The organism is Geodermatophilus sp. SYSU D01036 (genome assembly GCF_054050435.1).
In genome coordinates, this window is sequence record NZ_JBJGZJ010000029.1 from 1 (window position 1) to 50532 (window position 50532).

Sequence of the window (50532 nt, forward strand, 5' to 3'; positions counted from 1 at the left end):
GCGGGGGGGGGGCCGGCGGCCGCCCCCGCGCCCCCCGGCCCCCCGGGCCCGGGGCCGGCCCCCCCCCCCCCCCCCCCCCGCTGCCGTGCGTCCACCCACGGGACGGGTGGGACCCCGCACGTCTCCCTCGTCACACCAGTCACAGAACGCTGGAGTCCCGCGCGCAGCTGCCGATACCACTCTCTCGGGGTGAGTGGGGCGACACGCCGCCCGCGTCAGTTGACCGCCCTGGGGGCCCGGCTTACGGTCGCGGACAACACCGGTGTGACCCGTGGGGAAGCGGGAGCACTCCGGGACGCTCCGCCGCGCCCGTGGCGGGACTCGAAGGAGGACGCTGACGTGAGCGACCAGAGCGAGGGCTCCCAGGGTCAGCTCTTCAGCGACGCCGCCGTGGGGGCGACGGACTACGACGAGGTCGACACCGACCTCGTCGGGTACCGCGGCCCTACGGCGTGTGCCGCCGCCGGGATCACCTACCGCCAGCTGGACTACTGGGCCCGTACCGGTCTGGTCGCCCCCTCGGTGCGCAGCGCCACGGGGTCGGGGACACAGCGGCTGTACTCGTTCCGCGACATCCTGGTGCTGAAGGTGGTCAAGCGGCTGCTCGACACGGGGGTGTCGCTGCAGAACATCCGCAAGGCCGTCGACCACCTGCGCAACCGCGGGATCAAGGACCTCGCCAACGTCACGCTGTTCTCCGACGGGGCGACGGTCTACGAGTGCACCTCGGCCGAGGAGGTCGTCGACCTGCTCGCCGGCGGGCAGGGCGTCTTCGGCATCGCGGTGTCCGGCGCGCTGCGCGAGCTGTCCGGTGAGCTGGCCGAGCTGCCCGCCGAGCGGCTGGACGGCGCGCCGCTGCACGCGGCCGACGACGAGCTGTCCCTGCGCCGCCGTCGCCGCGCCCAGACCGCGTAGCCGACCCGCACGTCCGCGAGGGGCGTCCCGCCGGGTGCGGGACGCCCCTCGCGTGCGTCCGGGCGACCCGCGGCGCCCGGCGGCCGTGCAGGTCCGCCGTTCGCGCGCGGGAGGCGCTGGTAGCGTCGTGGCAGTGGCGGACGCTGCTCACTCCCTCCCGTCGTTGCGCTCCCTGAGCCCCGCGGGTTCCTTCGCCGGCCGGCACATCGGCCCCCGGGCGGACCAGACCGCCGCGATGCTCGAGGCCGTCGGCCACGACTCGCTGCAGTCCCTGGTCGACGCCACCGTCCCCGAGGCGGTGCGCGACCGCGACGAGCTCTCGCTGCCCCCGGCCGCCGACGAGGCCACCGTGCTCGCCGAGCTGCGCGAGCGGGCCGCGGCCAACCAGGTCACCGTCCCGATGATCGGGATGGGCTACTCCGGCACGGTCACCCCGGCGGTCATCCAGCGCAACGTGCTGGAGAACCCGGCCTGGTACACCGCCTACACGCCCTACCAGCCCGAGATCAGCCAGGGCCGGCTCGAGGCGCTGCTGAACTTCCAGACGATGGTCGCCGACCTCACCGGCCTGCCGGTCGCCGGCGCCTCGATGCTCGACGAGGCCACCGCCGCGGCCGAGGCGATGACGCTGGTCCGCCGCGCCGGCCGGGCGAAGCCCGACGCCGTGTTCGTCGTCGACGCCGACACGCTGCCGCAGACCCTCGCGGTGCTCGAGACCCGCGCCGAGCCGCTGGGCATCCGGCTGCACGTGGCCGACCTGTCCGCCGGCTGGCTGGCCGACCTGCCCGAGGCCGGCGCGTTCGGCGTGCTGGTGTCCTACCCGGGCGCCAGCGGCGCGGTCCGCGACCACCGGGCGCTCGCCGACGCCGCGCACGCCGCCGGCGCGGCGGTCGTCGTCGCCGCCGACGTCCTGGCGCTCACCCTGCTCGAGGCGCCGGGCGAGTGGGGCGCCGACGTCGCCTGCGGCAGCACCCAGCGCTTCGGCGTCCCGCTGGGCTACGGCGGCCCGCACGCCGGCTACCTGTCGGTGCGCGAGGGCCTGGCCCGGCAGCTGCCCGGCCGGCTGGTCGGGGTGTCGGTCGACGCCGACGGCGACGTCGCCTACCGGCTGGCGCTGCAGACCCGCGAGCAGCACATCCGCCGGGAGAAGGCGACCAGCAACATCTGCACCGCGCAGGTGCTGCTCGCCGTCATGGCCGGCGCCTACGCCGTCTGGCACGGGCCCGAGGGGCTGACCGCGATCGCCGCCAGGGTGCACCGCAGCGCGCTGGCGCTGGCCGGGTGGCTGCGCGCCGGCGGCGTCGACGTCGTCCACGAGTCGTTCTTCGACACCGTGCAGGCCCGCGTGCCCGGCCGGGCCGACGAGGTGGTCGCCGCCGCCGCGGCCCGGCGGATCGACCTGCGCCGGGTGGACGCCGACACCGTGGCCGTCGCCTGCGACGAGACGACGACGCCCGCGGTGCTGCGGCAGGTGGCCGAGGCGTTCGGCGTCGCCGCGGACGAGTCCGCCCTGGACGACGACGGGCCGGACGCGCTGCCCGCCGCCCTGCGCCGGCGCACCCCGTTCCTCACCCACCCGGTCTTCTCCGCGCACCGCTCGGAGACGGCGATGATGCGCTACCTGCGCTCGCTGTCGGACAAGGACCTGGCGCTGGACCGCACGATGATCCCCCTGGGCTCGTGCACGATGAAGCTCAACTCCGCCGTCGAGATGGCCGCGGTCACCTGGCCGGAGTTCGCCGGGCTGCACCCCTTCGCCCCGGCCGAGCGGGCGCGCGGCTACCGGCAGCTGATCGACGAGCTGTGCACGTGGCTGGCCGAGATCACCGGGTACGCCGCGGTGAGCGTGCAGCCCAACGCCGGCTCGCAGGGCGAGTTCGCCGGGCTGCTGGCCATCCGCGGGTACCACGCCTCCCGCGGCGAGTCGCACCGCGACGTCTGCCTCATCCCCAGCTCCGCGCACGGCACCAACGCCGCCAGCGCGGTCATGGCCGGGATGCGGGTGGTCGTGGTGGCCTGCGACGAGGCCGGCAACGTCGACGTCGCCGACCTGCGCGCCAAGATCGACCAGCACGCCGGGCGGCTGGCCGCGATCATGATCACCTACCCGTCGACGCACGGGGTGTTCGAGACCGAGATCCGCGAGATCTGCGCCGCGGTGCACGACGCCGGCGGGCAGGTGTACGTCGACGGCGCCAACCTCAACGCGATGGTCGGGCTGGCGCGCCCGGGCCGGTTCGGCTCCGACGTCAGCCACCTCAACCTCCACAAGACCTTCTGCATCCCGCACGGCGGCGGCGGGCCCGGCGTCGGCCCGATCGGCGTCCGGGAGCACCTGGTGCCGTTCCTGCCGGGGCACCCGCTGGCCGACACCGGCGGCTCCGGCCCGGCCGTGTCGGCCGCGCCGTGGGGGTCGGCCGGGATCCTGCCGATCTCGTGGGCCTACCTGCGGCTGATGGGCCCCGACGGGCTGCGGCGGGCCACCGAGCACGCGGTGCTGGGCGCCAACTACCTCGCCGCCCGGCTGCGCGAGCACTTCCCGGTGCTCTACACCGGCGCCGGCGGGCTGGTCGCCCACGAGTGCATCCTCGACATCCGGCCGCTGACCCGGGCCACCGGCATCACCAACGACGACATCGCCAAGCGGCTGGTCGACTTCGGCTTCCACGCGCCGACGATGAGCTTCCCGGTCGCGGGCACGCTGATGGTCGAGCCCACCGAGAGCGAGGACAAGGCCGAGCTCGACCGGTTCGTCGAGGCGATGGTGACCATCCGCGGCGAGATCGAGAAGGTCGCGTCCGGGGAGTACGACGAGGCGGACAACCCGCTGCGCAACGCCCCGCACACGCTGAAGATGCTCGCCGGCGACTGGGACCGGCCCTACCCGCGCAGCGCCGCGGTGTTCCCGGTGCCCTCGCTGGTCACCCGCGGCTACCTGTCGCCGGTGCGCCGGATCGACCAGGCCTTCGGCGACCGCAACCTGGTCTGCTCCTGCCCGCCGCCGGAGGCGTTCGCCGAGCCGGAGCCCGCGCCCGCGCCGCGGACGCACGTGCCCGACCGCGGCGAGGGCGCCCCGGACGACCTCGGCACCACCGCCGACGTGGTGGGCGCCCAGGCCTGATCCCGCGCGAGCTCGGCGGTGTGGGGCCATCGGTGGTGTGGGGCCATCAGCCGCTGACGGCCACGACACCGCCGATCTCGCGACGTCAGGGCAGCCGCGTCAGGGCAGCGGCGTCCGCCCGGCGGCGGAGGCGATGCCCAGCCAGGTGTGCCGGTTGCCCGCCCAGCACCAGCCGACCTTCGCCGTCCCCCGGCGCCCCGGGCCGTCGCGGCCGGTGCCGTTGCTGATCCACAGCGCCGGGGTGCGGGCGTCCAGCGACCCGTTCGCCCGGCGCAGCCGGGAGCCGACGGTCATGGTGCAGGCGTTGCGCTCGAGCAGGTCCGGGCACTGCAGCAGCCAGGTCAGGCCCTCGGTCACCGTCAGCGGCGTCCGGCCGGCGGCGCGGATGCGCGGCAGCGACTCGTCGGGCGTGCAGTTGCGGTACGCGTCCCCGCGCTCGGGGGCGGACAGGGCGTAGACGTCGGCGGGCGGGGCGGCGTCGTCGAGCGGGGTGAACGCGTCGAGGTCGGTCATGTCCACGACCACGAACACCGGCCGGTCCCGCCAGGAGACCAGTTCCGCCAGGGCGGTGGCCGGCAGCAGGGACGGCGCGAGGGCGAGCAGCCCGTCGCCCGGGACGCCCGCCGCCCGCGCGCGCAGCTCCGCCGCCGACAGGCCCGCGCGCTCGTGGGCGCCGGCGGCGACCAGCCGCTCGGCCTGCTCGGCGGGGGCGGGGAGGGACAGCAGGGTTGTCGGCACGGGGCACCTCCGGCGACGGGGACGGACGGCGGACCAACGCCCCTGGGCGTGGTCCGGTTCCGACCTCTGGCCCGTCGACGCCGTTCCCCGCCCGGGTGGACGATCACCCCATGGCGGTGAGGGCGGGACGGGTGCGGCGGACGGCGGGCACGGCGGTGCTGGCCGCGGGGGCGGCGCTGCTCGCCGCGTGCGGGGGCGGCGCGGAGGAGGCGGCCGGCCCGGGGGACGTGAGCCCGGCGGCGGCCACCGAGGAGGCCCCGGCCCCCACCCCGAGCCCCGCACCGGCTCCGGCCGAGGACCCCGGCACCCCCGCGGAGACGCCCGCCGCCGGTGACCTGGGCGACCGGCTGCTGCCCGCCGAGGCGTTCGGCCCCGACGCGTCCGTCGTCCGGCTGGACGACCCCGACCACGACGGCGACCACGACGGGTGGCACGACGGCTGGGGCTGGGGCTGGGGCGGCTGGGGCTGGGGCGGCTGGCACGACCACGACGACGACGGCGAGCACGACGGCCTGCCCGACGGGGTGAGCGTGGAGCCGGCCGCCTGCGCCGACGTGCTGGAGGCGCTGCCGGAGCCCGCCGAGGACGCCGCCGACCCGGTCGTCGCCGCGCAGGCCGCCCGCAGCGACGACGTGCACACCTACCAGGTGGTGGCCGAGTCGCCGGAGCTCGCGGGGCTGACCCTGCCGGTCGACCAACTGTTGGGCGCCTGCTCGTCGGTGACGGTCACCGCGCCGTTCGGTTGGGACGCCACCGCGCAGCTGGCGCCGCTGGACCTGCCGGCGGTCGGCGGCGCGAGCGCCGGCCTGCAGGTCACGGTGGAGGGCTGGGGCGACACGGTCACGATGCTGGTCGGCGTCGCCGTCGAGGGGTCGCGCGGGCTGTTCCTCACCCAGACCGCGGGGCCCGGGGACCCCGCCCCCGACGCCGCGGCCTTCGCCGGGCTGTTCAGCGACGCCGGGGCGGCCGCCTTCGACTGAGTCCCCGGTGAGTGGGCCCCGGGACGACCGGGCGCCCGTCCCCTCCGGTGAGGGGGCGGGCGCCCGGTCGTGTGCGGGCCGCTCCTAGGCGGGGACGAGCCCGGCGGTCCGCCACTGGTGGTGGTCGGCGACGGCGCTGCCGTCGGGGAGCAGCTCGCCGTCGTCGTCGAAGAGGACGACGCCGTTGCACAGCAGGCTCCAGCCCTGCTCCGGGTGGCTGCTCACGACGACCGCGAGGTCACGCGCGTCGGCGCTGGCGTCGGGGCAGGGGGTGGGGTGTACGCACATCGGGAGGACTCCGGATCGGGCCGGTGGCGGGACCACCGGCATCACTGACGGTGAGTGTCCGGTGACAGGACGCCTCCGAGTGTGCGCCGGCCCGGGGGCGGTGTCAGGTGACGAACCTCACCAGCTGACCCGATCGGGTCGTCAGTCCTCGCCATGGCGGCCGCCGCGGCAACAGGCGGACCGCGCCGCCCGCCCACTCGCCGACCATCCGTTATCCCCAACTCCAGCGCCGCCCGGAGCGACGCGCGACGGACGGCGGCGAGGGGGAGGGGTCAGAGCTTGCGCAGCAGCACCCGGCGCACCGAGTGGTCGGCCGCCTTCTGCAGCACCAGCCGGGCGCGGGAGCGGGTGGGCGCGATGTTCTGCCGCAGGTTGGGGCCGTTGACCGCGGCCCAGATCGACAGCGCGGTGGCGCGGGCGTCGTCGTCGCTGAGGTCGGCGTAGCGGTGGAAGTAGGCGGAGGTGTCGGCGAAGGCGGTGCGCCGCAGGGCGAGGAACCGCTCGACGTACCACTGCTGGATGTCGGCCTCGGCGGCGTCGACGTAGACGGAGAAGTCGAAGAAGTCCGAGAGGAACACCTCGGGCACCCGGCCGTCGTCGCGCCGGCCGGCCTGCAGCACGTTGAGCCCCTCCAGCACCAGGACGTCGGGGCGGTCGACCACCTGCCGCCGGCCGGGCAGCACGTCGTAGGACTGGTGGGAGTAGACCGGCGCGCTGACCTCGCCGCGGCCGGACTTCACGTCGGACAGGAAGCGGATGAGCGCGCGCCGGTCGTAGCTCTCGGGGAAGCCCTTGCGGGCCATGAGGCCGCGGGCCTCGAGGACGGCGTTGGGCCACAGGAAGCCGTCGGTGGTGACCAGGTCGACCCGCGGGGAGCCGGGGGCCGCGGCGAGCAGGGTCTGCAGCAGCCGGGCGGTGGTGCTCTTGCCGACGGCGACGCTGCCGGCGACCGCGATGACGTAGGGGACCTTGGCGGTGGTGTCGCCGAGGAACCGGTTGCGCGCCGCCCACAGCCGCTGGCTGGCGGTGACGTGCAGGTTGAGCAGCTCGGCCAGCGGCAGGTAGACGGTGGCGACCTCGTCGAGGTCGATGCGGTCGCCCAGGCTGCGCAGCGCCCGCAGGTCGGCCTCGTCCAGGGGCAGCGTGCGGGTGGCGGCGAGCGCCCGCCACGCGTCGCGGTCGAACGCCGCGTAGGGCGAGATCGAGGGGCGGGTCCCTGCCGTCACGGCTCCATCGTGCCGCCCGGGTCCGCGGGCCCTCGCCGCCGGGTCACCCGCGGGGGTGGCGAACCGGCCCGCGCCGGGCTAGGCCGGCGCCGTCGCGGGCGCCCGCGTCTAGGGTGCCGGTGTGCCGACGCGTCCCGGGCTGCTCGACCGCGTCGAGCAGTACGCCGCCGTCGCGTCCCTGCCCGACGCCCCGCCGGTCCCCGCCGGCCCGCTCGACGTCCCGATCGGCCCGCCCGCCTGGCCGTTCCCGGCCCGCCCGCGGCCGGGCACCCGCCGGGTGACCGCCGACGACGTGCGCGCCGCGGTGGCGTTGCAGGAGGAGGCGGGGCTGCCGGCCGCCGTCGAGTGGGTGGTCGAGCGGACGCCGACACTGGGCGCCGCCGCCCGCGAGGCCGGGCTGCTGGTCACCGAGTTCCCGCTGCTGGTCGCCGACGAGCCGGTCGAGCTGCTGCTCCCGCACGGCGTGCGGCTGTACCTGGTCGGCGGCGAGGACCCGCGGCTGCCGCACTACCAGCACCTGCTGGAGAGCGGCTTCGCCCCGCACGCGGAGGGCGGCGCGGGGGTGCTCGACGACCCCGGCCCGCCGGACGAGGCGCGCACCGCCGTCCTGCGCGAGCGGGTGGCCACCGGGCGCACCGTGGTGATGGTCGCCGTCGAGGACGGCGAGCCGGTCGCCGTCGGCTCGCACCAGCCGGTCGACGTCGACGGCACCGAGATCAGCGAGGTGGTCGGGGTGGCCAGCTCGCCGCGCCGCCGCGGCCGCGGGGTCGGCGCGGCGCTGGCCTCGGCGCTGGTCGCGCAGGCCCGGGAGACCGCGGAGCTGGTGTTCCTCACCGCCGGGGACGACGACGTCGCCCGGGTGTACGAGCGGGTCGGCTTCGCCTGGCTCGGCTCGACCGGCGTCGCCGCCCGCCCGCCGGCCTGAGCCGCCGCGGGGCGCCCGGGGCCGTCCGGGTCCCCGGGCTCCGGACGCCCCCGCGGCGGGCCGGTCAGTCCTGGACGTACACGGGCACGAGCACCGCGCGGGCCAGCGTGTGGCCGAAGAGGTTGAAGCCGTGGAAGGCGGGGCTGGCGTCGGCGGGCACGCCCATGTCCTCGACGTCGAGGGCGTGCACCACGGTGAAGTAGCGGTGCCGGCCGTGGCCGGCCGGGGGCGCGGCGCCGACGTAGCCGGGGAAGCCGGCGTCGTTGCGCAGCTGCCGGGCGCCCGCGGGCAGGCCCGCGCCGTCCCGGCCGCCGGCGCCGGCGGGCAGCTCGGTGACGTCGCCGGGGATGCCGGTGACCACCCAGTGCCAGAAGCCGGAGGCGGTGGGCGCGTCGGGGTCGTAGACGGTGACCGCGAACCCCTTGGTCTCCTCGGGGAAGCCCGACCAGGACAGCTGGGGGGAGCGGTCCTCCCCGCCGGCGCCCATGACGCCGCTGACGCAGTGCACCGGCAGCACCTCGCCGTCGGTGACGTCGGTGCTGGTGACCGTGAACGACGGGACGGGCGGCAGGAAGTCGTAGGGGCTGGGCGGCTGGGGCCGGTCGGCCATCGGTGTCCTTCCGTCGAGCGGGCGGGGCGGCCGGTGCCGTCCCGGCGCCGACCCTAGGCAGCCGGTCCCCGCCGCGCGCCCCGGACGGCGCGGCCGCGGATCTGGCGCGTGATCTCGACGGGTCGCCGGGGACCGGCGTGGGTAGCGTCCGCAGCGTGCTCGGACTCCCCGACGGCATCCGCGTGTGCCTCTTCGACATGGACGGCGTGCTCACCCGCACCGCCACCGTGCACATGGCCGCCTGGAAGCGGACCTTCGACGAGTTCCTCCGCGCCCGGGAGCCGCAGGCGCCGGAGTTCACCCAGCTCGACTACAACCGCTACGTCGACGGCAAGCCGCGCGCCGACGGCATCCGCGACTTCCTCGCCAGCCGCGGCATCACGCTGCCCGAGGGCTCGCCGCAGGACCCGCCGGAGGCGGAGACCGTGCACGGCCTCGGCCGGCGCAAGAACGAGCTGCTGCTCGCCGAGCTCGAGGAGCACGGCGTCGAGGTCTACCCCGGGTCGCTGGCCTACCTGCGCGCGGTCAAGGACGCGGGCCTGGGCACCGCGGTGGTCACCGCCTCGGCCAACGGCGAGCAGGTCATCGCCGCCGGCGGCTTCGCCGACCTCATCGACGCCCGCGTCGACGGCGTGGTGACCGCGCGGGAGGGGCTGCGCGGCAAGCCCGCCCCCGACACGTTCCTGGCCGGCGCCCGCGCCCTGGGCGTCGAGCCGTCGGCCGCCGCGGTGTTCGAGGACGCGCTGGCCGGTGTCGCGGCCGGGCGGGCGGGGCACTTCGGGTTCGTCGTCGGCGTGGACCGGGTCGGGCAGGCCGACGCGCTGAAGGAGAACGGCGCCGACGTCGTCGTGACCGACCTCGACCAGCTGCTGGAGGACCGCACGTGACGGAGGGGAGAGCGACCTTCCCGGTCGAGCCCTGGTCGCTGACCGAGATCGGCCTGGACCACTCGTCGCTGGGCGTGCACGAGTCGGTGTTCGCGCTCGCGAACGGGCACGTCGGCCTGCGCGGCTCGTTCGAGGAGGGGGAGCCGGTCGTCGTCCCCGGCACCTACCTCAACGGCTTCTTCGAGGAGCGGCCGCTGCCCTACGCCGAGGCCGGCTACGGCTTCCCCGAGCAGGGGCAGACCGTCGTCAACGTGACCGACGGCAAGCTGGTCCGGCTGCTGGTCGGCGACACCCCGCTGGACCTGGACTACGGCGAGATCGTCGAGCACCGCCGGACCCTGGACCTGCGCCGCGGCGTGCTGCGCCGGGTCACCGAGTGGCGCTCGCCCAACGGCCGCACGGTGCGGGTGACCAGCACCCGGCTGGTGTCGCTGCGCCGCCGCTCGATCGCCGCGATCGAGTACCAGGTCGAGTGCACCGACGACCGGGGCGACCTCTACATCGCCCTGCAGTCGGACCTGCTGGCCAACGAGCCGGTCGACAGCGGCAGCGAGGGCGACGACCCGCGCGCGGCGGCGGCGCTGCGCCGGCCGCTGGTCAACGAGCTCAGCGTCGCCCGGGGGCAGCGCGCGGTCATGGTGCACGCCACCCGGCGCAGCAGGCTGCGGATGGCCGCGGGGATGGACCACGTCGTCGACGTGCCCGACACCGCCACCGAGGACATGGAGGCCGGCGAGGACCTCGCCCGCTACACGCTGGCCGCGCGGCTGCCCGGCCACGGGTCCGGGGTGAAGCTGGTCAAGTACCTCGCCTACGGCTGGTCCTCGCGGCGGTCCGCGGCGGCGCTGCGCGACCAGGTGGAGGGCGCGCTGGCCACCGCCAAGCTGGCCGGGTTCGCGCGGCTGGCCGACGAGCAGCGGCAGGTCCTCGACGAGTTCTGGGCCGGGGCCGACGTCGAGATCGACGGCGACGACGAGCTGCAGCAGGCCGTGCGGGTCGGCGTCTTCCACGTGCTGCAGGCCGGCCTGCGCGCCGAGCGGCAGCCCATCCCGGCCAAGGGGCTGACCGGCCCCGGCTACGACGGGCACACCTTCTGGGACACCGAGACCTACGTGCTGCCGGCGCTCACCTACATCGCCCCGCACGCCGCCCGCGACGCGCTGCACTGGCGGTACTCGACGCTGGACAAGGCCCGGGCGCGGGCCCGCGTGCTGGGCCTGAACGGCGCGGCCTTCCCGTGGCGGACCATCCGCGGGGAGGAGACCTCCGGGTACTGGCCGGCGGGGACGGCGGCCTTCCACATCAACGCCGACATCGCCGACGCCGTCGTCCGGTACCTGCACGCCACCGAGGACGAGGAGTTCGACCGCGACTTCGGCGCGGAGCTGCTGATCGAGACCGCCCGGCTGTGGGCGTCGCTCGGCCACTTCGACGAGGAGCACGGCTTCCGCATCGACGGCGTCACCGGCCCGGACGAGTACACGGCCGTGGTGGACAACAACGTCTACACGAACCTCATGGCGCAGCGGAACCTGCGCGAGGCGGCCGCGGCGGTCGACCGGCAGCCCGACGTCGCCGGCCGGCTGGAGGTCACCGAGGACGAGGTGGAGACCTGGCGGCGGGCGGCGCGGCTGATGGCCGTGCCCTACGACACCCGGCTCGGCGTGCACATGCAGTCCGACGCGTTCACCCACCACGAGGAGTGGGACTTCGCGAACACCCCGCGGGAGTGCTACCCGCTGCTGCTGCACTACCCGTACTTCGACATCTACCGCAAGCAGGTGGTCAAGCAGGCCGACCTGGTGATGGCCCTGCACCTGCGCGGGGACGCGTTCACCTTCGAGGAGAAGGTCGCCGACTTCGCCTACTACGAGGCCCGCACGGTGCGGGACTCCTCGCTGTCGGCGGCGCAGCAGGCCGTGGTGGCCGCCGAGACCGGGCACCTGGAGCTGGCCTACGACTACTGGGCCGAGGCCGCGCTCACCGACCTGCAGAACCTGCACGGCAACTCCGGGCACGGGCTGCACATCGCCTCGATGGCCGGCGGCTGGACGGTCGCCGTCGCCGGGTTCGGCGGGATGCGCGACCACGACGGGCACCTGCTGTTCGCGCCGCGGCTGCCCGAGCGGATCACCCGGCTGCGCTTCCGGCTGGCCTACCAGGGCCGCGTCCTGCAGGTCACCGTGACCAAGGAGCAGGCCACCTACCGGCTGCTCGAGGGCGACCCGCTCGACGTGCACCACCACGGCCGCCGGGTGACCGTCGACCACGTCGACCTGGTGGTCGACGTCCCGCCGGCGCCCGACACCGGGAAGGTCACCCAGCCGCACGGCGCCGAGCCGCGGCGGCGCAGCCCGTACTCCTCCCACGGGCGCTAGAGGAGCAGCCACCGGACGGCGAGGCCGAGCGCGGCGAGGTCGACCAGCAGGAACACGCCCACCCACAGCAGTGCGGGCAGCCGGGTGAGCCGGGCGAGCTGGTCGGCGTCGGAGTCCGGCGCGGCCCGCCGCCGGCGCGCGCCCTGCAGCTCGAGCACGGTGCGCGGCGCGGCCAGCAGCAGGAACCAGGTGACCGCGGCGGCGACGGCGGCCTGCCCGGCCGGCGGCAGCCACGCGGTGACGGCGGCCAGGCCCGCGCCGGTGACCAGCACCGCCCACAGGCCGTAGAGGTTGCGGATCTGCAGCAGCAGGAGCGCGAGCAGGACCAGCAGCGCCCACAGCACCCCGACGGCGTGCCCGGCCGCCAGCAGCGCCGCGGCGCCCAGCCCGAACAGCCCCGGCCCGACGTAGCCGGCCGCGCAGGTGAGCACCATCCCGGCACCGATGGGCCGGCCCCGGGAGACGGTGAGCCCCGAGGTGTCCGAGTGCAGCCGGATGCCGGCCAGCCGGCGGCCGGTGGCCAGCGCGGCCAGGCCGTGCGCGCCCTCGTGGGCGATGGTCACCACGGTCCGCGCCGGGCGCCACAGCGCGGGGGCGGCCACGACGAGCAGCGCGACGGCGGCGGCGCCGGCCAGGACGGTGGGCGGGAGGGGCGCCTCGGCCGTCACGCGGGTCCACAGGCGGTCGACGGCGTCCATCCCGGCGAGTCAACCGCACGTGGCCGGGAGGACCGCGGAGGCCGCGGGACCGCCGTGTCGTCCGTTATCCCCAACCCACCGGCACACAGGGCGGTGGTCCGGCCAGGGGAGGGGAGCGGCGAGAGCGGGGCAGATCACGCCGCCGCGGCCTGCGCGGCACCCCCGGGGCCGCCGATCCTGGCGGTATGACGACGTCGCTCCCCATCGCCGGCGCACGCCTCCCGGTCACCGTCTCCTTCACCCGCCGGGCCGATCCGGCGCACACCCGGGAGATGACGGCGTGGATCCGGGCCGGGATGACGATGGCCGAGACCTTCCCGGGCTTCCTCGGCGCCGGGTGGGTGCGCCCGCGCGGCGGCTCGGACGAGTGGCACATGCTCTGCCGCTTCGCCGACCAGGAGGCGCTCGCCGCCTGGGAGGCCTCGGCGGAGCGCGCCTGGTGGCTGCGCTCGGCGGAGGGGCTGGCCGAGGTGACCCGCACCGAGCGCCGCACCGGCATCGAGGGCTGGTTCGACCAGCCGGTCAGCGCCGAGGTCGCCGCCCCGGCCGGGCCGCCGGCGCCGCCGCGGTGGAAGCAGGCGACGACGATCTGGCTGGTCTTCTACCCGCTCAACCTGCTGGCCACGGTCACCCTCGGGGCGCTGCTGGCCGACGTGCCCGTGGCGCTGCGGGTGCTGGTCGTGACGCTGGCGCTCACCCCCGTGATGACCTACCTGCTGCTGCCGTGGATCACCCGCCGGCTCGAGTGGTGGCTGCACGGCCGGTCCTGGCGCGACCGCCGGCGCTGACCGCCCGGGGCCCGCGCCGCCCCGTTCTCGTCCGTTATCCCCAACTTGCCACGCCACTGACGGTGGGGCGCGACGAGACGGGGAAAAACCGGCGACGCCGGGAGGGGCCCCTGCCACGCTGGTCGGGTGGACGTCCCGGCGCTGCTGCTCGCGCTGCCCGCCTTCCTGGGGGCGGTGCTGCTGATCGCCGCGACCCCGGGGCCGGCCGTCGCGCTCATCGTGCGCCGGGCGGCCCTGCGGGGGACCGCCGCCGCGGTGCCGACGGTGCTGGGGCTCGAGGCCGGGCTGTTCGTCTGGGCGCTGCTGGCCGGCGCGGGCGTCGCGGCCGCGGTCGCCGCGTCGGAGGCCGGCTTCCTCGTCCTGCGGGCCGTCGGGGCGGCCGTGCTGCTGTGGCTGGGCGGCCGGGCGCTGTGGCGGGCGCTGCGCGGCGGCCCCGAGCCCGACCCCTCGGCGGGGCCGGTGCGCCGGCGGTGGCGCGGTGCGTTCGCCGAGGGGCTGCTCGTGCAGCTGGCCAACCCGAAGCTGGCCGTCTTCATGATCGCCTTCTACCCGCAGTTCGTCCCGGCCGGCAGCTCCCCGCTGCCGACCGCGGCGCTGCTGGGGCTGCTGCAGGTGACCGTCGAGACGGCGCTGTACCTGGGGCTGGCGGCCGGCGTCGGCCGGGCCGGCAGCTGGTTCCGCCGCCCCCGGGTGCGCCGCGGCCTCGACGCGACCTCCGGCGCGGTGCTCGTGGGCCTGGGCGTGCGGGTGGCGGCGGCCTCCCGCTGAGAGCCCGGCGAGCCGGGAACGCGGACGGGCCGGGGAGCGTGCGCTCCCCGGCCCGCCGTGCGGTGGTTCTCAGGCGTCCGTGCGCTGCAGGGCCGCCAGCTCCCGGGCCACCATCTCCTCGTGCGCCTGCTCGTCCTGGCGCGCCCGGCGCGGGCTCCACCGGCCGGCCATCACGAAGACGAACGGCAGGAAGAGCACCTGCCCGGCGACGCACACCCACCACCAGCGCTGCCACTGGTGCGGGTTCTCCTCGGCGGCGGCGGCGACCTCGTCGCCGTGGGCCGCGAGGTAGGCGAGGTCGTCGGCCGGGATCGCGGTGTTGGCGTCGGTGAGCACCGTCGCGTAGCGCTGCACGAGCGCGAGGTCGGCCTGCACCGCCGGGTCGCCGAGGCTGACCAGCAGCTGCGTGGCGGTGCCGGCGTCGACGCCGAGGGCCTGCGCGATCTGCCCCACGGCGGCGGCACCGGCCGTGGCGTCGGCCGGGTCCTCCTGCAGCGCGGCCAGCGTGGCCGGGTCGACCGCCTGGGCGGCGGCCAGCTGCGGCGCCCGGTTCCGCACCGCCTCGGAGACCGCGGCGGCCTCGTCGGCGTCGGCGCCCTGCTGGCTGGCCACGGCGCCGAGCGCGGTGGCCAGCGCGTCGACGTCGGTGGGGTCCGCGGCCAGCGCCTCGGACGCCTCCGGCGGGACGGCCGACAGGACGGCGACCTCCTGCGGGTGCGCCTCGACGATCTCGGTGACCCGCGACCCCTGGTCGACCAGCACCGAGGTGGCCGGCACGACGAGGGTGAAGACCGCCAGCGACGCCGTCACCACGATCCGCAGCAGCCAGCCCCAGATGGCCAGGCCGGTCGCCGTCGCGGCCGGGTTGTGCCGCTCGACGGTCTCGGTGAAGGAGGCCATCCAGGCGACGTAGGCCATGCCGCCGCCGGCCGCCGACAGGATGAAGTAGACCGCGAGCGTGTAGTAGCCGGTCTCCGGCTTCGTCGCCGACAGCGCGAACAGCACCGAGCCCACCAGGCCGACGAGTGTCCCGACGACCATGAACGGCTTGCGCACCCGGAACCGGTCGGTGAGCACGCCGGTGACCACCAGCGCGATCGCGTTGGTCACCCAGTACCAGTTGGCCAGCGCGTTGGCGCGCTGCTCGGAGTAGCCGAACACGGTGGCGAAGTAGACGACCGCGAAGCCGACGAGGATGTAGTAGAGCAGCAGGAAGATGCTGATGGCGAAGGCCGACCCGACGACGTCGAAGCGCAGCATCTGCCGCCAGTGGCCCTTGAGCGCCTGCTCGGTGTCCAGGCCGCGGGCCCGCGCCTCGATGAGCGCGCGGTCGCGCATGCTGACCATCAGCTGGTCGCGCAGGGCGGGGGAGAGCTCGCGCAGCCCGACCAGCGCGACGAGGAAGACGACCAGGCCGGCGACGCCGCAGACGTAGAACTGGAAGCGCCAGTCGGGGTGGTCGTCGAGGGTGTTGCTGGACACCGTGGTGACCACCAGGCTGCCCAGCACCGGGCCGAGGGTCCAGAAACCCATGGCGACCCCGCGACCAACCTGCGGCGAGAAGTCGCGGATCAGCGCCGGGGTGGCCACCAGCACGACGCCCTCGACGAAGCTCAGCACCGCGAACAGCACGGTGAAGGCCGTCTTGCCCGGCGCGTGCGGCAGGCCCACGAGCAGGATCAGGCCCGTGATGAGCAGGCCGCCGACGACGAGGTTGGCGCGGCCCCAGCGGTCGGCGAGGCCGGCGAACAGCGAGGCGAAGGCGCCGACCAGGTTGCCGATGACGGAGACGAACACGTAGCCGGTGAACGAGTAGCCGAGCTCGGCGATGATCTGCGTCGCGACGGCGCCGCCGACGTAGAGCTCGTAGTACAGGACCACCGTGGCCAGCACGGTGATCCCCAGGTAGAGCGACCGGGGACCGGTGTCGGGGTAGCGGTCGAGCTTGCGGTCCCACAACCGGCGCAGGCCCCCGCCCCCGGAGGGCGTGGGTGTCTGGCTCGGTCGGAGGTCGGTAGCGGTCACGTGCGGTCCCTTCCCGGCGCAGCGCCGAGCACGGGGAGGAGACGGCCCGGGACGGGCCGCCGGTGTGGCGCGGAGCACACCGGCGCGGAACGTAATGGCAGGCTGTTGCAGGCGTCAACGGAACCGTCGGGTGTCGTCACCGGACCGTGACCCGCAGCAGGTGACCCGTTATCCCGAACGAGTGCTTGAAAACGGAAGACGTCACGAGCGAACAACGACAGGGGGAGGGGGGCCGGGATGCGGGTGCCGGGGAGTGCCCGCGCAATGTCTGGGGCCGCGGGCCGCCGCCACGTGCGAGCCGGACGGGCCTCGAGCGGGCGGCTGACACACCGTCGGAAGATCGCGGCCCCGCCGCCGTGGCCGGGTGAGACTGTCCGCCGCCGGTTTGCCAGGTCGGGCAGGACGCCAGCGCCGCCTGACAGGCGTCCCGGCCGACCATGACGGGCCGGCTCGACGCGGGCTGAGGGGTCCTACTGCTGGAGCATCACCCGTATCCGTTATCCCTAACATTTGGACGATTTCAACCGCTCAAAGACACAAGACACCAGTTGCAGCGCGGGAACCCTCGGCCGTGGAGCACCCGGGTCTCCCGCTTCGGCGGGGGAGGGCGGTGCGGCCCCCGGGGACCGCACCGGTGTCCGGGAGCCGGCCGGGGGAGCGGGTTCAGTGCCCGCGGCCCGTCCGGCCGGCCGCGCGCAGACCCTCGCCGAGGAGGACGCAGGCGGCCACCGCGACGACGAGCACGAGGCTCGGCGCGACGAGGGCGTGCGGCGCCCGGGACGCCGCCTCGCCGCCCTGCTGCAGCAGGATGCCCCAGGACTCGGTGGGCCGCTGCAGCCCGACCCCGGCGAAGGTCAGCACCGCCTCGGCGGAGATCAGCACGCCCGCGTAGGCGCTGGCGAACACCAGCAGCGGGCGGACGGCGTTGGGCAGCACGTGCCGGAGGACCAGCCGCAGCGACCCGGTGCCCAGGGCGCGCGCCGCGGTGACGTACTCGAGCGCCAGGACCTGCCGGGTGCCGGCCCGCATGACGCGCACCATCGGCGGCCAGCTGAACACCGTCAGCACGACGACGACCTGCCACACCCCGCGCCGGTCGGTCGCGCTGAGCAGGACCACGCCGCCGAGCACGAGCGGGATGCCCGACCACACGTCGGTGAGACGCGAGACGACGCGGTCGACCCAGCCCCCGGCCGCGCCGGCCAGCGTCCCCAGCGCGACGGCGAGCAGGCCGCTGAGCACGATGACCGCGACGGCGAGCAGCAGCGACGTCCGCGCGCCGTACATCGACTTGGCGAGCAGGTCGCAGCCGAACAGGTCGAAGCCGAAGGGGTGGTCCCAGGACGGCGCCGCCAGGGAGTCGGCCAGGTCGCAGGAGCGGGGGTCGGCGTCGGTGAAGGCGCCGGGTGCCAGTGCCGTCGCGGTGAGCAGCCCCAGCACGGCGACGGCGACGGCCAGCGGTGCGTTCCAGCGCCCCGCCGCCGGCCGGACCTCCTGGGGCTCGGGAGACGAGGACGGCACCGGCGGAGTCTGACCGAGCGGGTGCCGCGCCGTCGACCGGGATGATCACCGCCCTGCCACGATGTCGCCCGTGGTCGCGTTCGTCGCCCGCCGGGCCGGGCAGATGCTGCTCAGCCTGTGGGCCGCGGTGACCCTGGTGTTCGTCGCCGTGACGCAACTCCCCGGGGACCCGGTGCGGGCGCTGTTCGGGTTCCAGCCGCCGCCTCCGGCGCTCTACGCCCGCATCCGCAGCGAGTACCGCCTCGACGAGCCCCTACCGGTCCAGTACGGCCTCTACCTGCGCGACCTGCTGACCGGCGACTGGGGGCGCGGGCTGCCCTCCCTCCGGGGTGACGCCGTGGTGCCCGGGCCGGCCGTGCTCGACGTCGTCGCCGCCACCGCGCCGGTGAGCGCGGCGCTGCTCGCCGGCGCGGTGGTCGTGCAGCTCGGGGTGGGCGTGGTCGCCGGGGCGCTGGCCACGAGCGGCCGATGGACGGGCACGGGCGTCTACGCGGTGGCCACGGTGCTGGTGGGCACGCCGGTCGTCGTCGCGGCCTACCTGCTGCGGTTCGTCTTCGTCTCCGAGCTCGGCTGGGCGCCGTTCAACGGGCGCACGGGGGAGCCGGCGGCCTACATCCTGCCCGTGCTCGCCCTGGCGGCGCTGTCGACCGGCTACGTCGCGCTGATCACCCGCGCCGAGGTCGGCGACACCCTGCGGGCGCCGTTCGTCCAGGCCGCCCGCGGCCGCGGGCTGTCGCCGTCCCGGGTGGTCGGCGTGCACGCGCTGCGGCCGGCGCTGACGCCGGTGGTGACGTTCGTGGCGGCCAACCTGGGCCAGCTGGTCGTGGGGCTGATCGTGGTCGAGGGCGTGTTCGGCATGCCCGGCGTCGGGGCGGCGATCCTGGGCGCGATCGAGGCGCACGACCGGGCGCTGCTGGTCGGGCTCACCACGGTCGTCATCGGCGCGGTGATCGTGGCGAACGCGGTCGCGGACGTCGTCGCCGCGGCGGTCGACCCCCGGATCCGCCTGAGTCCGGCGACGTGATCAGGTGCCCGGGGAGCGGGTCCGCCCCATGCTAGTTGACATAATGTGCATTATCGGCGGTAGCTTCAGGAGCTCGAGAGGGGCTGTCGGGACGCCCGGGGGCTGCCTGGACCCGGGTGTCCGGTCCGCTCGTCGGTGACCGGTTGCCGACGGGCGCCGACGAGTTGCTCGTGTGGTCGTCGTGCTCGTGTCGTCGCGCTGCGGCTGGTCGCCGGCGCCCGCGACGTCGTACCGGCCGCCCAGGCGTGTCCACCGGTTCCTCCATCCGGATCCCCTGCACGACTCCGCGACACCCGTCACCGCCCGGCCACCTGTCGACCACCCCTCGGCCGACCACCCGTGCGGCCCGGTCCGGCTGTGTCCCCCGATGTCCCGGTGATCGTCCGGGTCCTGGTCGACGGCGGATCCGGCCCCCGCTCCGGCCGGGATCCCCTCTCGCCCCACCCGGCGACACCTCCGTCATTCCGTCACTGTGACGCTATGCGGGTGGTGTCGGCGGCTTCGACGGGCGCCCGGCCCGGTGCCTGCTTAGGGTCGAGGACATGGAACTCCGCCGCCCGATCGCCGCTCTCATGACCGCGCTGGCGCTGTTCGGAGGCGGCGCGACGCTCACCGGCTGCAACGCGGCCGGTGACACCCAGAACGACGGCACCACCGACGACAGTGAGAACACCGGCGGCAACGACCCGGCCGACGAGTCGCAGGACAACCTGCCGGACAACAGCAACCCGGACCAGGAAGCGCCCGAGGACCAGGACGACGACACCCAGGACCCGGACTGACCCGCCGCTGACGGACCGGCCCGCGACGCGGGATCAGCCGGCGGCGCGCTCGGAGACCCAGAGCTTGTCGAGCCGGCCCGTGGAGTGCACCAGGTCGGCCAGCGACCGCTCGAGTTCGGCCTTGGTGTGCCGCTCGCCGAGCAGTGTCTGGACGTCCTCGAGCGCGCAGCGCAGCTGGAACAGCCGGTCCTGCAGCCCGTCGAGCTCGGCGCGGCGTACGAGGACGACGTCGTCGGAGAGGCCGGCCTTGGCGACCGCCGTGCGCTGCTCGTACGCGCGCTGCCGGCAGGCCTGGCCGCAGTACATCCGCGGGCGGCCGACCGAGCCCGCCTGCGGCAGCACCCGCCGGCACCAGCCGCAGCGCCGTTCGGTGCCGCTCCCCTGCCGTCCCGTCGTCGTGTCCGCCTTCCCTGCCGTCCCGTCGGTCCCGACCACGCGGTCGGCGTGCTGCTTGCCCACGCCGGGCACGCTAGACGCCGCCACCGACAGTCCCGGCGGACACGCCCGACCCGCCGGGAGAAGGGGCTGGTGAGCGCGTCGGAGCCGCCGGTTAGCGTGTCGCCCGTGCCTCCCGCCCGGTTCGCCTTCCTCGACGCGCCGGCGCCGGTGGCGATGGCGCACCGCGGCGGGGCGATCGAGCACCTGGAGAACTCCATGCCGGCCTTCGAGGCCTGCGTGAAGCTGGGCTACCGGTACATCGAGACCGACGTCCGGGTGACCGCCGACGGCGTCGTCGTCGTCTTCCACGACCCGGCGTTGGACCGGGTCACCGACCGCACCGGCCGGATCGAGCAGCTGCCGTGGGCCGAGGTCGCGGCCGCCCGCATCGGCGGCCGGGAGCCGATCCTGCGGCTGGAGGACCTGCTCGGCGCCTGGCCCGACGTCCGGTTCAATCTCGACATCAAGGCCGCCGGGGTGCTCGCGCCGCTGGTGCGGGTGCTGCGCCGGATGGACGTCCTGGACCGGGTCTGCCTCGCGTCGTTCTCCGACGCCCGCGTCGCCGCCGCCCGGCGGCTGCTCGGCCCCACGGTGTGCACGTCGCTGGGCCCGCGGGGGGTGGCGGCGCTGCGGCTGTCGTCCTACTCCCCCCGCGCGGCCGGGCTGGTGCGCATGCAGGCCGGCTGCGCCCAGGTGCCGCTGCAGCTCGGCGGCCGGGCGCTGGTCGACGAGCGGTTCGTCGCCGCCGCGCACGCCCGCGGCCTGCAGGTCCACGTGTGGACGGTGGACACCCCGGAGGAGGCGACGGCGATGCTCGACCTCGGCGTGGACGGGATCATGACCGACCGCCCGGCCATGCTGAAGGAGATCCTGGAGGCGCGCGGCCAGTGGGTGGGCCGGTGACCGGACCGCTCGAGCGGCTGACCGCGGCCCTGCGGGAGTGGCGGCCGACCCCGCCGCCGCTGCCCGACCACCTCGAGGCGGTGCTGCACGACGGCGATCCCGAGTGGTTCGCCCGCGAGCTGGCCATCGCCGCCGCGCCGCCGTGGGACGTGTGGCTGCTCCTGCTGCGCCGGTTCTCCTGGCTGGTCGACCTGTTCGGCCGGGTGGAGGTCACCGGGTGCATCCCCGAGGAGCTGCGCCGCGGGCCGCTGCTGCTGGCGGCCAACCACGTCGGCGACTTCGACCCGTTCGTCATCGCGGTCGCGCTGCACCGGCTGGGCGTGGTGCCGCGGATCATGGCCACCGGCGGGATCATCTCCGCGCCGGTGGCGGGGCCGCTGCTCGAGCGGGCCGGCGGCATCCGGGTGGAGCGCGGCACCGAGGTGGCCCGGCACGCGGTGCGGGTCACCGAGGTGGCGCTGGTGCACGGCGGGCACGTCGTCGCCTATCCCGAGGGGCGGGTCGGGCTGGCGCCCGACGGGTGGCCCGAGCGCGGGCGCACCGGGATGGCCCGGCTGGCGCTCGGCGTCGGGGTGCCGGTGCTCCCGGTCAGCCAGTGGGGCGCGCAGGAGGTGCTGCAGTACGGCAACGACTGGGGGAAGCTGCGCACCCTGGCCCGCTCGCTGGTGCAGCGGCCGGTGCTGCGGGTGCACGTCGGCCCGCCGGTGTACCTGGAGGACCTGCGCCTGGGCCGGGTGGGCGACGCCAACCGGGCGCGGATGCGGATCGCCGCGGCGATCACCCGCGGGCTGGTGCCGCTGCGCGCGGCCGGCCGGCCGCTGCACCCGGACCCCACCCGCCCGACCAACGGCGCCGCGGCGTTCCCCGGCGGCGTCGTCCCCCCGGACATCCCGTGACCGCCCGGTGCTGGAACGGGCCGCGCCGGGCTGGCACCCTGCGCCCGTGACCGCCCCCCACGTCGACGCCGCGCAGCCCGTCGACCGCGCCCTGCGCCGCGAGCGCTTCGGCTGGTACTCCTACGACTGGGCGATGTCGGTGTTCAACACCAGCGTCACCACGGTCTTCCTGGGCCCGTACCTGACCACCGTCGCCGAGGACGCCGCCGGCGCCGACGGGCGGCTGCCCTTCCTCGGCCTGTCCATCCCCCCGGGCAGCTGGTTCTCCTACGTGCTGTCGTTCTCGGTGGTCCTGCAGGTCGTGGTGCTGCCGCTCACCGGCGCCGTCGCCGACCGCACCGGGCGCAAGCGGCAGCTGCTCGGCGGGCTGGCGCTGCTCGGGGCGCTGGCCGCGACCTGCCTGTTCTTCGTCGCCGACGGCCGTTACCTGCTGGGCGCGGCGCTGTTCGTCGTCGCCAACGTGGCCTTCGGCGCGGCGACGGTCGTCTACTACTCGTGGCTGCCCGACCTGGCCGGCCCCGACGAGCGCGACGCGGTGTCCAGCCGCGGGTGGGCGTTCGGGTACGTCGGCGGGGCGCTGCTGCTGGCCGTGCACCTGGGGCTGTTCCTCGGCGCGGAGTCCCTGGGGCTGACCACCGGCGAGGCGGTGCGCATCTGCCTGGCGACGTCGGGGCTGTGGTGGGGGCTGTTCACCCTGGTCACCGTCTCGCTGCTGCGCGACCGGCCGCCGGTGGCCGGGCACGGCGGCGCCACCAGCGGCTTCCGGCAGCTGGCCGCGACGCTGCGCGGGATGCGGGCGTTCCCGCTCACGCTGTGGTTCCTGGGCGCGTACCTGCTGTTCAACGACGGCGTGCAGACGGTCATCTCGCTGTCGGCGACCTACGCCAGCGAGGAGCTGGGGCTGTCCCAGTCGGTGCTCACCGGCGCGATCCTGATGGTCCAGGTGGTCGCGGTGTTCGGGGCGCTGGGCCTGGGCCGGGTGGCCGCCCGCTACGGCGCCAAGCGGACGGTGCTGGGCTGCCTGGTCGCCTGGACGGCGGTGCTGGTGGCGGCGTACTGGCTGCAGGAGGGCGCGGTCGCGCAGTTCTACGCGCTGGCCGCGGTGATCGGGCTGGTGCAGGGCGGCACGCAGGCGCTGTCCCGGTCGCTGTTCAGCCACCTCATCCCGGCCGGCCGGGAGGCGGAGTACTACAGCTTCTACGAGATCAGCGACCGCGGGACCAGCTGGCTGGGGCCGCTGGCGTTCGGCCTGACCTACCAGCTCACCGGCTCCTACCGGTACGCGATCATCAGCCTGGTGGTGTTCTTCGTCGCCGGGTTCCTGCTGCTGCTGCGGCTGCCGATGCGCCGGGCCGTGCAGGCCGCGGGCAACACCCCGCCGGAGCGGCTGTGAGCGACCCGTCCGCCCCGCCGGTGGCGGTCCCGGCGGCCGGGGACCGGCGGCGCGCCCCCGCCCCGGCGCACCTGCGGTTCTTCCACGGGCCGATGGACTGCGGGAAGTCCACGCTGGCGCTGCAGGTCGACCACAACCAGAGCCGGCAGGGCCGCTCGGGGCTGCTGCTCACCCAGGGCGACCGCTCGGCGCAGCCGCGGATCAGCTCCCGGGTGGGGCTGTGCCGCGACGCCGTCGAGGTCGACCCGGGCACCGACCTGCTGCTGCTGGTGCGCAGCCACTGGGCCGACGGGCGGCGGGTGGACTACCTGATCGTCGACGAGGCGCAGTTCCTCACCCCCGGGCAGGTGGACCAGCTCGCCGAGCTCGTCGACGCCTCGCACGTCGACGTCTACGCCTTCGGGCTGACCACCGACTTCCGCACCCGGCTGTTCCCGGGCACCCAGCGGCTGCTGGAGGTCGCCGACGACGTGCAGCGGATCCAGGTCGAGGTGCTGTGCTGGTGCGGGCTGCCCGGGCTGCTCAACGCCCGGGTCGTCGACGGGCAGATGGTGCGCGAGGGCGCCACCGTCGTCGTCGCCGACACCGCGCCCACCCCGGCACCCGAGACCGATCCCGAGCCCGGCCCGGAGGTGCACTACCAGGTGCTCTGCCGGCGGCACCACGTGCTCGGCCAGCTGGGCCCGACCGCGGCGGGCCCCGGGCAGCTCGCCCTGCCCTGAGCAGGCCGGTCTCCCCCGGCCGAGGGGGCCGCGCACGGCCCAATACCACCCCATGCGATGATGGGGAACCGACTCAGCGGAATCTCTCCGCGAAATCCGCCGTTGGTCTCTTTCGACACCCTCCCGCAGTGGGTACCCCCTGCCGCGACGAGGAGTCCTGACCGACACCACCAGCACGAGAGGACGGTGTGCCATGGGCGAGCGTTCCCTGCGGGGCAGCCGACTGGGCAGCGTGAGCTACGAGACCGAGCGGAACACCGCGCCGATCGAGCGGCAGTACGTCGAGTACCGGTGCACCTCGGGTCACCAGTTCACCGTCCCCTTCGCGGACGACGCCGAGGTGCCCGACACCTGGGAGTGCAAGTTCGACGGCTCCTCGGCCAAGCTGGTCGGCGGCTCCGAGCCGGCGCCCAAGAAGGTCAAGCCGCCGCGGACGCACTGGGACATGCTGCTCGAGCGCCGCTCCGTGGAGGACCTCGAGGAGGTCCTCGCCGAGCGTCTCGAGGTGCTGCGCGGCCGGCGGACCCGCGCCAGCTGACGAGGGACCCGCCTCCCCACCGCTCGCGGACTCGCGGCGGGCCCCGGGAGGCGGGCCGTTCCGGTCACGTCTGCGGCCCCGGTGGGACTCCCCCACCGGGGCCGTCGCGCGTCCGGGGACCGATGAGTTCCCGCCCCTCCCCCGGTCTGCCCCGCAGGACCCGACCGGAGGAGGACCCCGTGGCGCACCTGATCGCCGGCATGACCATGTCCCTGGACGGCTACACCGCCGACCCCGACGGCGACTTCGGCATGCTCTACGCCGACCTCGGCACCCCCGCCGGCGAGCGGTACCTGGCGGCGTCCCAGGCCGAGACCGGCGCGGTGCTCATGGGCCGGCGCACCTACGACGGCGCGCCCGACCCCGACTCCTACGCCGACGACTACGAGTACCAGGTGCCGATCGTCGTCCTGACCACGCACCCGCCGGCGACCCCGCCGCGGCGAAACGACCGGCTGTGGGTCACCTTCTGCGGCGACCTCCGCGAGGCGGTGGACACCGCCCGCGCGCTGGCCGGCGACAAGGCGGTCACCGTCGTCGGCGGCGCGGACCTCAACCGCCAGCTGCTCGACGCCGGCCTGTTCGACGAGCTGCGCGTCGACGTCGTGCCGGTGCTGCTCGGCGGCGGCCTGCGCGCCTTCGACGGCGTCGCCCCCGGCCGGCTCGAGGTGATCGACGTCGAGCGGGTGGGCGAGCGCACCTGCCTGCGCTTCCGGCCCCGCCGCCGGGACTAGCGGGGCACCCGCCGGCCGGGGACGTCGCCCCCGGCGACCGGGTCCCCGGCGACCGGGCCCTCGACCACCTCGCCCTCGACCACCTCGCCCTCGATGACCCGCACCCCGCCGTCGGGCCGGGCGTGCACCGGACCGGGCACCCGGGTGCTGCGCACCCGCACCGGCGCGGACAGGCCCAGCCGCGCGGCCAGCCCGCGGCCCACCGCGGCGCGCACCAGCGGCCGGGTGGGCGGCAGCAGGCACAGCAGGCCGACGACGTCGCCGAGGAAGCCCGGCAGCACCATCAGCGCGCCGCCCACGGCGACCAGCCCGGCGTCGGTGGCCGCGGTGCCCGGCGCGCGGTGCTCCCGGGCGCGGGCGCGCAGCTCGTCCAGCGCCCGGGTCCCCTGCCGGGCCAGCAGTCCCCAGCCCAGGACGGTGGTGGCCAGCGCGGCCAGCAGCGTCCAGCCCACGCCGATCCACGCGGCGACCAGCGCGAAGACGACGACCTCGGCGAGGGCCCACAGCCCCGCCAGCACCCGTACCCGGTGTCCCACGGCACTCCCCGGCCCGGCCCGCGGGCGGCCCGGGTCCGCCTACCGGACCTCGCTGGACCGCCCGCGGTCGCGGACCCGTCCCGGCACGGGCGGTGGGACCCGGCCCGGCAGGCGGTCGGCCAGCCGGTCCTGCAGGCCCCAGAGGGTGACCCGTGCCAACGCCTCTCCAACGATCGAGGGCGTCATCTTGCTCCTGCCGAACTCGCGTTCGCTGAAGGTGATCGGCACCTCCACCACCCGGGCGCCCTCCCGCCAGGCGCGCCAGGCCCAGTCGACCTGGAAGCAGTAGCCCTGGCTGGCCACCGCGTCGAAGGGCAGCCGGTCCACCAGCTCCCCGCGGACGGCGCGGAACCCGCCGGTGGCGTCGGCCAGCGGCAGCCGCAGCGCGCGGCGGGTGTAGACGTTGCCCAGCCGGGACAGCAGCAGCCGCCGGCGCGGCCAGTCCTCGACGCGGCCGCCGGGCACGTAGCGGGAGCCCAGCGCGAGGTCGGCGGCGTCGAGGGCGGCCAGCAGCAGCGGCAGCTGCTCGGGGTGGTGGGAGCCGTCGGCGTCCATCTCCACCAGGACGTCGTAGCCGCGCTCCCGGCCCCAGCGGAAGCCGGCGACGTAGGCCGGGCCCAGGCCCGCCTTCTCGGTGCGGCGCAGCACGTGCACCCGGTCGTCCCGCGCGGCGAGCTTCTCGGCCAGCTCGCCGGTGCCGTCGGGCGAGCCGTCGTCGACGACCAGGGCGTGCGCGGTGGGGACGGCGGCGTGCAGCCGCTCGAGGATCGGCTCGAGGTTCTCCACCTCGTCGTAGGTGGGGACGACGACGAGGACCCGCGCCGCGCTCACCGGGCGGCCCGGCGGGCCCGCTGCCGGCGGCGCAGCGCCGGGGCGGCGACCGCGAGCACCGCGCCGGCGCCCAGGGCGGTCAGCGCCCACTCCGGGGCCGCGCCCAGCCGCTCGGCGACGGTGGTGGAGTCGCGCTGGGCGACGTCCTCGACGAACACCGCGGGGGTGAACAGCTCCGAGCGGCGGGCCAGCGACCCGTCGGGTGCCACGACGGCGGAGATGCCGCTGGTGGCCGCGACCACGACGGTGCGGCCGAACTCGACCGCGCGCAGCCGGCTGGCGGCCAGCTGCTGCTCGCTCTCGTCGGTGTAGCCGAAGGTGGCGTTGTTGGTCTGCACGACGAGCATCCCGGCGCCGGCCTCCACGGTGTCGGCGACGAGGGAGTCGTAGACCACCTCGAAGCAGATGACGTCGCCCACCGGCGCGCCGCCGACGTCGAGCACCCCGACCTCGGTGCCGTGGGTGAAGTCGCGGCGGACCAGGTCCACCTTGTCGCTGAAGAAGCGGAAGAACGCCCGTGCCGGCACGTACTCGGCCAGCGGGACGGGGTGCCGCTTGACGTAGGTGTCGCCGGGCCCGGTCTCGGGGTCCCACACGATGCCGGTGTTGCTCAGGTACCGGCCGGGCCCCTCGACCACCGCGCCGACCAGGATCGGCGCGCCGATCGTCTCGGCGGCGCGGCTGATCTGCCGGGCGGCGTCGGCGTTGCGGTAGGGGTCGATGTCGGAGCTGTTCTCCGGCCAGACGACCAGGTCCGGTTGCGCCCGGTCCCCGGCCGCGACCGCGGCGGCCAGCTGCACCGTCTGCTGCACGTGGTTGTCCAGCACCGCCCGGCGGCGGGCGTTGAACTCCAGCCCGGCCTCGGGGACGTCGCCCTGGATGACGGCGACGGTCCGGGTGGGGCCGCCGGCGGTGAGCGAGGGGCCGGGCAGCGGCGTCCAGGCCAGCGCGCCGAGCAGCGGGACCGCGAGGACGGCGGCGACCAGCGCGGTCGCGGTGCGCAGCGCCGGCCCGCGGGCCGCACCCTCGCCGGCCGCCCGCCAGGCCCGGGCCAGCGCGAGCAGCGCCGCGACCAGCAGGGTGCCGGTGAGCGCGACGGCGAAGGACACCAGCGGCACCCCGCCGTAGGCGGCGAGGGCGAGGAAGGCGCCGTCGGTCTGGCTCAGCCCCAGCCGGCCCCAGGGGAAGCCGCCGAGCGGCAGCCGGCCGCGCAGCGCCTCGTCGGCCACCCACAGCGCCGCGGTCCACAGCGGCCACAGCCGCAGGCCGGACACCGCCGCGCCGGCCGCGCCGAGCAGCGCGAGGAACAGGGCCTGGGAGACCGCCAGCGCCAGCCAGGGGAACGCGCCGACGAAGGTGCCCGTCCACGACAGCAGCGGCACGAAGAACGCCAGGCCGCACACCAGGCCCAGCCACGCGCCGGACCGGGCCCGCTGCCCGCGCACGGCCAGCGCCAGCGCCGCGGGGCCGAGCACCGCCAGCGGGGGCAGCGACCAGCCGGGGAAGGCCAGCAGCATCGCCAGACCGCCGGCGGCGGCGAGCGCGGTGCGCCAGGGCAGGCGGCGGGCCCGGCGCCGGCCGGCTCCCGCGGGCGCGCCGGAGCCGGTGTCCCGCTCCTGCGTCACGGCTGCTGGCGGCACCCACGACCTCCCCGCGACGTCCTGCCGCGGGCAGCGCCCGGGCGTCCGGCTGCACGCCGCCCACGAGTGGACGGCGCGCGGACCACGGTCGTGGTCCACCCACGAGCATCCCACCCCGCGCCCCGTCCTCCGGGACGCGACCTGCGCGGGGTGCTCCGTCTGTGCCGTCCCCGCACCCGGTGGTTACAGCGACGGCAGCGGCCGCCCCGCCACCAGCAGCTGCCGGCAGGCCGGCCGCTCCCGCCGGTCGAGCACCCCGGACAGGCCGGCGTCGGTGGCCCACAGCGCGAGGTCGGCGGGCGCGCCGGGCGCCAGCGGCCCGGCGGCGGTCTCGGCGCGGACGGCGTGCCAGCCGCCGTGGGTGGCCGCGTCGAAGGCGTCGAAGGGGCGCAGCCCGGCGCCGGCGGTGCGGTGGTCGACGGCCGCGTGCACGCCGCCCCAGGGGTCCATCGGCGTCACCGGGGCGTCGCTGCCCAGCGCCAGGGCGACCCCGGCGTCGGCGAGGTCGGCGAACGGGTTGCACCCGGCGGCCCGCCCGGCGCCCAGCCGCTCGGCGTACATGCCCGCCGGGCCGCCCCAGGCGGCGTCGAAGGCGGGCTGCACGCTGGCCACCATCCCCCACGCCCGCATCCGCTCGACCGCCTCCGGGCCCGCCATCTCCACGTGCTCCAGCCGGTGCCGGCAGGCCCGCACGGCCGGCAGCCCGAGCTCGGCCACCACCGCCCCGACCGCGTCCAGCACCTGGTCGACGGCGGCGTCGCCGATGCAGTGGAAGCCGGCCTGGATCCCGGCGGCGGTGCAGGCGCGCACGTGGTCGACCAGGGAGGCGGTGCCGAACCGCAGCGCTCCGGCGGTGCCCGGCCGGTCGGCGTAGGGGGCGTGCAGCGCGGCGGTGTGCGAGCCGAACGCGCCGTCGCAGAACAGGTCGCCGCCGGCGCCGGCCAGGTCCAGCTCGCGCACCAGGTCCAGCCCGCCGCGCTCGGCCAGCTCTCCCCAGTAGCCGGTCACCCGCGGCCCCGGCCGCTGCCGGGCCAGGTCCAGCAGCGCGCGCAGGTCCGCGGCGCTGGACACCTCGGGCCCGGCCATCTCGTGCAGGCTGCCGATGCCCAGCCGCGCCGCCTCGGTGAGCGTCGCGGCCTGCGCGGCGGCCCGCTGCGGCGCCGTCACCGCCCCGTAGGCGGCCTGCCGGGCGGCGTGGTGGGCGTCCAGCCGCAGCCGCCCGTCGGGCGAGAAGCCGGGCAGGTCGCGGACGCCGGGCACGAGGTCGAGCAGCGCGGTGGAGACCGTCGCCGAGTGCACGTCGACGCGGGCCAGGTAGGCCGGCCGGTCCCCGACGACGGCGTCGAGGTCGGCGCGGGTGAGCCCCCGGCCCTCGGGCCAGCCGGTCTCGTCCCAGCCGGTGCCCAGCAGGATGCCCGGCGGCGCGCCGCGCACCGCCTCGGCGACCGCGGCCACCGCCGCGGTGAGGCTCGACCTCGAGTGGAGGTCCAGACCGGTGAGCGCCAGGCCGGTCGCGGTGGCGTGCACGTGCGCGTCCACGAACGCCGGGGTGAGCAGCGCGCCCTCCCCGGCCAGCACCCGGCCGGCCCGCGGCGCGTCGGCGGCCGCGCCGGTCCAGGCGATCCGCCCGTCGACGACGTGCACGGCGCGGCCGGGACGGTCGCCGACGGTCACGTCGGTGAGCAGCAGGTCGGTCGGGGACGTCACGGCTCCCGAGCATGACGGCGCGCCCGGGCCGCAACGGCGCCGGGTCCGCGGGTAGCGCGGGGCGCGCCGGGTAGGCAGTCGCGATGACGGTGCCCGACGGGGAGCTGCTCACCGAGCGGCTGCGGCTGCGCCCGTGGACCACCGGCCGCGCCGACCTGGCCCGGCTCACCGACATCTACCGGCGCGAGGAGGTCACCCGCTGGCTGGGCGGCCCGCCGTCGGTGGGCCCGGTGGAGCTGGTGGCCCGGTGGGCGGAGATCCGGCGCGCGGACCCGGTGCACGGCTGCTGGGCGGTGGAGGTGCGCGGGCCGGAGCCGGTGGTGGCCGGCACGGTGCTGCTCAAGCCGCTGCCCGACGGCGTCGGGGAGGTCGAGGTGGGCTGGCACCTGCACCCCGACTGCTGGGGCCACGGCTACGCCACCGAGGCCGCGCGGGCGGTGGTCGACCACGCCTTCGGCGCGGGGGTGCCGGAGGTCTACGCCGTCGTCCGGCCCGGCAACGACGCCTCGCTGGCGGTGTGCCGGCGCCTGGGCATGGAGCGGCTGGGCCGGCTGCGCCGCTGGTACGACGTCGAGCTGGAGGCGTTCCGGCTGATGGCGCCGGTGGTGGTGGAGTAGCGGGCCCTCAGCCGCGGCGCCGCAGGCGGCGGGCCAGCCGCGCGCGGCGCGAGGTCCGCGTCTTCACCCGCTGCCCGGCGGCGTCCTGCGCGTCGCGGGCCGTGGCCTCCTCCAGGGTGGGCGCGGTCCCGCCCAGGTGCGCCGGCACCCACCACAGGTCCTCGGGGCCCGCGGGCTGCTGCGGATAGGTGCGCTGCGCCTCGTCGAGCAGCGCCTCCATCGCCGCGCGGGTGCGGGCCAGCAGCTCGGCGGGCTGCTCGCCGGGCAGGGGGACGACCGGCTCGCCGAGCAGCACGGTCACCGCGCGGCCGCGGGTGAGGTCCACGGGGTGCTTCTTGGTGGCCACCCGGTGCCCGCCCCACACCGCGGCCGGGACGATCGGCACCCCGGCGTCGAGGGCCATCCGGGCGGCGCCGGCCTTGAGGTCCTTGACGGTGAAGCTCTGGCTGATCGTCGCCTCGGGGAAGACGCCGACGACCTCGCCGTCCTTGAGCGCCCGCACCGCGGCGTCGAACGCGGCCGCACCGGCCTTGCGGTCGACCGGGATGTGCCGCATGGCGCGCATGAACGGCCCGGCGAACCAGTGCGCGAACACCGAGGCCTTGGCCATGAACCGGACCAGCCGGTGCCGCGGCAGCGCGGCCAGGCCGAGGAAGGTGAAGTCCAGGAAGCTGACGTGGTTGCTGCAGACCACCGCGCCGCCCGACGTCGGCACGTGCTCGGAGCCGCGCACGTCGAACTGCAGCCGCAGCAGCCGGAAGACCACCAGCGCCAGCCGCACGACGAACCGGTAGGGACGGTCCCGCCGGTCGGGGGACGGTCCGAACAGGTCGCGCCGCACGACGTCGTGCCAGCTCGCGGTGTACATGGCGGGACGATACCCGCCCTCCCTGGACGGTCACCCGCCGGTGGTGAGCTGCACCGCCGCGCGGACGACGGCGGTCAGGTCCCCCGTGTCGGCGTGCACCCGGCGCTGCAGGTCCGCGCCGGTGCCGCGCTCCAGCACCGCCGCCACGCCGTCGGCGACCCGCCGCCGGTCGCCGGCGGCGTCCAGCGCCGGGCCGACGTGCTCCAGCAGCGCCGCGACCACCGCGGCGGCCGGCGCCGGCGCCCCGGTGCGCGGGTGCACCAGGTCGCCGGTGGTGCCCGACCGCCCGGCCCGCCAGGCGGCCACCCGCAGCAGCTCGGTGCGCACCCGCGGCGCGGGGACGCCCGCGCGCCACTCGCGGGCGGCGGTGTCCACCAGCGCGCGCACCAGTCCCGCGTGTGTGACCGCGTCCTCGACCCGCAGCGCGACGTCGGCGCAGCGCACCTCGACCGTGGGCCAGGTCCGCGACAGCCGGGCGTCGAAGTAGACCATCCCGGCGTCGACGATCGTGCGGGTCGCGACGAGCTCGGCGACCACCCGGTGGTAGGTCGCCGGGTCCCCGAACGGCTCGGTGGGGCCCGACGAGGGCCAGCGGTTCCAGGCCTGGGACCGGAAGCTGGCGTACCCGGAGTCGGCGCCCAGCCAGAACGGCGAGTTGGCGGTCAGCGCGGTGAGCACCGGCAGCCACACCCGGATCCGGTCGAGGACGGCCACGCCCTCCTCGTCGCCGTCGACCGACACGTGCACGTGGCAGCCGCAGGTGAGCTGGTCGCGGGCGATGAGGCCGAAGGTGTCGGTCATCTCCGCGTAGCGCTTCCCGGGCGTCGTCTCCGGCGCGACGCCGACCGGCGAGGTCGCCAGCGCCGCCACCCGCGTCCCGACCACCCGGGCGGCGGCGTCGGCGCGCCCGCGCCAGTACCGCAGCTCCCGCTCCACCTCGGCCAGCCCGCCGCACACCCGGGTGCCCAGCTCCACCTGCTCCCGCTTGAGCTCGGGCACCAGGTGCCCCGGGGAGCCGCCGTCGTCCCCCCGCGCCGCGCTCTCGTGCTGCTCCGGCGTCTCCCCCTCCCCGCGGCGGGCGGCCACCGCCAGCGCCTCGGGTCCGCGCGGCACCGGCGTCCCCGCGGGGTCGACGACCAGCAGCTCCTCCTCGACACCCACCGTGCGCACCGGCACATCCTGGGGGCGGGGCGACGCCGCCGCAGGGCGGGCACCGGGCACCGGGTTCGGGCACGATCCCCGCATGACCGGACCCAGGGTCTCCGGCGGCGCGGGCGAGGGGCGGGCGGACCGGTGAGCCTCACCGCCTACCTGGACAAGGGCGCCTCCCTCGGCCCGGACGCGCCGTGCCTGACCGGCCCGGACGGGTCGCTGAGCTACGGGGAGGTGCAGCGGTTCAGCCGGCGGGTCGCCGGGGCGCTGGCCCGCTCCGGCGTGCGGCCCGGTGACCCCGTGGCGGTCCTGTCGGCCAACGACCCCACCGCGTTCGCCGCCGTCTTCGGCATCGCCCGCGCCGGCGCGGTGTGGTGCCCGGTCAACCCCCGCAACGAGGCCGGGGAGAACCGCGAGCTGCTCGACCTGTTCGGCTGCACCGCGCTGCTCTACCAGCGCTCCTTCGCGCCGCTGGTGGCCGCGATCCGCGACCGCCTGCCCCGGCTGACCACCCTGGTCTGCCTCGACGGCGACGGCGGCGGCGGCGACCCGGCGCTGGCCGACTGGCTGGCCGGGGCGCCGGAGGCCGGTGACGCCGAGCCGCCCGGCGGGCTGGTGATGCTGGTCGGGACCGGCGGCACCACCGGCCGGCCCAAGGGCGTGCGCCTGACCGACCGCAACCTCGAGACCATGACGGCGCTGACGCTGATGAGCTATCCGTTCACCGGCCGGCCCACCTACCTGGCGCTCGCGCCGCTGACCCACGCCGCCGGGGTGCTGTGCTTCCCGGTGATGGCCCTCGGCGGCGAGATCGTCGTCATGCCGGCGCCGGACCTGGGGCAGTTCCTCGCCCTCGCCCAGCGGCACCGGGTCACCCACGCCTTCCTGCCGCCGACGCTGGTCTACCTGCTGCTGGCCCACCCCGACCTCGACGGCACGGACCTCTCCGCCCTGCAGTGCCTCTGGTACGGCGCCGCGCCCATGTCCCCCGACCGCCTCGAGGAGGCGATCCGGCGGATCGGCCCCGTCCTCGGGCAGCTGTACGGCCAGTCCGAGGCGCCGATGATGATCTCGACGATGGCGCCGGCCGAGCACCTGCACCCCGACGGCTCCCCCGCCCGGGAGCGGTTCGCCTCCGCCGGCCGGCCCACCCCGCTCACCACCGTGGCGGTCATGGCCGACGACGGGCGGCTGCTCCCCGCCGGCGAGCGCGGCGAGATCGTGGTCCGCGGCTCGCTGGTCATGGACGGCTACCACCGGGACCCGCAGGCCACCGCCGAGGCGAGCCGGTTCGGCTGGCACCACACCGGCGACGTCGGCTACCTCGACGCGGACGGCTGGCTGTACCTCGTCGACCGCGCCAAGGACATGATCATCAGCGGGGGGTTCAACGTGTACTCGGCCGAGGTCGAGCAGGCGGTCCTGGCCCACCCGGCGGTGCAGGACTGCGCGGTGGTCGGCGTGCCCGACGAGAAGTGGGGCGAGCGGGTGGTCGCCGTCGTCCAGCCGCGGGCCGGGGAGGCGGTGGACCCCGCCGACGTCCGCGCGTTCGTCCGCGCCCGCCTCGGCGGCGTCAAGGCGCCCAAGGACGTCCTCGTCTGGGCCGACCTGCCGCGCTCCAAGGTGGGCAAGGTGCTCAAGGGCGACGTGCGGGCGCACCTGCTGACCGCCGGGGACGCGTGAGGGCTCCCGCGCCCTCCCGCGCCCTCCCCCGCCGGTCCGTGACGGAACGGCGTCCCTCCCCGGCGGCGGGCGGGTGGGCGCTCTCCCGCCTGGGCGCACGGCCCGCCGAGCCGTCGCGGCCGGCCTGTCCCGGGCGGCGGCCCCCCGACGGGCTCGACCGACCGGCCCTGGAGCGCCCCTCCCGGCGTTGCTGTGGGGTGTGGTGTCTTCCTGAAAAGTTGAATCGGTAGTTGGGGATAACGGGTATGGTGGGGGCATGGCGAAGGGCTGGCAGGGGCCGCTCCCGGAGATGCCGTCACCGCCCGCGGCGCAGGCCTGGGCCCGGCTGGAGCCCCCGGAGGGCTACGCCGTGCAGTGGCGCCGGCTGATCGACGCCGCCCTCGAGCTCGGCCTCGGACCCGACGAGCTGGCCGAGGGCGGGATGGACGACGTCGCGGCGGCCCGCGGCTGGAAGCCCGCCACCGTCACCCTGTACAGCAAGGTGGCCCGGTACGGCGGGGTCCCCCTGCCGGTGCCCCCGACGCCGGAGCCCGATCCGCGGACGCTGGACCTGCGGCCGCTCACCGAGGTGCGCAGCGAGCAGCCCGAGCACCTGCGCACGGTGGTGTGGTGCGCGATCGCGCTGCGCTGGCCGGCCCCGGTGGGCACCTTCCGCGACCTGCGCCGCGACCAGGTGCGCGCCACCGCCCGCCGCCTGGTGGTGAGCACCGACGACGGCGAGTGGTCGGTCCCCGGGGCGCTGACCGCGTGGCACGCCTGGGAGGCGGTGCGCAACCGCTTCCCCGCGCTGGCCGACAGCCCGTGGGTGCTGCCCGCACTGCGCCGCGGCCCGGGCTTCGCCTCCCACGTGGGCGGCCGGCTGTCCAGCCAGGCGCTGCAGGTGACGTTCGCCAAGCACGCCGTGCGCACCGCGCTGTACCTGCGCGCCACCACGACCGGTGCGCGCCGCCAGCGGGCCGAGGCGCTGGCCGCCGTCTACGAGACGCTGTCCTACGACTCCTACCGCCGGCTGGCGCTGGCCGCCGGCGCCGAGCCGGTGGCCGCGCGGGGCGCGGTCCGGGCCGAGCGGGCCGCCCGCGCCAACAAGGCCGCGACTCCACCCCCCGCCTGACCGCCCCTCCCCGAACGCCGCGACGGCCCGGGCGGAGGCCCGGGCCGTCGACGTGGAGAGGTACCGCGGACCTCGTCAGGCCCGCGAGTAGGTCATGCAGGTGGCGGTGTCGTGGTCGAAGCCCACCCGGATGCCCTCGGCGCGGCACTCGAGGGCGTCGTTGTGCACGCAGTCGGTCCGCTGGCACGCACCCACCAGCGCCTCGGCCCGGGGCAGCCCACCGCGGACGGTGAGCGGGATGAAGGTGCCGCAGTCGGCACTGCCGTTGTGGCTGCTCACGGTGATCGCGAAGGCGTGGCAGCCGTGCTCGTGGTCGTTGTAGGAGCAGCCGGTGACGGTGCACTCGGCGACGGGGGGCACGACGGCGGTCATCTCTGGTCCTCCGGGCTCGGACGGATCGGCTGGCCCAGTGTGCCGCAGAATGGCGTCGGGTTCGACCCCGGAATGCATTCCGCGTGTCGTTTCCCGACCATTCTCTCAGGTTAGCCTGTCCTGAGAACCTGCACCTCAGCGGCTCACACCCAGGGGAGGCTGCCCTTCCCCGCGGCCATTTCGTTGCGGCAACCAATGGTCAGGCGAGGCTTGCCTGCCCATTTCTAGATCAGCGCCAACTGGCCCGGCACGGCGTCGTCCCGGGACCGCCGCGCCCGGGTCGCCCGACCCCGCGGGGCGGCGGGGTCCCGGGCCGGGGGCAGGCTGCCCGCGGGGAAGGCGGCCTCGTCGTCCCCGGGGACACCGGAGGGCGCCTCCGCCCCCCGGACCGCGCCGCCGGACCGGCCGTCGAGGCCGTGCCGGCGCAGCAGCGGCGCGACCCGTCCGGCCAGCCAGGCCCGGTACTCGGGCGGCACGTACGCACCGCCGCGGTAGAGCTGCCGGTAGCGCCCCACCAGCGACGGGTGCTCGCGCGCCAGCCAGGCGGAGAACCACTCACGGGCACCGGGGCGCAGGTGCAGCGGCACCACGGTCACCCCGGTGGCACCGGCGGCGGCGATCGCCCCGAGCGCGGCGTCGAGATCGGCGAGGCGGTCGGTGAGCCCCGGCAGCACCGGGGCGAGGAACACCCCGCACGGCAGCCCGGCGTCGGTGACCGCCCGCACCAGGTCCAGTCGGGCCCGCGGCGAGGGGACCCCCGGCTCGAGGCTCGCGTGCAGGTCGTCGTCCCAGATGGCCATCGAGACGCCGAAGCCCACCGGGACGTCGCGGGCGGCGTCGGCCAGCAGCGGCAGGTCGCGGCGGGCCAGCGTGCCCTTGGTGAGGATCGAGAACGGGGTGCCGGAGTCGGCCAGCGCGCGGATGACGCCGGGCATCAGCCGGTACCGGCCCTCGGCCCGCTGGTAGGGGTCGGTGTTGGTGCCCAGCGCCACGTGCTCGCGCCTCCAGGACGGCCGGGCGAGCTCCCGGCGCAGCACCTCGACGAGGTTGGTCTTGACGACGATCTGCGTGTCGAAGTCGCGGCCGGCGTCCAGGTCCAGCCACTCGTGCGTCGAGCGGGCGAAGCAGTAGGTGCACGCATGGAGGCAACCCCGGTACGGGTTGATCGTGTACGAGAACGGCACCCGCGAGCCCTCCGGCACCGCGTTGAGGGCCGACCGGCACAGCACCTCGTGCATCGTCACACCCGGGAACTCGGGCACCTCCACGCTGCGCAGCAGCCCGCGCAGGCTCGGCATGCCCGGCAGCAGCGTCTCGTCGTCGGCGTCGAGGCGCCGGGCGTCCCACCTCACCACCCGATGCGAACACGTGTTCGAGGCGTTGTCCAGTCGCACCGCCGTCCTCGCGGCTCCTCACCTCCCAGCGGGTCCACCGGTGGGTGCGTTCGACAGTTGGGGATAACGGTCGAACGGCGTGTGCGCTCACGCCCCGACGGCGGGTGCCGCCTCCCGCGGCGGCCCGCTGCTGCGGGTGAGCAGGACGACCCCGACGACGGCGACCAGCGCGGCCGGCCCCCACACCGCGGCGCGCCCGGGCTCCAGGTGCTCCCCGAGCAGCAGCCGGGCCGACGGCACCGCCGTCAGCGGGTCGAACACCACCAGCGCGGGCAGCGACCAGGACAGCGCCCCGCGGCCGTAGGCCTGCTGCGCGCCCACCTGGGAGGCCACCGAGGCTCCCACCGCGCCCCACGGCTCGGGCCGGGCGAGCGCGCCGGCCACCCCGTCGGACGAGAGCACCGCGAGCCCGGCCGAGACCAGCACCGCGGCCACCCCGGCGGCCAGGCCGCCGGTGACCCCGCAGGCCAGCGCCGCGCCGCTGCCGCCGCGCAGCCGGGCGGTGAGCGCGACGGCCAGCACCGCCAGCACGACGGCGACCGCGGCGGCCGCGGCCGGCGGCGGGTCCCCGGAGCCCCGGCTCGGGCGGGCGGCCACCACGAAGACCACGAGCCCGCCCACGGTGAGCGCGGCCCCGGCCCACTCGGTCCGGGACGGCAGGTGCCCGGTGCGGACGGTGCGCACCGTCAGCGCCGCCACCAGCGCGCCGGCCAGCAGCGGCTGCACGATCGCCACCGGCGCCAGGGCCAGCGCCGCCACCTGGGCGACGGTGCCGCTGGTGGTGGCCGCCTGGCCGAGCAGCCAGGTGCGCTGGCGCACCATCTCCCGCATCCGCAGCCGCCCGCCGGTGGTGGCGCGGACCGCCGCCTCGTGCTGCAGCACCGAGCCCAGCCCGAACAGCGTCGCCGCGAGCAGCGCCAGCAGCGTGCCGGGCAGGTGGTCCCCCACCCCGCGGGCCAGGGCGTCGGGCACGCCGGTCCTCCGGGCTCAGACGGGCGGACGGTCCTCGTAGAAGGTGGACAGCACGACGGTGGTGCGGGTGCTCACGTTCGCCGTCGTGCGGATCTCCCGCAGCAGCGCCTCCAGCGCCTCGGGCGAGGCCACCCGCACCTTGAGCAGGTAGCTCTCGATGCCCGCGACCGAGTAGCAGGCCTCGATCGCGTCGAGGTGGGTGAGCTTGGCCGGGGCGTCGTCGGCCTGGGCCTGGTCCAGCGGGGTGATCGAGACGAACGCGGTCAGGCCCAGGCCCACCTGGCGCGCGTCGATCCGCGCCCGGTACCCGGTGATCAGCCCGCGCTGCTCGAGCCGGCGCACCCGCTGGTGCACCGCCGACACCGACAGCCCGACCCGCTCGGCGAGCTCGGTGTAGCTGGCCCGCCCGTCCCGCACCAGGGCGGCCAGCAGCGCCCGGTCGACGTCGGAGGGCGGGTCAGCCGGGGAGGACGACGAGCTCACGGGTGCCCTCGTTCAGCGTGCGGACGCCGTCGTCGGTGCAGACCACGATGTCCTCGATCCGCGCGCCGCAGCGGCCGGCCAGGTAGATGCCCGGCTCCACGGAGAACGCCATCCCGGCCTCCAGCGGCAGGTCGTTGCCCGCGACGATGTAGGGCGCCTCGTGGGTGTCCAGGCCGATGCCGTGCCCGGTGCGGTGGATGAAGTGCTCGCCCCACCCGGCGGCGGCGATCCGGTCGCGGGCGGCGGCGTCGACCTGCTCGGCGGTCACCCCGGGCCGGACGGCGGCGACGGCGGCCGCCTGCGCGTCCTGGAGGACCGCGTACCACTCGGCCACCTCGGCGCCGGGCTCCCCGCCGACGACGTAGGTGCGGGTGCAGTCCGACCGGTAGCCGGTGGCGGTCTCCCCGCCGATGTCGACGACGACCAGGTCGCCGGCCTGCACCACCCGGTCGGAGAGCTCGTGGTGCGGGCTGGCGCCGTTGGGGCCGGAGCCGACGATGGTGAAGTCCACGCCCACGTGCCCCTCGGCGAGGATCGCCGCGGCGACGTCCGCGCCGACCGCGGCCTCGGTGCGCCCGACCCGCAGCCACTCCCCCATCCGGGCGTGCACCCGGTCGATGGCCGCGCCGGCGCGGGCCAGCTCCTCCACCTCGGCCGGGGTCTTGACCATCCGCAGCCGGTCCAGCACCGGGGTGGCCAGCTCCAGGGTCGAACCGGGCAGCGCCCGGTGCACGCCGAGGGCGTGCTCGGCCCAGGTGCGCGCCCCCACCGCGACCCGGGTGGGGGCGGCGCCCAGCCGGGCGGTCACCTCCCGGGCGACGACGGCGAACGGGTCGTCGGTCTCGTCCCAGGCGTGCAGCTCCAGGCTGAGCGCGCCGGCCGGCGAGGCGTCGACCATCGGCGCCTCCAGCCGCGGGACGACCAGCAGCGGCTCCCCGCGGCGCGGGACCACCAGCGCGGTCAGCCGCTCCATCGCGTGGGCGTGGTAGCCGGACAGGTAGCGCAGGTCCGAGCCCGGGGTGAGGACCAGGACGTCGACGCCGAGCTCCCCGGCGACGGCGCGTGCGGCGTGCACGCGGTCGATGCTGACGAGGGCCCCCGTGCTGCTTGCCACGCCCGGACACTAACCCCGCGGCCGGGCCGGGCCCGCGCCGGTTTCCCCGGCCCGTCGTCCCCGGCGGCTACGGTCCGCCCGTGACCACGATGCTGCTCGACGCCGCGAGCCTCTACTTCCGGGCCTTCTACGGCGTCCCGACCAGCGTGACCTCGCCCGACGGCCGCCCGGTCAACGCCGTCCGCGGGTTCCTGGACATGACCGCCCGGCTGCTCACCGCGCACACCCCGACCCGGCTGGTCGCCTGCTGGGACGACGACTGGCGCCCGGCGTTCCGGGTCGAGGCGCTGCCGTCGTACAAGGCGCACCGGCTCTCGCCCGGCGGCGGGGAGGAGACGCCCGACGAGCTGTCCCCGCAGGTGCCGGTGCTGGTGGACGTGCTGGCCGCGGCGGGCATCGCCCGGGTCGGCGCGCCGGGCTACGAGGCCGACGACGTGATCGGCACGCTGGCCACCCGCGCGCGCGGGCCGGTCGACGTCGTCACCGGCGACCGGGACCTGTTCCAGCTGGTCGACGACGCCCGCGGCGTCCGGGTGCTGTACACCGCGCGCGGCATCGCCGACATCGAGGTGGTCGACGAGGCGGCGGTGGCGGCGAAGTACGGCATCCCCGGGCGGGCCTACGCCGACTTCGCGGTGCTGCGCGGGGACCCCAGCGACGGCCTGCCCGGCGTGGCGGGCATCGGCGCGAAGACGGCGGCGGCGCTGGTCACCGAGTTCGGCGACCTGGCCGGCATCCGCGCCGCCGCGGCCCGCACCGCGGTGCCGAGGGCGCCGCTCACCCGCGGCGTGCTGGAGAAGCTGCACGCCGGCGGGGAGTACCTGGACGCCGCGCCGGTGGTGGTGGCCGTGGCCCGCGACGTGGACCTGCCGCCGGTGGAGGGAGCGCTGCCGTCCCGGCCGGCCGACGCCGCGGCGCTGGCCGCGCTGGCCGACGCGCACGGGCTGCGGTCCTCGCTCGGGCGGCTGGGCGCCGCCCTGGGCTGGCCGGCCGACGCCCTCGACTGAGCGGGGCGCCGGCCGGCCCGGGCTCCGCGCCCCCGGGTCAGCGGCCCCGGGTCAGCGGCCTCCGCTCAGGAGGCGACCTCCCAGGTGTAGGCGGCCTCGTCCGCGTCGGTGATCGCGACCTGCAGGGTCACGTCCTCGCCGTCGTCGGTGGTGCCGGTGCACTCGTAGGTGGCGCCGTCCTCCACGACCATCTCGTCGTCGCAGGAGACGTCGATCGCGACGCCGAAGGTCTCCTCGAACTGCTGCGCGATGTCGCTCTCGGCCTGCGCGCCGTCGAGCACGTCCTTGCCCAGCACGATCGGCAGGACGATCGCCGCGGCGATCACCACGACGGCGAGCGCGACCAGGCCGATGACCAGCCCGGTCCGGGACTTCTTCGGCTGCTGCCCGAAGCCGGGCTGGCCGAACTGGCCGGGCTGCTGCCCGTACTGTCCCGGCTGCCCGTAGCCGCCGGGCTGCGGCTGGCCCGGCTGGCCGTAGCCGGGTTGCCCGTACTGCCCCGGCTGGCCGTACTGCCCCGGCTGGCCGTACGGCCCCGGCTGTCCCGGCTGCTGGCCGTACTGCCCCGGTTGCGCGGCGGGCTGCCCGTACTGCCCACCCGGCTGGCCGTACTGGCCGGGCTGCCCGTACGGGCCCGGCTGTCCCGGCTGCTGGCCGTACTGCCCCGGCTGCCCGTACTGCCCCGGCTGGCCACCCTGCGGTGGGTTGGTCATCGTCGCTCCCGTTCGGTGCGGCCCCGCGGGGGCCGTGTCGTGTTCCCGCGCTCCGATGACCGTCCGTCACCGGAGCGGGGGAGATTGTGCACCACGGGGGCCCTCCGGCAGCCCGTCCGCGACGCGGTCGCCCGCCCGGGGAGGCAGCGGCCGGGCGACGGCCTCAGCCGCTGACCGCGACCGCGACCACCCCGCGCCGCACCAGCCCCACCGCGGCCCGCGCGACGCCGGCCACGGACTCGTCGGCGACCTTCGCCAGCTGGTCGAGCAGGTCCACCAGCTGCCGCGCCCAGCGGACGAAGTCGCCGCCGGACAGCTCGGTGCCCGCCTGCTCGGCGCCGGCCAGCACCCGGTCCAGCGCCTGCCCGTCTGCCCAGCGGTAGGCCGCCCAGGCGAAGCCGAGGTCCAGGTCGCGGCTGGCGGGCAGGCCGCGGTCGAGCTCGACGTCCTGCAGCCGCGCGCGGATCCGGCGCATCTCGGCGATCGCCCCGGCCACCTTCCCCGCGGGCACCGCCGGCTGGCCGGGCAGCTCCCGCCGGGCCTCGAACACCAGCGTGGACACCGCCGCGGCCAGCTCCGCCGGGGTGAGCCCGCGCCACACGCCGGCGCGCAGGCACTCGGCGACGAGCAGGTCGGCCTCCGACCAGATCCGCGCCAGCCGCCGGCCCTCCTCGGTGACCCGCGGGGCGTCGTCGACGGGGGTGGGCTCCTCGGTGTCGGCCGGCACCAGCGGCACCGCCTCGGGCACCAGGTAGCCCAGCTCCTCGAGGACGTCGCAGGTGCGGTCGAACTGCCGGGTCAGCGAGCCGGTGCGCTCGGCCATCTTCCGGTGGGTCGCCTCGGCGTCGGCGACCGCGCGCAGGTAGCGCTCGGCGAAGCGAACCCGCTCCTCCCGGTCGGGCAGCGCGTGCACCGGGTGGTGGCGCACCGCGCGGCGCAGGTCGTGCAGCACCGGGTCGTCGGCGGCGGCCGAGCGCTGCTTGACCCGCCGGGCGCCGAGGTCGTTCTCCAGCCGCGCGGTGCGCAGCGTGGAGGCCAGGTCGCGGCGGGCGTGCGGGCTGCGGTGGTTGAAGTTCTTCGGCACCCGCACCCGGGCCAGCGCGGTGACCGGCGTCGGGAAGTCCACGCTGGCCAGCCGGCCGGCCCACTTGTCCTCGGTGAGCACCAGCGGGCGGGGGTCGGACAGGTCGGTGACGCCGGGGTCGAGGACGACGGCCAGGCCCTGCCGGCGGCCCGAGGGCACCCGGATGACGTCGCCCGGGCGCAGCGCGGCCAGCGCGTCGGCGGCCTCCACGCGCCGCTTGGCCTGCGAGTCGCGGGACAGCTCCTTCTCCCGGTCGGCGATCTCCCGCCGCAGCCGGGCGTAGGCGAGCACGTCGCCGCCCTCGCTGGCCATCTCGGCGGCGAACCTCTCCGCGTCCCGCTCGGAGCGGGCGGCCTGCCGGGCCAGGCCGACGACCGAGCGGTCGGCCTGGAACTGGGCGAAGGAGGAGGCCAGCAGCTCGCGGGCGCGGGCCCGGCCGTAGGAGCCGACCAGGTTGACCGCCATGTTGTAGCTGGGCCGGAACGACGACCGCAGCGGGTAGGTGCGGGTGCTGGCCAGCCCGGCGACGACGGAGGGGTCCATGCCCGGCGCCCAGACGACGACGGCGTGCCCCTCGACGTCGATGCCGCGCCGCCCGGCCCGCCCGGTGAGCTGGGTGTACTCCCCCGGCGTGACGTCGACGTGCGCCTCGCCGTTCCACTTGACCAGCCGCTCGAGCACGACGGTGCGGGCGGGCATGTTGATGCCCAGCGCCAGGGTCTCGGTGGCGAACACGGCCTTGACCAGGCCGCGGACGAAGCACTCCTCGACGGTCTCCTTGAACGCCGGCACCAGGCCCGCGTGGTGGGCGGCGAGCCCGGCGAGCAGGCCCTCGCGCCACTCCCAGAAGCCGAGGACGTGCAGGTCCTCGTCGGGCAGGCTGCCGGTGCGCTCGTCGACGATCCGGGCGATCTCGGCGCGCTCGGCCTCGTCGGTGAGCCGCAGCCCGGCCATCAGGCACTGGTGCACGGCCTGGTCGCAGCCGTTGCGGCTGAACACGAAGGTGATGGCGGGCAGCAGCCCGGCGCGGTCGAGCCGCTCCACCACCTCCGGGCGGGCCGGCGGCCGGTACCGCGGCTTGTGCCAGTCCCGGTCCCGGCGCGAGCCGCCGTTGCCGCCGCCCCAGGTGTCCAGCCGCCGCTCGTGTTCGCGCACGTACCGGACCAGCTCGGGGTCGACGACGCTGGCGCCCCGGTCGCGGGTCGACTGCCCGCGCGGGTCGTCCCCCTGCTCGGCGGCGTGCGCCGCCGGGCGCAGGCTGAACAGGTCGAACACCCGGTTGCCGACCAGCATGTGCTGCCACAGCGGGATCGGCCGGACCTCGCTGACGACGACCCGGGTGTGCCCGCGGACGGTGACCAGCCAGTCGGCGAACTCCTCGGCGTTGCTCACCGTCGCCGACAGCGACACCAGGGTGACCGACGCCGGGAGGTGGATGATCACCTCCTCCCACACCGCGCCGCGGAACCGGTCGGCGAGGTAGTGCACCTCGTCCATCACCACGTAGCCGAGGCCGGCGATGGCCGGGGACTCCGCGTAGAGCATGTTGCGCAGCACCTCGGTGGTCATGACCACCACGGGCGCGTCGCCGTTGATCGCGTTGTCCCCGGTGAGCAGCCCGACCTTCGCCTCGCCGTAGCGGTCGACCAGGTCGTTGTACTTCTGGTTGGACAGCGCCTTGATCGGCGTCGTGTAGAAGGCCTTGCGCCCCTCGGCCAGCGCCTTGTGCACGGCGAACTCGCCGACGACGGTCTTGCCGGCCCCGGTGGGCGCGCACACCAGCACCCCGGCGCCCTCGTCGAGCGCCTCGCAGGCCTCCACCTGGAACGGGTCCAGGGAGAAGCCGAGCTCGGCGGTGAAGTCGGCGAGGGTGGGGTGCGCGCTGCGCCGCCGGGCAGCCGCGTACCGCTCGGCGGGGCTGGACATGCCCCCACGTTAGGCGCTTCCCGGACGGCGCTCAGCCCGGACGGGGCCTCCCCGCGTCGCCGCTCCTCCCCCGGGGCCCGTCGCACCGGTCGAACGGCCGCCATGTTCGGGATAACGGTCGGACGGGCGGTCCGGAGCGACCCGGCCACCGCGCACTCCCGGCGGGTCGAGGACCGGCGATGTCACTCTGCGTCAAGATCCCCGCCATATATCCCCGGAGATCTCGACACCCCGGCCACGGAGGGTGAGGTCGGCCGTGGCCCCAACAGGTGGCCGCGGCCGCGGGAGCCCTGCGGGGTGACCTCCCGCTCAGGCGGGGCGCCCGGAGCCCACGATCCGCAGCGCGCCGGGCACCGCCTCGGCGTGCACCGGCAGCGCCGCCACCGGCTCGCCGTCGGCGCAGGTGGTCAGCCCCGTGCCGGCGAGCTCCACCCGCGCGGCGCGGTGCACCGTGACGGCGGGGTGGTCGACGTGCGTGCCCTCGGTCAGCCGCGGGCGGGTGCGCACCAGCTCCCGGCGGGACACCGGCCCCACCACGGTGACGTCGAGCCGGCCGTCGGCGGGATCGGCGGCCGGGCAGACCCGCATGCCGCCGCCGTACCAGGCGGTGTTGCCGACGGCGACCAGCGTGACCGGCAGCGTCCGCGCCTCCCCGTCGAGGGTCAGGGTGACCGCGCGGGGCCGCAGCCGGGCCAGCTCGGCGAGGATCGCGACGTCGTAGCGGCGCGGCCCGCGCGGCCAGCGCAGTCGGTTGGCCCGGTCGGTGACCGCCGAGTCGAAGCCGCAGCACAGCACGGTGGCCCACCAGCGCCCGGCGGTGCGGCCGGCGTCCAGGACCCGGACGGCGCCCGAGCGCAGGTCGGCGGCGGCCGCGGTGGCCGCGGTCACCGGCTCGGGCGGCACCCCGAGGGCGAGCGCCAGGTCGTTGCCGGTCCCGGCCGGGACGACGGCCAGCGGCGTGCCGGTGCCGGCGACCGCCTGCAGCGCGGCGTGCACGGCGCCGTCCCCGCCGATCGCGACGACGGCGCCGGTGCCGGCCGCCACCGCGCCGGCCGCGGCCCGCTCGGCCTCGGCGCGGGTGCCGGCCGCGAGCACCGTGGGCGTGAGCCCGCCCCGGCGCAGCGCGTCGAGCGCGGCCGCGGACACGGTGCGGGCCCGGCCCCGCCCGGCGGCGGCGCTGACGAGGACGGCGACGTCCACCCGGTCTCCTCCCCTGGACCTCCGGCGAGCGGCGGCCCACGCTACGGCCCGGCGCGTCCCCGGGGGCTGCCGCACCCTCCCTGCGGTGGAGACCGCCCTGGTCGGAGGTCGGGTTCGGGCCCCGGTGACCTTGACACGGCCGCGCCGCCGGTGGCTCGATGACGCCGCCAGTCGGTTGCCCAGCAACACCTTCCCGCGGACGACCCCGCTGGCCCCGTCGAGTCGTGCGGAGGTCGCCGTGCAGGTCGTCGTCGCAGGGGCCGGGATCTCGGGCCTGACCGCAGCCGTCGCGCTGGCCCGCCAGGGCCACCGGGTGCAGCTGGTGGACCGGGACGGCGCGCAGCCGCCCGGCGACGTCGGCGCCGCCGCGGACTGGCCGCGCCGCGGGGTGGCGCAGTTCCACCAGCCGCACGCCTTCCTCGCCCGGCTGCACGCCGAGCTCGCCGCCGGCCTGCCCGACGTGCTCGACGCGCTGGTCGCGCACGGCGCCGAGCCGGTGCGGCTGCCCGACGGGCTCACCGCCCTGTGGTGCCGGCGCAGCACGCTGGAGTGGGTGCTGCAGCGCACCGCCGACGCCGAGCCGGGCGTCACCCGGTGGCGCGCCGGGGTCGAGCACGTGGAGGTGGCCGGCGGCGCGGTCTCCGGCGTCCGGCTGGCCGGCGGCGGCGTGCTCCCCGCCGAACTGGTCGTCGACGCCACCGGCCGCCGCGGGCGGCTGTCCCGCCCGTGGGTGGGCGACACCGTCGACGTGCCGGCCGACGAGGTGTACGTCTCCCGCCGCTACCGGCTGCTGCCCGGCGCGGAGTTCGCGCCGGTCGAGCGGGGCGTGGTCTCGGTGGCCGAGGGCGACGGGTACGCGGTGCTCGTCTTCCCGCACGACGCCGGCACGTTCACCGTCTGCCTGACCCGGCTGCCCGACGACCCGCAGCTGGCCCGCTCGCAGGAGCTGCCCGGCTTCGAGGCGGTCACCCGGGCGGTGCCGCTGGCCGCGCGGTGGACCGACCCCGCCCGCGCCGTCCCGGTGTCGCCGGTGCGGGTCATGGGCGGCCTGCGCAGCACCTTCCGGGTGCTCACCGGCGACGCGCCGCTCGGGCTGCACCCGCTGGCCGACGCCGTCAGCACCAGCAACCCGCACTTCGGCCGCGGCTCGGCGCTGGCGGTGGCGCACGCGCTGCGCCTGGCCGGGGCCGTCGCCGCCGCGCCCGGGGACGCCCGCTCCTGGCGCGCGCAGGTGGACGCCTGGGTGCAGGGCGAGCTGCGCGAGTGGTTCGACGACGGCTGCCGCACCGACCTCGCCCGCGCCCGGATGTGGCGCGCCGCCCGCGACGGCGCCGGGTGGGGCGCCGGCCCGCCGTCCGGACCCGCCGGCGACGGGGCGCCGCTGCCCGGCTGGCTGGTGTTCGCCGCCGCCGGCGCCGACCCGGAGGTGGGCCGGGCCGTGCTGCGGCACGCCCAGCTGGTCGACCCGCCGGCGGCGCTGGCCGCGGTGCACCCGCGGGTGGCCGGGCTGCTCGCCCGCGGCTGGCGGCCCGGGCGCCCCGCCCCCGGCGCCGGCGGCCCCCCGCCGGCGCCCCCGCGGGCGGTCCTGGTCGAGGCCCTGGTCGAGGCCCGGGCCGCGGCCGGGCCCCGGGCGGCTCAGCCGCGGTAGGTGTCCGCCGGAGCGCCGGGCAGCAGGTCCTCGCGCCGGGTCGGGCCCGCGTCGAGGTCGGAGGGCCGCGCGTCCAGCGGGGACGCCTCGTCGTCGGGCACGTCGTGGAAGTGCTCCACGGCCTCCCGGCGGGCCCGCCGCCGGTCCACGAACCGGGCGACCTGGATGGCCAGCTCGAACAGCACCACCATCGGCAGGGCCATGGCCAGCATGGTGAACGGGTCCTGGGTGGGCGTGACGAACGCGGCGAACACGATGGTCAGGAAGAAGATCCACCGCCGGCTGCGCGCCAGCGCGGCGTGCGACAGGACGCCGACCAGGTTCAGCGCCACCGCGATCAGCGGCAGCTCGAAGCTCAGCCCGAAGGCGACCAGCAGGCTGATCACGAAGCCCAGGTAGTCCGGCGCGGTGAGCTGGAAGGCCACCTCGTCACCGGCGAGCTCCAGCAGCAGCTCCAAACCCTTGTAGAGGGTGACGTAGGCCAGCACCGCGCCGAGGGCGAACAGCGTCGTGGAGGCCGCGACGAAGGCGATCGCGTAGCGCTTCTCGTTCCGCTTGAGCCCCGGGGTGATGAACGCCCACAGCTGCCAGAGCCAGAACGGGCTGGACAGCACCGCCCCGGCGATCAGGCCGATCTTCAGCCGCAGCAGCACGCCGCCGAAGACGTCGAGGACCACCAGCGAGCAGCTCTCGTCGCCCTGGAAGCGCAGGTCGGCCGGCAGCGAGCAGTAGGGCTCGCTGAGGAAGGTCAGCAGCCCGTGGTCGTACCAGAGGAAGCCCGCGACGGTGCCCAGCGCGAGCGCCAGCAGGGCCTTGGCGACGCGGTTGCGCAGCTCGGTGAGGTGCGCGACGAGGGTCATCGTCGCCTCGGGGTCCCGCGGGGCCCGCCGCCGGCGGCGGCGCAGGGAGGGACCGCTCACGTTCCTGCCCCTGGAGCGGTCAGCGTGCGTCGGCGGCGCCGGGCTGTGCGGCGCGCGCCCGCAGCTCGGCGGCGCGGGCCTCGGCGGCGGCCGCCTCTGCCTCGAGCTGGGCGCGCCGGTCCCGGTCGGCGGCGTCGAGCGCGGCCGGAGTCGTCGCGGCCGGGGCCGCGGCGCGGTCGTCGTCCTTCATGCCCTTCATCTCGCCCTTGAAGATGCGCAGCGAGCGGCCCAGCGAGCGCGAGGCGTCGGGGAGCTTCTTGTAGCCGAACAGCAGCAGGACGGCCAGGATGATCAGGCCGATCTCGAGCGGGCCGAGGTTCATGCGTCCTCCAGGTCGCGGGGGGCGGAGCCGATGCTACGCCGGGAGGCGTTCGTCCCCGGGGTGCCCGGCGGACGGCCGCCGTCGGTTCAGCGGCCGTCCGCGGGCCGTTCACCGGCCTGCAGCGCGGCGGCGCGGGCGGCGGTGGCCGCGGCCTGCTCCAGCACCGGCCGCACCTCCCGCTCGGCGGCCTCCAGCTCCCGGCGCAGCCGCGCGAACGCCCCGAGCAGGCCGTACCCGATCGCGCCGAGGACGACCAGCGACGCGACGACGGCGGCGATCCACACGACGAGCAGCACGCCGCGAGCCTAGGCGCCCGCGGTCAGGCGCCGTACCGGGCGAGCGCGGCGCGCGCGTCGGCGGCGACCGCCGTGGCGAGCTCGGCCGGCTCGTCGACGGTGGCCGCGCCGCCCAGGGAGGCGACCAGCCGCCGCGCCCAGGCCAGGTCGTGGGTGCGCAGCGCGACCGCCAGCCCGCCCGGCGGGTCCTCGACCTCGCGGACGTCCTCCACCGGGTAGTACTCGGCCACCCAGCGGGCGGTGCGGGCCAGCCGCAGCCGCACCACCGGCGCGCCGGGCGCCGGCTGGTACAGGCCGGACTCCACGTCCCGCGGCGCGGCCTGCGGCGGCGGGGCGGCCGGCTCGTCGAGCACCTCGACGTCGTCGATGCGGTCCAGCCGGAACAGCCGGACCCCGGCCACCTCCCGCGACCACGCCTCCAGGTACCAGCGGCCGTCGACCAGCAGCAGCCGCATCGGGTCGACGGTCCGCTCGGTGCGCTCGTCCCGGGTGGGCACGTAGTAGTGCAGGTGCAGCGCCCGGCCGCGCTCGAGCCCCTGCCGGACGACGGTGAGCGCCTGCTCGCGGGCGTCGACGCTGAGCGCCACCGGGGTGACCCGCTCGGCGGCGTGCCCGGCGGCGGCCGACACCTTGGCCAGCGCCCGGCTCACCGCCTCCTGCTCGGCCAGCCCGGGCAGGTCGAGCAGGGTGCGCAGCGCCACCACCAGCGCGACCGCCTCGTCGGTGGTCAGCCGCAGCGGGCGGACCATCCCGGCGGTGAAGGTGACCCGCACCCGGTCGCCCTCGAAGGACAGGTCGATGAGGTCACCGGGGCCGTAGCCGGGCAGGCCGCACATCCACAGCAGCTCGAGGTCGCGGCGCAGCTGCCGCTCGGGCACGCCGAAGTCGCGGGCCACCTCGGCCAGCGGCACGCCCTCGGGCCGGGCGGTGAGGTAGGGGACGAGCGAGAGCAGCCGCGTCATCCGCTCGTTGGTGGCCGGGCTCGTCATCGCTCCCCCATCGCGGCCAGGCGGGTCAGCCGCTCGACCACCGCGTCGCGGACCGCCGTCGGGGACTCCACGACGACGTCGGGCCCGTAGGCGGCCAGCTGGTCGGCCAGCCGCCCCGGCTCGGTGGTGCGCAGCTGCAGCCGGTCCTCGCCGTCCGGGCCGGCGCCCAGCGGGGTGGCCCAGCGGCGCAGCCCGACCGCGGTGCCCGGGCGGGCGCGCACGATCACCAGCTGCTCCTCGCCCCGGCCGCCGAACTGGCCGGCGACGATCCCGGCGAGGTCGAGGTCCGGCGGCGGCTCGAACGCGTTCTCCGGCCCGGCCGCCCTCGGGGTGCCGACCACCCGGGACAGCCGGAACACCCGCGGCGCCTGCCGGTCCAGGTCCAGCCCCACCAGGTACCAGCGGCCGTGCCAGGCGACCACGCCCCAGGGCTGCACGTGCCGGCGGGCCGGGGCGTCCTCGTCCGGACGGCGGTAGTCGAAGGTCAGCACCCGGCGGTCGCGGGCGGCGGCGTAGCAGGGCTCGAACGCCGGCTCGTCGGAGTCCAGCCGCGGCGGGATCGGCAGCCGGGTCGGGGGGGGGGGGGGGCCCCCGGCGGGGCGGGGCCCCAGCGCCGGGTGGTGGGGCGCGCGCCCTCCCGCGGCCCCCC

At 76.6% G+C, this 50532-nt stretch carries 48 protein-coding genes; 21 read left to right on the plus strand and 27 right to left on the minus strand.

From position 1 onward, the window contains the following. The first annotated feature begins 339 nt into the window (after nucleotides 1-339). Both ACI8AR_RS20695 and gcvP read left to right on the plus strand, forming a co-directional pair. The gene (locus tag ACI8AR_RS20695; protein WP_456936007.1) at nucleotides 340-915 is read left to right on the plus strand and encodes a MerR family transcriptional regulator; all 576 of its coding nucleotides are present in this window, start codon (nucleotides 340-342) and stop codon (nucleotides 913-915) included. A gap of 133 nt (nucleotides 916-1048) precedes the next feature. Then, nucleotides 1049-4036, plus strand: coding sequence for an aminomethyl-transferring glycine dehydrogenase (gcvP, locus tag ACI8AR_RS20700; RefSeq protein WP_457052667.1), 2988 nt, complete (start codon nucleotides 1049-1051; stop codon nucleotides 4034-4036). A 99-nt stretch (nucleotides 4037-4135) separates the two neighbouring features. Here gcvP and ACI8AR_RS20705 read toward each other — a convergent pair whose 3' ends face one another. Further along, nucleotides 4136-4774 carry a DUF5701 family protein gene (locus ACI8AR_RS20705; protein WP_457052668.1) on the minus strand — a complete coding sequence of 213 codons (639 nt, stop codon included), beginning with the start codon at nucleotides 4772-4774 and terminating at the stop codon, nucleotides 4136-4138. 110 nt (nucleotides 4775-4884) lie between these two features. On the opposite strand from ACI8AR_RS20705, the gene ACI8AR_RS20710 reads away from it, so the two are divergent. Next, the gene (locus ACI8AR_RS20710) at nucleotides 4885-5754 is read left to right on the plus strand and encodes a hypothetical protein (protein ID WP_457052669.1); all 870 of its coding nucleotides are present in this window, start codon (nucleotides 4885-4887) and stop codon (nucleotides 5752-5754) included. A gap of 84 nt (nucleotides 5755-5838) precedes the next feature. Here ACI8AR_RS20710 and ACI8AR_RS20715 read toward each other — a convergent pair whose 3' ends face one another. After that, nucleotides 5839-6042, minus strand: a complete 204-nt coding sequence (locus ACI8AR_RS20715; protein ID WP_456941135.1) for a DUF5999 family protein — start codon at nucleotides 6040-6042, stop codon at nucleotides 5839-5841. Between the two features lie 272 nt (nucleotides 6043-6314). Beyond that, complete coding sequence (gene coaA, locus ACI8AR_RS20720; protein WP_457052670.1) at nucleotides 6315-7268, minus strand: type I pantothenate kinase; 954 nt, start codon at nucleotides 7266-7268, stop codon at nucleotides 6315-6317. A 121-nt stretch (nucleotides 7269-7389) separates the two neighbouring features. On the opposite strand from coaA, the gene ACI8AR_RS20725 reads away from it, so the two are divergent. After that, nucleotides 7390-8193: a GNAT family N-acetyltransferase gene (locus tag ACI8AR_RS20725; RefSeq protein WP_456936001.1), complete on the plus strand. Its 804-nt coding sequence runs from the start codon at nucleotides 7390-7392 to the stop codon at nucleotides 8191-8193. A 64-nt stretch (nucleotides 8194-8257) separates the two neighbouring features. Here the strand turns inward: ACI8AR_RS20725 and ACI8AR_RS20730 are convergent, their stop codons facing one another. Then, nucleotides 8258-8803: a YbhB/YbcL family Raf kinase inhibitor-like protein gene (locus tag ACI8AR_RS20730; protein ID WP_457052671.1), complete on the minus strand. Its 546-nt coding sequence runs from the start codon at nucleotides 8801-8803 to the stop codon at nucleotides 8258-8260. Between the two features lie 155 nt (nucleotides 8804-8958). On the opposite strand from ACI8AR_RS20730, the gene ACI8AR_RS20735 reads away from it, so the two are divergent. Both ACI8AR_RS20735 and ACI8AR_RS20740 read left to right on the plus strand, forming a co-directional pair. Then, nucleotides 8959-9690, plus strand: a complete 732-nt coding sequence (locus ACI8AR_RS20735) for an HAD family hydrolase (protein WP_457052672.1) — start codon at nucleotides 8959-8961, stop codon at nucleotides 9688-9690. Further along, nucleotides 9687-12068 (plus strand): glycoside hydrolase family 65 protein, encoded by a 2382-nt coding sequence (locus tag ACI8AR_RS20740; protein ID WP_457052673.1) that lies wholly within the window; start codon nucleotides 9687-9689, stop codon nucleotides 12066-12068. The genes ACI8AR_RS20735 and ACI8AR_RS20740 overlap by 4 nt, the downstream gene beginning before the upstream one ends. Here the strand turns inward: ACI8AR_RS20740 and ACI8AR_RS20745 are convergent. Continuing rightward, nucleotides 12065-12766, minus strand: coding sequence for a M50 family metallopeptidase (locus tag ACI8AR_RS20745; protein WP_457052674.1), 702 nt, complete (start codon nucleotides 12764-12766; stop codon nucleotides 12065-12067). The two genes, ACI8AR_RS20740 and ACI8AR_RS20745, sit on opposite strands and share 4 nt — an antisense overlap. Before the next feature lie 185 nt (nucleotides 12767-12951). Here ACI8AR_RS20745 and ACI8AR_RS20750 point away from each other — a divergent pair, with 185 nt between their 5' ends. Together ACI8AR_RS20750 and ACI8AR_RS20755 are read left to right on the plus strand one after the other, a co-directional pair. Beyond that, nucleotides 12952-13554, plus strand: a complete 603-nt coding sequence (locus ACI8AR_RS20750) for an antibiotic biosynthesis monooxygenase (RefSeq protein ID WP_457052675.1) — start codon at nucleotides 12952-12954, stop codon at nucleotides 13552-13554. A 126-nt stretch (nucleotides 13555-13680) separates the two neighbouring features. Continuing rightward, nucleotides 13681-14322 carry a LysE family translocator gene (locus tag ACI8AR_RS20755; protein ID WP_457052676.1) on the plus strand — a complete coding sequence of 214 codons (642 nt, stop codon included), beginning with the start codon at nucleotides 13681-13683 and terminating at the stop codon, nucleotides 14320-14322. 69 nt (nucleotides 14323-14391) lie between these two features. Here the strand turns inward: ACI8AR_RS20755 and ACI8AR_RS20760 are convergent, their stop codons facing one another. Then, nucleotides 14392-16347, minus strand: coding sequence for an MFS transporter (locus tag ACI8AR_RS20760; RefSeq protein ID WP_457052677.1), 1956 nt, complete (start codon nucleotides 16345-16347; stop codon nucleotides 14392-14394). Between the two features lie 663 nt (nucleotides 16348-17010). Then, nucleotides 17011-17868 (minus strand): ABC transporter permease, encoded by an 858-nt coding sequence (locus ACI8AR_RS20765; protein ID WP_457052678.1) that lies wholly within the window; start codon nucleotides 17866-17868, stop codon nucleotides 17011-17013. Nucleotides 17869-17938: 70 nt separating this feature from the next. On the opposite strand from ACI8AR_RS20765, the gene ACI8AR_RS20770 reads away from it, so the two are divergent. Continuing rightward, entirely contained in the window at nucleotides 17939-18892 is a 954-nt protein-coding gene (locus tag ACI8AR_RS20770) for an ABC transporter permease (protein WP_457052679.1), read from the plus strand. Between the two features lie 542 nt (nucleotides 18893-19434). Further along, nucleotides 19435-19674, plus strand: coding sequence for a hypothetical protein (locus ACI8AR_RS20775; RefSeq protein ID WP_456935992.1), 240 nt, complete (start codon nucleotides 19435-19437; stop codon nucleotides 19672-19674). A 33-nt stretch (nucleotides 19675-19707) separates the two neighbouring features. Here the strand turns inward: ACI8AR_RS20775 and ACI8AR_RS20780 are convergent, their stop codons facing one another. Further along, nucleotides 19708-20133, minus strand: a complete 426-nt coding sequence (locus tag ACI8AR_RS20780) for a hypothetical protein (protein ID WP_457052680.1) — start codon at nucleotides 20131-20133, stop codon at nucleotides 19708-19710. 105 nt (nucleotides 20134-20238) lie between these two features. On the opposite strand from ACI8AR_RS20780, the gene ACI8AR_RS20785 reads away from it, so the two are divergent. The 6 genes from ACI8AR_RS20785 (at nucleotide 20239) to ACI8AR_RS20810 (ending at nucleotide 25298) form a co-directional block, all read left to right on the plus strand. Further along, nucleotides 20239-21015 carry a glycerophosphodiester phosphodiesterase gene (locus ACI8AR_RS20785; protein WP_457052681.1) on the plus strand — a complete coding sequence of 259 codons (777 nt, stop codon included), beginning with the start codon at nucleotides 20239-20241 and terminating at the stop codon, nucleotides 21013-21015. Further along, nucleotides 21012-21911, plus strand: a complete 900-nt coding sequence (locus ACI8AR_RS20790) for a lysophospholipid acyltransferase family protein (RefSeq protein WP_457052682.1) — start codon at nucleotides 21012-21014, stop codon at nucleotides 21909-21911. Before ACI8AR_RS20785 ends, ACI8AR_RS20790 begins: the two co-directional genes overlap by 4 nt. 46 nt (nucleotides 21912-21957) lie before the next feature. Further along, nucleotides 21958-23304: an MFS transporter gene (locus ACI8AR_RS20795; RefSeq protein ID WP_456935988.1), complete on the plus strand. Its 1347-nt coding sequence runs from the start codon at nucleotides 21958-21960 to the stop codon at nucleotides 23302-23304. Next, nucleotides 23301-24026 (plus strand): thymidine kinase, encoded by a 726-nt coding sequence (locus ACI8AR_RS20800; RefSeq protein WP_457052683.1) that lies wholly within the window; start codon nucleotides 23301-23303, stop codon nucleotides 24024-24026. The genes ACI8AR_RS20795 and ACI8AR_RS20800 overlap by 4 nt, the downstream gene beginning before the upstream one ends. Nucleotides 24027-24219: 193 nt before the next feature. Further along, nucleotides 24220-24564: an RNA polymerase-binding protein RbpA gene (locus tag ACI8AR_RS20805; protein WP_456929647.1), complete on the plus strand. Its 345-nt coding sequence runs from the start codon at nucleotides 24220-24222 to the stop codon at nucleotides 24562-24564. A 179-nt stretch (nucleotides 24565-24743) separates the two neighbouring features. Further along, nucleotides 24744-25298: a dihydrofolate reductase family protein gene (locus ACI8AR_RS20810; RefSeq protein WP_457052684.1), complete on the plus strand. Its 555-nt coding sequence runs from the start codon at nucleotides 24744-24746 to the stop codon at nucleotides 25296-25298. On the opposite strand, the gene ACI8AR_RS20815 is transcribed toward ACI8AR_RS20810, so the two are convergent. The 4 genes from ACI8AR_RS20815 to ACI8AR_RS20830 all read right to left on the minus strand — a co-directional run bounded on the left by ACI8AR_RS20815 (nucleotide 25295) and on the right by ACI8AR_RS20830 (nucleotide 30012). Continuing rightward, complete coding sequence (locus ACI8AR_RS20815) at nucleotides 25295-25834, minus strand: FxsA family protein (protein ID WP_457052685.1); 540 nt, start codon at nucleotides 25832-25834, stop codon at nucleotides 25295-25297. The two genes, ACI8AR_RS20810 and ACI8AR_RS20815, sit on opposite strands and share 4 nt — an antisense overlap. 39 nt (nucleotides 25835-25873) lie before the next feature. Beyond that, nucleotides 25874-26665, minus strand: a complete 792-nt coding sequence (locus ACI8AR_RS20820; protein ID WP_457052686.1) for a polyprenol monophosphomannose synthase — start codon at nucleotides 26663-26665, stop codon at nucleotides 25874-25876. Next, nucleotides 26662-28305, minus strand: coding sequence for an apolipoprotein N-acyltransferase (lnt, locus tag ACI8AR_RS20825; protein ID WP_457052687.1), 1644 nt, complete (start codon nucleotides 28303-28305; stop codon nucleotides 26662-26664). The genes ACI8AR_RS20820 and lnt overlap by 4 nt, the downstream gene beginning before the upstream one ends. 183 nt (nucleotides 28306-28488) lie before the next feature. Then, nucleotides 28489-30012, minus strand: a complete 1524-nt coding sequence (locus ACI8AR_RS20830) for an amidohydrolase (RefSeq protein ID WP_457052688.1) — start codon at nucleotides 30010-30012, stop codon at nucleotides 28489-28491. A gap of 83 nt (nucleotides 30013-30095) precedes the next feature. Between ACI8AR_RS20830 and ACI8AR_RS20835 the strand changes: the two genes are divergently transcribed. Continuing rightward, entirely contained in the window at nucleotides 30096-30629 is a 534-nt protein-coding gene (locus tag ACI8AR_RS20835; RefSeq protein ID WP_457052689.1) for a GNAT family N-acetyltransferase, read from the plus strand. Between the two features lie 7 nt (nucleotides 30630-30636). Here ACI8AR_RS20835 and ACI8AR_RS20840 read toward each other — a convergent pair whose 3' ends face one another. Beyond that, nucleotides 30637-31497 (minus strand): lysophospholipid acyltransferase family protein, encoded by an 861-nt coding sequence (locus ACI8AR_RS20840; protein ID WP_457052690.1) that lies wholly within the window; start codon nucleotides 31495-31497, stop codon nucleotides 30637-30639. 30 nt (nucleotides 31498-31527) lie between these two features. Next, the gene (locus ACI8AR_RS20845; RefSeq protein ID WP_457052691.1) at nucleotides 31528-32667 is read right to left on the minus strand and encodes a glutamate--cysteine ligase; all 1140 of its coding nucleotides are present in this window, start codon (nucleotides 32665-32667) and stop codon (nucleotides 31528-31530) included. Nucleotides 32668-32790: 123 nt separating this feature from the next. Between ACI8AR_RS20845 and ACI8AR_RS20850 the strand changes: the two genes are divergently transcribed. Further along, entirely contained in the window at nucleotides 32791-34332 is a 1542-nt protein-coding gene (locus ACI8AR_RS20850) for an acyl-CoA synthetase (protein ID WP_457052692.1), read from the plus strand. Nucleotides 34333-34588: 256 nt separating this feature from the next. After that, a complete protein-coding gene (locus ACI8AR_RS20855) occupies nucleotides 34589-35443 on the plus strand; it encodes a hypothetical protein (RefSeq protein WP_457052693.1) in 855 nt (284 codons plus the stop codon). A 75-nt stretch (nucleotides 35444-35518) separates the two neighbouring features. On the opposite strand, the gene ACI8AR_RS20860 is transcribed toward ACI8AR_RS20855, so the two are convergent. The 5 genes from ACI8AR_RS20860 to ACI8AR_RS20880 form a co-directional block, all read right to left on the minus strand. Then, on the minus strand, nucleotides 35519-35815 hold the full coding sequence (locus ACI8AR_RS20860) for a DUF1540 domain-containing protein (protein ID WP_457052694.1): 297 nt from the start codon (nucleotides 35813-35815) through the stop codon (nucleotides 35519-35521). 224 nt (nucleotides 35816-36039) lie between these two features. Further along, the gene (locus ACI8AR_RS20865; protein ID WP_457052695.1) at nucleotides 36040-37167 is read right to left on the minus strand and encodes an Rv2578c family radical SAM protein; all 1128 of its coding nucleotides are present in this window, start codon (nucleotides 37165-37167) and stop codon (nucleotides 36040-36042) included. Between the two features lie 129 nt (nucleotides 37168-37296). Next, entirely contained in the window at nucleotides 37297-38181 is an 885-nt protein-coding gene (locus ACI8AR_RS20870; protein ID WP_457052696.1) for a DMT family transporter, read from the minus strand. 15 nt (nucleotides 38182-38196) lie between these two features. Then, nucleotides 38197-38664 carry an Lrp/AsnC family transcriptional regulator gene (locus tag ACI8AR_RS20875; RefSeq protein ID WP_456929660.1) on the minus strand — a complete coding sequence of 156 codons (468 nt, stop codon included), beginning with the start codon at nucleotides 38662-38664 and terminating at the stop codon, nucleotides 38197-38199. Beyond that, complete coding sequence (locus ACI8AR_RS20880) at nucleotides 38639-39778, minus strand: M24 family metallopeptidase (RefSeq protein ID WP_457052697.1); 1140 nt, start codon at nucleotides 39776-39778, stop codon at nucleotides 38639-38641. Before ACI8AR_RS20880 ends, ACI8AR_RS20875 begins: the two co-directional genes overlap by 26 nt. 89 nt (nucleotides 39779-39867) lie before the next feature. On the opposite strand from ACI8AR_RS20880, the gene ACI8AR_RS20885 reads away from it, so the two are divergent. After that, nucleotides 39868-40785, plus strand: a complete 918-nt coding sequence (locus ACI8AR_RS20885; RefSeq protein ID WP_457052707.1) for a 5'-3' exonuclease — start codon at nucleotides 39868-39870, stop codon at nucleotides 40783-40785. Between the two features lie 65 nt (nucleotides 40786-40850). On the opposite strand, the gene ACI8AR_RS20890 is transcribed toward ACI8AR_RS20885, so the two are convergent. The 3 genes from ACI8AR_RS20890 to ACI8AR_RS20900 all read right to left on the minus strand — a co-directional run bounded on the left by ACI8AR_RS20890 (nucleotide 40851) and on the right by ACI8AR_RS20900 (nucleotide 45708). Next, a complete protein-coding gene (locus ACI8AR_RS20890) occupies nucleotides 40851-41498 on the minus strand; it encodes a DUF4333 domain-containing protein (RefSeq protein ID WP_457052698.1) in 648 nt (215 codons plus the stop codon). Nucleotides 41499-41661: 163 nt separating this feature from the next. Beyond that, nucleotides 41662-44508 carry a DEAD/DEAH box helicase gene (locus ACI8AR_RS20895; protein ID WP_457052699.1) on the minus strand — a complete coding sequence of 949 codons (2847 nt, stop codon included), beginning with the start codon at nucleotides 44506-44508 and terminating at the stop codon, nucleotides 41662-41664. Between the two features lie 309 nt (nucleotides 44509-44817). Further along, nucleotides 44818-45708 (minus strand): diacylglycerol kinase family protein, encoded by an 891-nt coding sequence (locus ACI8AR_RS20900; protein WP_457052700.1) that lies wholly within the window; start codon nucleotides 45706-45708, stop codon nucleotides 44818-44820. 238 nt (nucleotides 45709-45946) lie between these two features. On the opposite strand from ACI8AR_RS20900, the gene ACI8AR_RS20905 reads away from it, so the two are divergent. Beyond that, entirely contained in the window at nucleotides 45947-47356 is a 1410-nt protein-coding gene (locus ACI8AR_RS20905) for an FAD-dependent oxidoreductase (RefSeq protein WP_457052701.1), read from the plus strand. Here ACI8AR_RS20905 and tatC read toward each other — a convergent pair. The 5 genes from tatC to ACI8AR_RS20930 all read right to left on the minus strand — a co-directional run. Next, on the minus strand, nucleotides 47344-48276 hold the full coding sequence (gene tatC / locus ACI8AR_RS20910) for a twin-arginine translocase subunit TatC (protein WP_457052702.1): 933 nt from the start codon (nucleotides 48274-48276) through the stop codon (nucleotides 47344-47346). The genes ACI8AR_RS20905 and tatC overlap by 13 nt on opposite strands. Nucleotides 48277-48295: 19 nt before the next feature. Continuing rightward, the gene (gene tatA / locus ACI8AR_RS20915) at nucleotides 48296-48598 is read right to left on the minus strand and encodes a Sec-independent protein translocase subunit TatA (RefSeq protein ID WP_457052703.1); all 303 of its coding nucleotides are present in this window, start codon (nucleotides 48596-48598) and stop codon (nucleotides 48296-48298) included. A gap of 86 nt (nucleotides 48599-48684) precedes the next feature. Then, on the minus strand, nucleotides 48685-48894 hold the full coding sequence (locus tag ACI8AR_RS20920) for a hypothetical protein (RefSeq protein WP_457052704.1): 210 nt from the start codon (nucleotides 48892-48894) through the stop codon (nucleotides 48685-48687). 23 nt (nucleotides 48895-48917) lie between these two features. Further along, complete coding sequence (locus ACI8AR_RS20925) at nucleotides 48918-49883, minus strand: helix-turn-helix transcriptional regulator (protein WP_457052705.1); 966 nt, start codon at nucleotides 49881-49883, stop codon at nucleotides 48918-48920. Next, a partial coding sequence (locus tag ACI8AR_RS20930; protein WP_457052706.1) for a helix-turn-helix transcriptional regulator occupies nucleotides 49880-50532 on the minus strand: 653 nt, incomplete at its 5' end. The genes ACI8AR_RS20925 and ACI8AR_RS20930, both read right to left, overlap by 4 nt.

Bases quoted from the DNA above. Each gene is read 5' to 3' on its own strand.
- ACI8AR_RS20710 (WP_457052669.1), top strand. From the start codon at position 4,885: ATGGCGGTGAGGGCGGGACGGGTGCGGCGGACGGCGGGCACGGCGGTG.
- ACI8AR_RS20715 (WP_456941135.1), bottom strand. From the start codon at position 6,042: ATGTGCGTACACCCCACCCCCTGCCCCGACGCCAGCGCCGACGCGCGT.
- ACI8AR_RS20730 (WP_457052671.1), bottom strand. From the start codon at position 8,803: ATGGCCGACCGGCCCCAGCCGCCCAGCCCCTACGACTTCCTGCCGCCC.
- ACI8AR_RS20745 (WP_457052674.1), bottom strand. From the start codon at position 12,766: ATGGACGCCGTCGACCGCCTGTGGACCCGCGTGACGGCCGAGGCGCCC.
- ACI8AR_RS20750 (WP_457052675.1), top strand. From the start codon at position 12,952: ATGACGACGTCGCTCCCCATCGCCGGCGCACGCCTCCCGGTCACCGTC.
- ACI8AR_RS20775 (WP_456935992.1), top strand. From the start codon at position 19,435: ATGGAACTCCGCCGCCCGATCGCCGCTCTCATGACCGCGCTGGCGCTG.
- ACI8AR_RS20805 (WP_456929647.1), top strand. From the start codon at position 24,220: ATGGGCGAGCGTTCCCTGCGGGGCAGCCGACTGGGCAGCGTGAGCTAC.
- ACI8AR_RS20835 (WP_457052689.1), top strand. From the start codon at position 30,096: ATGACGGTGCCCGACGGGGAGCTGCTCACCGAGCGGCTGCGGCTGCGC.
- ACI8AR_RS20840 (WP_457052690.1), bottom strand. From the start codon at position 31,497: ATGTACACCGCGAGCTGGCACGACGTCGTGCGGCGCGACCTGTTCGGA.
- ACI8AR_RS20855 (WP_457052693.1), top strand. From the start codon at position 34,589: ATGGCGAAGGGCTGGCAGGGGCCGCTCCCGGAGATGCCGTCACCGCCC.
- ACI8AR_RS20860 (WP_457052694.1), bottom strand. From the start codon at position 35,815: ATGACCGCCGTCGTGCCCCCCGTCGCCGAGTGCACCGTCACCGGCTGC.
- ACI8AR_RS20885 (WP_457052707.1), top strand. From the start codon at position 39,868: ATGCTGCTCGACGCCGCGAGCCTCTACTTCCGGGCCTTCTACGGCGTC.
- ACI8AR_RS20890 (WP_457052698.1), bottom strand. From the start codon at position 41,498: ATGACCAACCCACCGCAGGGTGGCCAGCCGGGGCAGTACGGGCAGCCG.
- ACI8AR_RS20895 (WP_457052699.1), bottom strand. From the start codon at position 44,508: ATGTCCAGCCCCGCCGAGCGGTACGCGGCTGCCCGGCGGCGCAGCGCG.
- tatA (WP_457052703.1), bottom strand. From the start codon at position 48,598: ATGAACCTCGGCCCGCTCGAGATCGGCCTGATCATCCTGGCCGTCCTG.
- ACI8AR_RS20925 (WP_457052705.1), bottom strand. From the start codon at position 49,883: ATGACGAGCCCGGCCACCAACGAGCGGATGACGCGGCTGCTCTCGCTC.